50 protein-coding genes, 1 tRNA gene and 2 rRNA genes (1 of these 53 only partly in view) are annotated in these 57,671 nt (G+C 45.8%); 36 read left to right on the forward strand and 17 right to left on the reverse strand.

Features of this window, described 5'->3' with window-relative positions; translation table 11 throughout:
• Positions 1-176: 176 nt before the first annotated feature.
• From NST47_RS01210 to dnaA, 10 genes are all read right to left on the reverse strand, one after another.
• A 23S ribosomal RNA gene (locus NST47_RS01210) occupies positions 177-3,100 on the reverse strand.
• 233 nt (positions 3,101-3,333) lie between these two features.
• Positions 3,334-4,876, reverse strand: a 16S ribosomal RNA gene (locus NST47_RS01215).
• The 16S and 23S rRNA genes sit together here, the layout of an rRNA operon.
• 314 nt (positions 4,877-5,190) lie before the next feature.
• Positions 5,191-6,243, reverse strand: coding sequence for an HD-GYP domain-containing protein (locus NST47_RS01220; protein ID WP_341153592.1), 1,053 nt, complete (start codon positions 6,241-6,243; stop codon positions 5,191-5,193).
• A 95-nt stretch (positions 6,244-6,338) separates the two neighbouring features.
• Positions 6,339-8,825, reverse strand: a complete 2,487-nt coding sequence (gyrA, locus tag NST47_RS01225) for a DNA gyrase subunit A (RefSeq protein WP_341153593.1) — start codon at positions 8,823-8,825, stop codon at positions 6,339-6,341.
• Between the two features lie 176 nt (positions 8,826-9,001).
• A complete protein-coding gene (gene gyrB / locus NST47_RS01230; RefSeq protein ID WP_076237597.1) occupies positions 9,002-10,909 on the reverse strand; it encodes a DNA topoisomerase (ATP-hydrolyzing) subunit B in 1,908 nt (635 codons plus the stop codon).
• Between the two features lie 28 nt (positions 10,910-10,937).
• On the reverse strand, positions 10,938-11,186 hold the full coding sequence (gene remB, locus NST47_RS01235) for an extracellular matrix regulator RemB (RefSeq protein WP_076237596.1): 249 nt from the start codon (positions 11,184-11,186) through the stop codon (positions 10,938-10,940).
• A 44-nt stretch (positions 11,187-11,230) separates the two neighbouring features.
• On the reverse strand, positions 11,231-12,340 hold the full coding sequence (gene recF, locus NST47_RS01240) for a DNA replication/repair protein RecF (RefSeq protein ID WP_341153594.1): 1,110 nt from the start codon (positions 12,338-12,340) through the stop codon (positions 11,231-11,233).
• 53 nt (positions 12,341-12,393) lie between these two features.
• Positions 12,394-12,609, reverse strand: coding sequence for a S4 domain-containing protein YaaA (gene yaaA / locus NST47_RS01245; RefSeq protein WP_076237594.1), 216 nt, complete (start codon positions 12,607-12,609; stop codon positions 12,394-12,396).
• A gap of 21 nt (positions 12,610-12,630) precedes the next feature.
• Entirely contained in the window at positions 12,631-13,773 is a 1,143-nt protein-coding gene (gene dnaN, locus NST47_RS01250; RefSeq protein ID WP_076237593.1) for a DNA polymerase III subunit beta, read from the reverse strand.
• A gap of 200 nt (positions 13,774-13,973) precedes the next feature.
• A complete protein-coding gene (gene dnaA / locus NST47_RS01255; protein ID WP_218639068.1) occupies positions 13,974-15,338 on the reverse strand; it encodes a chromosomal replication initiator protein DnaA in 1,365 nt (454 codons plus the stop codon).
• 505 nt (positions 15,339-15,843) lie between these two features.
• On the opposite strand from dnaA, the gene rpmH reads away from it, so the two are divergent.
• From rpmH to NST47_RS01315, 12 genes are all read left to right on the forward strand, one after another.
• Entirely contained in the window at positions 15,844-15,978 is a 135-nt protein-coding gene (rpmH, locus tag NST47_RS01260; RefSeq protein ID WP_076237591.1) for a 50S ribosomal protein L34, read from the forward strand.
• Between the two features lie 109 nt (positions 15,979-16,087).
• Complete coding sequence (rnpA, locus tag NST47_RS01265; RefSeq protein ID WP_262683320.1) at positions 16,088-16,432, forward strand: ribonuclease P protein component; 345 nt, start codon at positions 16,088-16,090, stop codon at positions 16,430-16,432.
• A gap of 75 nt (positions 16,433-16,507) precedes the next feature.
• Entirely contained in the window at positions 16,508-17,254 is a 747-nt protein-coding gene (yidC, locus tag NST47_RS01270; RefSeq protein ID WP_341153595.1) for a membrane protein insertase YidC, read from the forward strand.
• Positions 17,251-17,868: an RNA-binding cell elongation regulator Jag/EloR gene (gene jag / locus NST47_RS01275; RefSeq protein ID WP_076237589.1), complete on the forward strand. Its 618-nt coding sequence runs from the start codon at positions 17,251-17,253 to the stop codon at positions 17,866-17,868. Before yidC ends, jag begins: the two co-directional genes overlap by 4 nt.
• A gap of 109 nt (positions 17,869-17,977) precedes the next feature.
• Positions 17,978-19,354, forward strand: a complete 1,377-nt coding sequence (mnmE, locus tag NST47_RS01280; protein ID WP_341153596.1) for a tRNA uridine-5-carboxymethylaminomethyl(34) synthesis GTPase MnmE — start codon at positions 17,978-17,980, stop codon at positions 19,352-19,354.
• A gap of 65 nt (positions 19,355-19,419) precedes the next feature.
• The gene (gene mnmG / locus NST47_RS01285) at positions 19,420-21,306 is read left to right on the forward strand and encodes a tRNA uridine-5-carboxymethylaminomethyl(34) synthesis enzyme MnmG (RefSeq protein WP_341153597.1); all 1,887 of its coding nucleotides are present in this window, start codon (positions 19,420-19,422) and stop codon (positions 21,304-21,306) included.
• A 6-nt stretch (positions 21,307-21,312) separates the two neighbouring features.
• Entirely contained in the window at positions 21,313-22,041 is a 729-nt protein-coding gene (gene rsmG, locus NST47_RS01290) for a 16S rRNA (guanine(527)-N(7))-methyltransferase RsmG (RefSeq protein ID WP_341153598.1), read from the forward strand.
• A 153-nt stretch (positions 22,042-22,194) separates the two neighbouring features.
• A complete protein-coding gene (gene noc / locus NST47_RS01295; RefSeq protein WP_076237586.1) occupies positions 22,195-23,010 on the forward strand; it encodes a nucleoid occlusion protein in 816 nt (271 codons plus the stop codon).
• A gap of 93 nt (positions 23,011-23,103) precedes the next feature.
• Entirely contained in the window at positions 23,104-23,865 is a 762-nt protein-coding gene (locus NST47_RS01300) for a ParA family protein (protein WP_076237585.1), read from the forward strand.
• Complete coding sequence (locus tag NST47_RS01305; protein ID WP_076237584.1) at positions 23,858-24,712, forward strand: ParB/RepB/Spo0J family partition protein; 855 nt, start codon at positions 23,858-23,860, stop codon at positions 24,710-24,712. The genes NST47_RS01300 and NST47_RS01305 overlap by 8 nt, the downstream gene beginning before the upstream one ends.
• 216 nt (positions 24,713-24,928) lie before the next feature.
• On the forward strand, positions 24,929-26,086 hold the full coding sequence (locus NST47_RS01310; protein ID WP_341153599.1) for an aminotransferase class V-fold PLP-dependent enzyme: 1,158 nt from the start codon (positions 24,929-24,931) through the stop codon (positions 26,084-26,086).
• Between the two features lie 29 nt (positions 26,087-26,115).
• Positions 26,116-26,610, forward strand: a complete 495-nt coding sequence (locus NST47_RS01315; protein ID WP_341153600.1) for a DUF4446 family protein — start codon at positions 26,116-26,118, stop codon at positions 26,608-26,610.
• Here the strand turns inward: NST47_RS01315 and yyaC are convergent.
• Positions 26,582-27,199 carry a spore protease YyaC gene (gene yyaC / locus NST47_RS01320; RefSeq protein WP_341153601.1) on the reverse strand — a complete coding sequence of 206 codons (618 nt, stop codon included), beginning with the start codon at positions 27,197-27,199 and terminating at the stop codon, positions 26,582-26,584. The two genes, NST47_RS01315 and yyaC, sit on opposite strands and share 29 nt — an antisense overlap.
• Before the next feature lie 103 nt (positions 27,200-27,302).
• Between yyaC and NST47_RS01325 the strand changes: the two genes are divergently transcribed.
• The 4 genes from NST47_RS01325 (at position 27,303) to NST47_RS01340 (ending at position 28,845) form a co-directional block, all read left to right on the forward strand.
• The gene (locus NST47_RS01325) at positions 27,303-27,539 is read left to right on the forward strand and encodes a DUF3343 domain-containing protein (protein WP_076237580.1); all 237 of its coding nucleotides are present in this window, start codon (positions 27,303-27,305) and stop codon (positions 27,537-27,539) included.
• Between the two features lie 13 nt (positions 27,540-27,552).
• A complete protein-coding gene (locus NST47_RS01330; protein WP_341153602.1) occupies positions 27,553-28,446 on the forward strand; it encodes a mechanosensitive ion channel family protein in 894 nt (297 codons plus the stop codon).
• A gap of 1 nt (position 28,447) precedes the next feature.
• Complete coding sequence (locus NST47_RS01335) at positions 28,448-28,669, forward strand: DUF951 domain-containing protein (protein ID WP_341153603.1); 222 nt, start codon at positions 28,448-28,450, stop codon at positions 28,667-28,669.
• Between the two features lie 85 nt (positions 28,670-28,754).
• Positions 28,755-28,845: transfer RNA gene (locus NST47_RS01340), tRNA-Ser, on the forward strand.
• Between the two features lie 879 nt (positions 28,846-29,724).
• Here NST47_RS01340 and NST47_RS01345 read toward each other — a convergent pair.
• Complete coding sequence (locus NST47_RS01345; protein WP_341153604.1) at positions 29,725-29,907, reverse strand: YjzC family protein; 183 nt, start codon at positions 29,905-29,907, stop codon at positions 29,725-29,727.
• 250 nt (positions 29,908-30,157) lie between these two features.
• On the opposite strand from NST47_RS01345, the gene rpsF reads away from it, so the two are divergent.
• The 3 genes from rpsF to rpsR are packed head-to-tail and all read left to right on the forward strand — an operon-like array spanning position 30,158 to position 31,269.
• Positions 30,158-30,442 carry a 30S ribosomal protein S6 gene (gene rpsF / locus NST47_RS01350; protein ID WP_076237575.1) on the forward strand — a complete coding sequence of 95 codons (285 nt, stop codon included), beginning with the start codon at positions 30,158-30,160 and terminating at the stop codon, positions 30,440-30,442.
• Between the two features lie 42 nt (positions 30,443-30,484).
• Positions 30,485-30,958 (forward strand): single-stranded DNA-binding protein, encoded by a 474-nt coding sequence (gene ssb, locus NST47_RS01355; RefSeq protein WP_341153605.1) that lies wholly within the window; start codon positions 30,485-30,487, stop codon positions 30,956-30,958.
• Positions 30,959-30,981: 23 nt separating this feature from the next.
• Positions 30,982-31,269 (forward strand): 30S ribosomal protein S18, encoded by a 288-nt coding sequence (gene rpsR / locus NST47_RS01360; RefSeq protein WP_076237573.1) that lies wholly within the window; start codon positions 30,982-30,984, stop codon positions 31,267-31,269.
• Positions 31,270-31,367: 98 nt separating this feature from the next.
• Here the strand turns inward: rpsR and NST47_RS01365 are convergent, their stop codons facing one another.
• Complete coding sequence (locus NST47_RS01365) at positions 31,368-34,637, reverse strand: DEAD/DEAH box helicase (protein WP_341153606.1); 3,270 nt, start codon at positions 34,635-34,637, stop codon at positions 31,368-31,370.
• A gap of 308 nt (positions 34,638-34,945) precedes the next feature.
• Here NST47_RS01365 and NST47_RS01370 point away from each other — a divergent pair, with 308 nt between their 5' ends.
• From NST47_RS01370 to NST47_RS01405, 8 genes are all read left to right on the forward strand, one after another.
• The gene (locus tag NST47_RS01370) at positions 34,946-37,549 is read left to right on the forward strand and encodes an Ig-like domain-containing protein (RefSeq protein ID WP_341153607.1); all 2,604 of its coding nucleotides are present in this window, start codon (positions 34,946-34,948) and stop codon (positions 37,547-37,549) included.
• A gap of 301 nt (positions 37,550-37,850) precedes the next feature.
• Positions 37,851-38,267, forward strand: a complete 417-nt coding sequence (locus tag NST47_RS01375; protein ID WP_076237566.1) for a CBS domain-containing protein — start codon at positions 37,851-37,853, stop codon at positions 38,265-38,267.
• 70 nt (positions 38,268-38,337) lie between these two features.
• Positions 38,338-39,258 (forward strand): DUF2232 domain-containing protein, encoded by a 921-nt coding sequence (locus tag NST47_RS01380; RefSeq protein ID WP_341153608.1) that lies wholly within the window; start codon positions 38,338-38,340, stop codon positions 39,256-39,258.
• 22 nt (positions 39,259-39,280) lie between these two features.
• A complete protein-coding gene (locus NST47_RS01385) occupies positions 39,281-41,245 on the forward strand; it encodes a DHH family phosphoesterase (RefSeq protein WP_341153609.1) in 1,965 nt (654 codons plus the stop codon).
• Positions 41,242-41,691 carry a 50S ribosomal protein L9 gene (rplI, locus tag NST47_RS01390; protein ID WP_341153610.1) on the forward strand — a complete coding sequence of 150 codons (450 nt, stop codon included), beginning with the start codon at positions 41,242-41,244 and terminating at the stop codon, positions 41,689-41,691. Before NST47_RS01385 ends, rplI begins: the two co-directional genes overlap by 4 nt.
• A 47-nt stretch (positions 41,692-41,738) precedes the next feature.
• Positions 41,739-43,082: a replicative DNA helicase gene (dnaB, locus tag NST47_RS01395; RefSeq protein WP_445667435.1), complete on the forward strand. Its 1,344-nt coding sequence runs from the start codon at positions 41,739-41,741 to the stop codon at positions 43,080-43,082.
• A 146-nt stretch (positions 43,083-43,228) separates the two neighbouring features.
• Positions 43,229-44,512, forward strand: a complete 1,284-nt coding sequence (locus NST47_RS01400) for an adenylosuccinate synthase (RefSeq protein WP_341153612.1) — start codon at positions 43,229-43,231, stop codon at positions 44,510-44,512.
• Between the two features lie 158 nt (positions 44,513-44,670).
• On the forward strand, positions 44,671-45,417 hold the full coding sequence (locus tag NST47_RS01405; RefSeq protein WP_341153613.1) for a hypothetical protein: 747 nt from the start codon (positions 44,671-44,673) through the stop codon (positions 45,415-45,417).
• Here NST47_RS01405 and NST47_RS01410 read toward each other — a convergent pair.
• Positions 45,414-45,692: a hypothetical protein gene (locus tag NST47_RS01410; protein WP_341153614.1), complete on the reverse strand. Its 279-nt coding sequence runs from the start codon at positions 45,690-45,692 to the stop codon at positions 45,414-45,416. The genes NST47_RS01405 and NST47_RS01410 overlap by 4 nt on opposite strands.
• Positions 45,693-45,867: 175 nt before the next feature.
• Between NST47_RS01410 and NST47_RS01415 the strand changes: the two genes are divergently transcribed.
• From NST47_RS01415 to NST47_RS01440, 6 genes are all read left to right on the forward strand, one after another.
• Entirely contained in the window at positions 45,868-47,625 is a 1,758-nt protein-coding gene (locus NST47_RS01415; protein WP_341153615.1) for a peptidoglycan DD-metalloendopeptidase family protein, read from the forward strand.
• A 228-nt stretch (positions 47,626-47,853) separates the two neighbouring features.
• Complete coding sequence (yycF, locus tag NST47_RS01420; protein ID WP_341153616.1) at positions 47,854-48,570, forward strand: response regulator YycF; 717 nt, start codon at positions 47,854-47,856, stop codon at positions 48,568-48,570.
• A 3-nt stretch (positions 48,571-48,573) separates the two neighbouring features.
• Positions 48,574-50,415: a cell wall metabolism sensor histidine kinase WalK gene (gene walK, locus NST47_RS01425; protein ID WP_341153617.1), complete on the forward strand. Its 1,842-nt coding sequence runs from the start codon at positions 48,574-48,576 to the stop codon at positions 50,413-50,415.
• Positions 50,412-51,728 carry a YycH family regulatory protein gene (locus NST47_RS01430; RefSeq protein WP_341153618.1) on the forward strand — a complete coding sequence of 439 codons (1,317 nt, stop codon included), beginning with the start codon at positions 50,412-50,414 and terminating at the stop codon, positions 51,726-51,728. Before walK ends, NST47_RS01430 begins: the two co-directional genes overlap by 4 nt.
• Positions 51,729-51,773: 45 nt before the next feature.
• Positions 51,774-52,529: a two-component system regulatory protein YycI gene (yycI, locus tag NST47_RS01435; RefSeq protein ID WP_341153619.1), complete on the forward strand. Its 756-nt coding sequence runs from the start codon at positions 51,774-51,776 to the stop codon at positions 52,527-52,529.
• Positions 52,530-52,552: 23 nt separating this feature from the next.
• Positions 52,553-53,356 carry an MBL fold metallo-hydrolase gene (locus NST47_RS01440; RefSeq protein ID WP_076237554.1) on the forward strand — a complete coding sequence of 268 codons (804 nt, stop codon included), beginning with the start codon at positions 52,553-52,555 and terminating at the stop codon, positions 53,354-53,356.
• Here the strand turns inward: NST47_RS01440 and NST47_RS01445 are convergent.
• Positions 53,325-53,534 carry a hypothetical protein gene (locus tag NST47_RS01445; protein WP_076237553.1) on the reverse strand — a complete coding sequence of 70 codons (210 nt, stop codon included), beginning with the start codon at positions 53,532-53,534 and terminating at the stop codon, positions 53,325-53,327. The genes NST47_RS01440 and NST47_RS01445 overlap by 32 nt on opposite strands.
• A gap of 149 nt (positions 53,535-53,683) precedes the next feature.
• Here NST47_RS01445 and NST47_RS01450 point away from each other — a divergent pair, with 149 nt between their 5' ends.
• The 3 genes from NST47_RS01450 to rlmH all read left to right on the forward strand — a co-directional run bounded on the left by NST47_RS01450 (position 53,684) and on the right by rlmH (position 55,740).
• Positions 53,684-54,922 (forward strand): S1C family serine protease, encoded by a 1,239-nt coding sequence (locus NST47_RS01450; RefSeq protein ID WP_341153620.1) that lies wholly within the window; start codon positions 53,684-53,686, stop codon positions 54,920-54,922.
• A gap of 38 nt (positions 54,923-54,960) precedes the next feature.
• Positions 54,961-55,128 carry a CxxH/CxxC protein gene (locus tag NST47_RS01455; RefSeq protein ID WP_076237551.1) on the forward strand — a complete coding sequence of 56 codons (168 nt, stop codon included), beginning with the start codon at positions 54,961-54,963 and terminating at the stop codon, positions 55,126-55,128.
• A 129-nt stretch (positions 55,129-55,257) separates the two neighbouring features.
• Entirely contained in the window at positions 55,258-55,740 is a 483-nt protein-coding gene (gene rlmH / locus NST47_RS01460; RefSeq protein ID WP_091174447.1) for a 23S rRNA (pseudouridine(1915)-N(3))-methyltransferase RlmH, read from the forward strand.
• On the opposite strand, the gene NST47_RS01465 is transcribed toward rlmH, so the two are convergent.
• A complete protein-coding gene (locus tag NST47_RS01465) occupies positions 55,712-57,271 on the reverse strand; it encodes a recombinase family protein (protein ID WP_341153621.1) in 1,560 nt (519 codons plus the stop codon). The genes rlmH and NST47_RS01465 overlap by 29 nt on opposite strands.
• 1 nt (position 57,272) lies before the next feature.
• Positions 57,273-57,671 carry the 3' portion of a helix-turn-helix domain-containing protein gene (locus NST47_RS01470; RefSeq protein ID WP_341153622.1) on the reverse strand. 171 nt of this gene lie beyond the right edge of the window, so only the last 399 of its 570 coding nucleotides appear in the window; its start codon lies beyond the right edge, outside the window — the gene reads right to left on this strand; it ends in the stop codon at positions 57,273-57,275.

Below are 57,671 nucleotides of genomic sequence, written 5' to 3' on the forward strand. Positions count from 1 at the left end.
GACTTCGTAAGCCTAAGCTTTTTTCGAAGATTTACGCCTTCGAAATCGCTGCGAGAAAATATCCATCCTTACAAAGGACAGGCAGCTCAGAGTTTGCACCCTGAAAACTAGATCCGAAACTTCACTTTACGCTTGAGCAGCACGTCTTACTCGCTTTCGCTTATAAGACTCTTTATTTGGATAAGCCCTCGACCGATTAGTATTCGTCAGCTCCATACCTTGCGGCACTTCCACCCCGAACCTATCTACCTCATCGTCTATAAGGGGTCTTACTAAATTGGGAAATCTCATCTTGAGGGGGGCTTCGCGCTTAGATGCTTTCAGCGCTTATCCCTTCCGTACGTAGCTATCCAGCCGTGCTCCTGGCGGAACAACTGGTACACCAGCGGTACGTCCATCCCGGTCCTCTCGTACTAAGGACAGCTCCTCTCAAATTTCCTGCGCCCACGACAGATAGGGACCGAACTGTCTCACGACGTTCTGAACCCAGCTCGCGTACCGCTTTAATGGGCGAACAGCCCAACCCTTGGGACCTACTTCAGCCCCAGGATGCGATGAGCCGACATCGAGGTGCCAAACCTCCCCGTCGATGTGGACTCTTGGGGGAGATAAGCCTGTTATCCCCAGGGTAGCTTTTATCCGTTGAGCGATGGCCCTTCCATTCGGTACCACCGGATCACTAAGCCCGACTTTCGTCCCTGCTCGACCTGTTTGTCTCGCAGTCAAGCTCCCTTGTGCCTTTACACTCTGCGAATGATTTCCAACCATTCTGAGGGAACCTTAGGGCGCCTCCGTTACATTTTAGGAGGCGACCGCCCCAGTCAAACTGCCCACCTGACACGGTCCCTGCACCGGATTACGGTGCGAGGTTAGAACTCGGATACGATCAGGGTGGTATCCCAACGTCGCCTCCACACAAGCTGGCGCTCATGCTTCTTTGGCTCCCACCTATCCTGTACAGATCGTACCCAAGTTCAATATCAAGCTGCAGTAAAGCTCCATGGGGTCTTTCCGTCTTGTCGCGGGTAACCTGCATCTTCACAGGTAGTAAAATTTCACCGGATCTCTCGTTGAGACAGCGCCCAAGTCGTTACGCCATTCGTGCGGGTCAGAATTTACCTGACAAGGAATTTCGCTACCTTAGGACCGTTATAGTTACGGCCGCCGTTTACTGGGGCTTCGGTTCATAGCTTCACCTTGCGGTTAACCACTCCCCTTAACCTTCCAGCACCGGGCAGGCGTCAGCCCGTATACTTCGCCTTACGGCTTCGCACAGACCTGTGTTTTTGCTAAACAGTCGCTTGGGCCTTTTCACTGCGGCCCCCTCGGGCTATTCACCCTACCGAGGCACCCCTTCTCCCGAAGTTACGGGGTCATTTTGCCGAGTTCCTTAACGAGAGTTCTTCCGCGCGCCTTAGCATACTCTGCTCGCCCACCTGTGTCGGTTTGCGGTACGGGCACCTTCTCCCTGGCTAGAGGCTTTTCTTGGCAGCTTGAACTCATGACCTTCGCTACTGCAATTTTCGCTCCCCATCACAGCTCAGCCTTATCGATGTGCGGATTTGCCTACACACCAGCCTCGCTGCTTGGACGGACATCCATCAGTCCGCGTCACTATCCTTCTGCGTCACCCCATTGCTCATAACGGTTCACGGTGGTACTGGAATTTCAACCAGTTGTCCATCCACTACGCCTTTCGGCCTCGCGTTAGGTCCCGACTTACCCTGAGAGGACGAGCCTTCCTCAGGAACCCTTAGGCTTTCGGCGGACAAGATTCTCACTTGTCTTTTCGTTACTTATACCGGCATTCTCACTTGTGTAGTGTCCAGCGCTCCTTACGGTACACCTTCAACCTCTACACAACGCTCCCCTACCCAAGAACAATTACTTGTTCGAGCCATAGCTTCGGTGGCAGGTTTAGCCCCGTTACATTTTCGGCGCAGAGTCACTCGACCAGTGAGCTATTACGCACTCTTTCAATGGTGGCTGCTTCTAAGCCAACATCCTGGTTGTCTGGGCAACTCCACATCCTTTCCCACTTAACCTGCACTTGGGGACCTTAGCTGATGGTCTGGGCTGTTTCCCTCTTGACCATGGATCTTAGCACTCACGGTCTGACTCCCGGATAAAAGTCTGTGGCATTCGGAGTTTGACTGGACTTGGTAACCCTTGGCGGGCCCCGCACCCAATCAGTGCTCTACCTCCACGACTCTCAACTCCGAGGCTAGCCCTAAAGCTATTTCGGGGAGAACCAGCTATCTCCGAGTTCGATTGGAATTTCTCCGCTACCCCCACCTCATCCCCGCATTTTTCAACATGCGTGGGTTCGGGCCTCCAGTGCGTGTTACCGCACCTTCACCCTGGGCAGGGGTAGATCACACGGTTTCGGGTCTACGTCCACGTACTCAAGCGCCCTATTCAGACTCGCTTTCGCTGCGGCTCCGGCTCTTCACCTTAACCTTGCACGGGAACGTAACTCGCCGGTTCATTCTACAAAAGGCACGCCATCACCCATAAACGGGCTCTGACTTTTTGTAAGCACACGGTTTCAGGTTCTATTTCACTCCGCTCCCGCGGTTCTTTTCACCTTTCCCTCACGGTACTGCTTCACTATCGGTCACTAGGGAGTATTTAGCCTTGGCAGATGGTCCTGCCGGATTCCCACGAGGTTTCACGTGTCTCGCGGTACTCGGGATCCGTCTACAGGTGTCGCAGATTTTCGGTTACGGGATTGTTACCCTCTGTGATGAGCCTTTCCAGACTGCTTCACCTATTCTGCTAACCCGATGTTGACGTCCCACAACCCCTAAGAGCAAGCTCTTAGGTTTGGGCTGTTCCGCGTTCGCTCGCCGCTACTGACGGAATCACTTTTGTTTTCTTCTCCTGAGGGTACTTAGATGTTTCAGTTCCCCTCGTATGCCTCCTATGTAGCTATGTATTCACTACATGGTACATGAGCATTACCTCATGCGGGTTCCCCCATTCGGACATCCCCGGATCAAAGCCTGCTTACGGCTCCCCGAGGCATTTCGTCGTTCGCCACGTCCTTCTTCGGCTCCTAGTGCCTAGGCATCCTCCGTGTGCTCTTATTAGCTTAACCAATTCCGCTAATAAGTTCGATTCCGAAGAATCGATCTATTTGGATGTTACTCAACCGAAGTTAAGTAACGCTGCTCTAAACATTTGTTTCGTTTCGGTATCTAGTTTTCAAGGAACAAGCTTTACAGAGAGAAAGTTTATCCTCTCAAAACTGATCAACGAGTGAGCGTTGTTGTTGCCATTGGCAACTTGTATTACTGATACGCTTCGTTTGCAGAAGCAATATCTCCATAGAAAGGAGGTGATCCAGCCGCACCTTCCGATACGGCTACCTTGTTACGACTTCACCCCAATCATCTACCCCACCTTCGGCGGCTGGCTCCCTTGCGGGTTACCCCACCGACTTCGGGTGTTGTAAACTCTCGTGGTGTGACGGGCGGTGTGTACAAGACCCGGGAACGTATTCACCGCGGCATGCTGATCCGCGATTACTAGCAATTCCGACTTCATGCAGGCGAGTTGCAGCCTGCAATCCGAACTGAGACCGGCTTCTAAAGATTCGCTCCACCTCGCGGTTTCGCTTCCCGTTGTACCGGCCATTGTAGTACGTGTGTAGCCCAGGTCATAAGGGGCATGATGATTTGACGTCATCCCCGCCTTCCTCCGGTTTGTCACCGGCAGTCGATCTAGAGTGCCCAACTCAATGCTGGCAACTAAATCCAAGGGTTGCGCTCGTTGCGGGACTTAACCCAACATCTCACGACACGAGCTGACGACAACCATGCACCACCTGTCTCCAATGCTCCGAAGAGGGCACCTATCTCTAGGTGTTACATCGGGATGTCAAGACCTGGTAAGGTTCTTCGCGTTGCTTCGAATTAAACCACATACTCCACTGCTTGTGCGGGTCCCCGTCAATTCCTTTGAGTTTCACTCTTGCGAGCGTACTCCCCAGGCGGAGTGCTTACTGTGTTAACTTCGGCACCGCGGGTATTGAAACCCCCGACACCTAGCACTCATCGTTTACGGCGTGGACTACCAGGGTATCTAATCCTGTTTGCTCCCCACGCTTTCGCGCCTCAGCGTCAGTTACGGTCCAGAAAGTCGCCTTCGCCACTGGTGTTCCTCCACATCTCTACGCATTTCACCGCTACACGTGGAATTCCACTTTCCTCTCCCGCACTCCAGTCACCCAGTTTTCGATGCGACCCGGGGTTGAGCCCCGGAATTAAACACCAAACTTAAATGACCGCCTGCGCGCGCTTTACGCCCAATAATTCCGGACAACGCTTGCCCCCTACGTATTACCGCGGCTGCTGGCACGTAGTTAGCCGGGGCTTTCTTCTCAGGTACCGTCAATCCAGGAGCAGTTACTCTCCTGGCCTTTCTTCCCTGGCAACAGAGCTTTACGATCCGAAAACCTTCATCACTCACGCGGCGTTGCTCCGTCAGACTTGCGTCCATTGCGGAAGATTCCCTACTGCTGCCTCCCGTAGGAGTCTGGGCCGTGTCTCAGTCCCAGTGTGGCCGTTCACCCTCTCAGGTCGGCTACGCATCGTCGCCTTGGTGAGCCGTTACCTCACCAACTAGCTAATGCGCCGCAGGCCCATCTACAGGTCACAGATTGCTCCGTGTTTCTTGATTCAGACATGCGTCTCAATCACCTATCCGGTCTTAGCTACCGTTTCCGGTAGTTATCCCGATCCTGTAGGCAGGTTGCCTACGTGTTACTCACCCGTCCGCCGCTAACTGTTCCCGAAGGAACAATCCGCTCGACTTGCATGTATTAGGCACGCCGCCAGCGTTCGTCCTGAGCCAGGATCAAACTCTCCATTAAGGTAGAACTTTGATTTGTACTCATTCCTTGCTGACGAGAATTTGCATTCTCTTGTACTGCTATTTTCTCACTCGTTGATTCAGTTTTCAAAGGACAAAACGCGATCCATCAACATTACTGTCGACTTTCACTCTTATTGATTTATTCAATCGCTGTTTAGTGGCGACTTTTTTAATATAACATACTCCACTGCATCATTGCAAGCTTTTTATTAGATTAAAAAAAGTTTCTTATAAAAAATCTTCGTTGCTTGAAGCAGCGAAGATTAATCTACCATATATGTAAGCCAAGCGTCAAGCAAATATCAAAACTATTTACTTTTGAATAACATCTTGTATATACAGACTGCGCTCCATCGTTAAATTAATAATTTGTCCATTCACATTGACCCAAGGACGAGTGGGGTTAGCACGATCTGAAAACACAATTTCACCAATTCGTTTATCATTTAGCTTAACGAGAACACCATTATGGAATTGCGTTACTTTCTGTATAAAGGTCTGAACTAACGCAGGTTCCAATTTACCAAACGATTCTGTAAACAATTGATCCAACACCAGGTAAGGAGAAGCCGCTTTTTTATGGTACCGATCCGATGTCATTGCATGAAAGATATCACTGATGGCAACGATTTTGGAGTATAGGTGAATTTTATCTCCTTTGATTCCCAGTGGATAGCCTGATCCATCTTCACGTTCATGATGCTGAATCGCTGTTAATTTTACGCCTTCATTAATGGCAGCCACATTCTTCAATAAATTGTAACCAATCGTGGTATGCTGCTTCAGTTCTTCAAATTCCACCGGAGTCAGCTTGTTCGGTTTATATAAAATACCGGGGTCCACTTTTGCATTACCTATATCATGCAAGAGACCGCTTATCGCAATAGGCATAAGGTCCTTAGCAGCCAGTCCATGCCATCTGGCCAATGAATAGGATGTTAAACTAACCATGATGCTGTTATGGAACAGATAATCATTCAATTGAAACGTTTTGGGGCTAAAAGTCAAAATATGATATTGATCAATATGCTGCAGCAGCGCTTCCAGCTGCGTACGGACCTCAAGTATAGGGAAGTTTTGCCCACTCGCCGAATTAAACACCTTTTTTAAAAGCGAGAGCATCTTATCATATTGCTCATAGAAAGGCAGAATGGTGTTGTTCGGCTCGTCTATCACATCGTCATTGACAGGATCATTTTCTTTGGATTCTATAGAAATGGAAGGAATTAAAAAGGCTTTCAAGATCTCTATATCCTTCTCGCTTACTATTTTCCCTTTCATAAATAAAACGTTCCCGAGCTTCGTTTGTACGTTATCGCTCATCTTTTCGCCGGTCTTTAACTGGGAAACGGAAATTGTGGCCATGGTATTCCCTCGCTTTACTTTCTATCTTCTCCCTATTCTAAACGAAAAAGAATGGGGCTGTCACCCCATTCCTCAACCTTTTTTGATATATTTATTTATTCTTCAATCTCTGGAGACAAGGCTGTTTCTTCTCCATCGATTTCATCCTCTGCGGCATCTTCGCTCTTTTCAACTCTAGCTACTGTTGCTACTTCATCTTCATCGCGGATATGAATCAGTCTTACACCCTGGGTATAACGGCCCATAACAGAAATTCCCGACATACTGGTTCTAATTATTGTACCTAATGCTGTAATTATCATGAGATCTTCATCATCTTTTACAATCTTCAGACTGACGACAGGCCCATTCTTCGGAGTGACGTTCAGAGTTTTGATACCCTTACCACCACGTGATTGAAGTCTGTAGTCAGCAACCGGTGTTCGTTTACCGAATCCTTTGGACGTTACAATCAACACCGTATCATCGGGATGAACGACATCCATCGCGATAACGGTATCGTCCTCACCGATATTAATGCCTTTAACTCCCGTTGCCGAACGGCCCATTGAACGGACATCCTGCTCTGGGAAGTGAATCGAGACACCTTGAGCAGTTCCCATAATGATCGATTGATTGCCTTCTGTCAGTCTGACTCCGATCAGATCGTCATCCTCACGCAGCGTGATCGCAATCAAACCACCCTTACGGATATTCCCGTATTCGTTCAAAGCCGTCTTTTTGACCAAACCATTTTTGGTAGCAAAGAAAAGCTCCTGCTCGGACTCAAAGCCCTCCACTGGAATGACCGCATTGATCGTTTCACCTTGCTCAATCTGTAACAGATTGATAATTGGTGTTCCACGAGCTGTACGGCTAAGATCAGGGATCTCATAAGCCTTCAGGCGGTACACCTTGCCTTTATTCGTAAAGAAGAGCAAGAAGTGATGCGTATTGGTAACAAATAAATGTTCAACAAAGTCTTTGTCCTTCGTATCCATCCCAATGACGCCTCGACCGCCGCGCTTCTGGCTGCGATAGGTGGTAACCGGCAATCTTTTGATATAACCACTATGCGTGATAGTGATAATCACTTCTTCTTGAGGAATCAGATCCTCATCCTCGATGCTTTCTCCACCAATCGTAATTTCCGAACGGCGCTCATCACCGAATTTTTCCTTGATTTCATTAAGCTCGGTACTAATAATCGCTAGCACCAATTGCTCGTCTCCAAGGATAGCCTTGTATTCAGCGATTTTCTTCAACAGCTCTGCGTATTCTTCTTCAATCTTATCGCGTTCCAAACCGGTTAAGCGCTGTAGACGCATATCCAGAATAGCTTGAGCTTGATCATAGCTTAATGAAAATCTTTCGATCAAGCCTTCACGTGCTTCTTCCGCATTTTGTGATGAACGGATCAGTGTGATCACTTCATCAAGATGATCGAGTGCGATTCGCAAGCCTTCGAGGATATGCGCTCTGGCTTCAGCCTTGCGCAGTTCATATTCTGTCCGACGGCGAATAACGACCTTTTGGTGCTCCAAATAGTGATACAGCATATCCTTCAAGTTCAGGACCTTCGGTTCCCCGTTAACGAGAGCCAGCATAATGATACCGAAATTAGACTGCATCGAAGTTTGCTTGTAGAGATTATTCAAGATTACATTCGGATTCACGTCGCGACGCAGCTCAATAACAATACGCATTCCGTTACGGTCCGACTCATCGCGCAGATCGGTGATACCATCAATCTTTTTATCTCTGACCAATTCCGCAATTTTTTCAATCAAATGAGCTTTATTTACCTGATAGGGCAGCTCATGCACCAGGATTTTTGCTTTGTTATTGTTTTCTTCTATAACGGCTCTGGCTCTCATCGTAACCGATCCACGGCCTGTATTATAGGCTTGCTTAATACCTTCTCGTCCCAAAATAAATCCCGCTGTAGGAAAATCCGGGCCCTTGATAGATTGCATTAATTCCATCGGCGTGACGTCCGGATTTTCAATAAGCTGCTGAAGTCCGTTGATCACTTCCGTTAAATTGTGTGGAGGAATACTCGTAGCCATCCCTACCGCAATACCAGAGCTGCCGTTTACGAGCAGATTCGGAAAACGCGAAGGAAGAACAGCAGGCTCATGCTCTTCACCATCATAGTTGGGTATAAAGTCAATTGTCTCTTTATTAATATCACGTAAAAGCTCCATCGCAATCTTCGACAGACGAGCTTCTGTATACCGCATCGCGGCTGCCATATCTCCATCGATCGAACCAAAGTTACCATGACCATCGACGAGCATATAACGCAAGGAAAAATCCTGTGCCATCCGTACCATCGTGAAGTATACGGAGGAATCACCATGCGGATGGTATTTACCAATAACTTCGCCGACAATTCTCGCTGATTTCTTATGCGGCTTATCTGAATACATGCCAAGCTCGGACATCGCAAACAAAATTCGGCGATGAACAGGCTTTAAGCCATCGCGAACATCCGGCAGAGCACGACTGACGATAATGCTCATTGCGTAGTCCATAAAGGAAGTACGCATCTCCAAGCCGATATCTATTTCTTTTATTTGAGAAAACTGTTCTTCCGACATTTTGTCCTCCTAAAAGTTTTGCTAAAGCAAAACTGACTTCGTGAGCATATACTGAACTTTCCCTGCGGGAAAGTTTACTTCGTAAGCGTTGCTGAGTTTTGCTAAAGCAAAACTGACTTCGTGAGCATATATAGAACTCTCCCTAAGGGAGAGTTTACTTCGTAAGCATGATCGGCTTAAAAATCCAAGTTTTTGACGTATTTGGCGTGCTCCTGGATAAAGTCTCTGCGCGGCTCTACGTTATCGCCCATCAAGGTATCGAAAATCGCATCAGCCTCAATCGCATCCTGAATGCTAACCTGCAGCAGAGTACGAGTATCCGGGTCCATGGTCGTTTCCCATAGCTGTCCAGGGTCCATTTCACCAAGACCTTTATAGCGTTGTATATTAAGCTTCACGCCTTCTCCGAATTCCTGCGTAATTTGATCCTTCTGCTTGTCATTATAGGCATATCGGATCGTTTTGTTACGTTCGATCTTGTATAACGGCGGTTGAGCGATGTAAATATAGCCGACTTCAATCAGCTTACGCATATAACGGAAAAAGAAGGTAAGCAGCAAGGTTCGGATATGTGCACCATCAACGTCTGCATCGGTCATAATAATAATTTTGTGATAACGGGCTTTGGCGACGTCAAAATCATCCCCGATGCCTGTACCTGAGGCTGTAATAATAGCGCGAATTTCCGCATTGGATAAAATTTTATCAAGACGTGATTTTTCCACGTTCAATATTTTACCGCGCAGCGGCAATATCGCCTGAAAATGACGGTCACGCCCCTGCTTGGCAGAACCACCGGCAGAGTCACCTTCCACGATATAAACTTCGCTGATCGAAGCATCCTTGGATGAGCAGTCAGCGAGCTTGCCTGGCAGTGAGCTAACTTCCAAAGCGCTTTTACGACGCGTTAATTCGCGGGCTTTGCGGGCAGCTTCTCTGGCACGTGAGGCTTGTATGCCTTTTTCTACGATTTTCTTGGCTGTCGCCGGGTTTTCATTCATGAATTCACTAAGCTTCTCGGAGAACAAGGATTCCACGATACCGCGAACCTCACTGTTGCCAAGCTTGGTTTTGGTTTGTCCCTCAAACTGCGGATCAGGAATTTTCACGGAAATGATCGCTATTAAGCCTTCACGCACATCATCACCGGACAAATTGGCGTCACTTTCTTTAATCGCGTTATATTTACGCGCAAAATCATTCATAATACGGGTAAGAGCACTCTTAAACCCGGATTCATGGGTACCGCCTTCATGCGTATTAATATTATTAGCGAATGAATAAATATTTTCGGAGTAGCCCTCATTGTATTGAATGGCAACCTCAACCTGAATATTGTCTTTGGAGCCCTCGGTATAAATCGGAGCATGCAGCGGTTCGCGGTTACGATTCAAATACTCAACAAAAGAGACAATTCCACCTTCATACAAAAAGGAATTGGCCACATCTGTCCGCTCATCCGCCAAAGTAATTTCAATGCCTTTATTTAAATACGCCAGCTCACGGATCCGTGATTGCAGCGTGTCATAGTCATATTCCGTAACTTCCGTAAAAATCTCGTCATCAGGCCAAAATGTAATCTTGGTACCGGTATCCTCAGCATCTCCAACCACTTTGATATCATATTGAGGCGCACCTTGTTGATATTCCTGCTGGTGAATGTGTCCATCCCGCTTAACCTGAACGATTAATTTCTTGGAAAGCGCATTAACAACCGATACACCAACCCCATGCAGTCCCCCGGAAACTTTATAGCCTTCCCCGCCGAACTTACCGCCCGCGTGTAATACGGTCAAAACAACCTCAAGCGTAGACTTCTTCAGCTTGGTGTTCTCCCCAACAGGGATACCACGCCCGTTATCTATAACCGTAATGCTGTTATCACGATGAATGATAACATCGATTTTGGAGCAATGACCGGCAAGAGCCTCATCGATACTATTATCTACAACTTCCCAAACCAGATGATGGAGACCTCTTGAGCTGGTGGATCCGATATACATCCCCGGACGCTTACGAACAGCTTCGAGACCCTCGAGCACCTGTATTTGACTTTCATCATATGCATTTTCATTCACAGACATGCTGACACCCTCTTTTCCAAGGTAAAATCTAGTTTGTTAACAATTGGTTTGCCCGTTTCTTGAGGGTCATAGATGAAATCGGAGAGTAATAAACTTTTGATTTGGTAACGACGAGCGATTTGCTGTCTTCCTCTCCGATCACTTCAACCTTTTTCTCTTTATTGGCATAGCTTAAAAATTGCTTAGATATTTTGGATGATTTCTCTATGGATAGATCAAATATAGCGACGAGCTCGGATGCACGAATGATTTTTTCTCCGCCTAAATGAATGAACATGGGGGACATCTCCTCAAAACGTGAGACTACTTGCAGGCAATGACTTAAATCAGGCTTCCGTTCCGTACGTGAATCACAGAAGCGTTTTCCAGCTTTGAACGATCTATGCTTTCAATTCCGGTTGTTGTAATAAAGGTTTGCACTTTATTTTGAAATGTTTCGATCAGTTGAGTTTGTCGGTACTGGTCAAGCTCGGATAGCACATCATCCAAAAGTAGAATAGGGTATTCGCCTACTTCCTCATGAATCAGTTCGATTTCCGCAAGCTTCAGAGAAAGCGCCGTGGTCCTCTGCTGGCCCTGCGAACCGAAGGTCTGCACATCCTTGCCATTGATCGTAAACAACAAATCATCCCGATGCGGGCCTACCATAGTCACACCGCGCCGAAGCTCCTGTTCTTTCACCTGTGATAACTTTATCATAAATTGATCAAATAAAACAGTTTCATCTTCCAGGCTGTTAGCGTCAAACGAGCTGGCATATGTAATCTGAATATGCTCCTGGCCTGCCGTAATGCCATAATGAATTTTTTCTGCCCACCGCTGGAGCTTCTGTATAAAGCTTTGACGCTTTTTGATAATTTTAATACCGAGCTGGATCAATTGTTCATTCCACACGTCCAATAGCACTGCTTTCGTGTCCCGTGTAGTAAAAAGCTGCTTTAAATAATTGTTCCGCTGCTGCAGTACTTTTTGATATTGGGATAAGTCGTACAAATATGTGGGATGGACCTGGCCAATTTCCATATCGAGAAAACGCCGTCGGACAGATGGGGAGCCCTTAACAATTTCGAGATCTTCAGGTGCAAACATCACGACATTGATAGAGCCGATAAAATGGCTCAGCTTCTTTTGCTCCAAGCCATTTATTTTAGCTTTTTTGCCCTGCGGAGAAATAGTGAGATCCAGCTTGCAGGTTCCGTACTTTTTTTCAACTTCTCCATGCAGCATGGTTTGGCGTGCATCCCAATGAATCAACTCTTTATCCTGATGAGTACGATGGGATTTGGTCAGAGCCAGCACGAAAATGGCTTCCAGCAGGTTCGTCTTGCCCTGTGCATTAGGGCCGATAATGATATTAACCATATCTCTGGTTTCAAAATGCACTTCTTCATAGTTGCGGTAATTCCGCAAGGAAAGCTTATTCAGCTGCAAAACGGTTCCTCCTACAGACTGACTCTGCCAAGCAAAGCCGTTTTACAAGGTTATTAAGAACGTACGACTTGAAATTCCCCGCAGCCATCGACACGGACCTGATCCAGATGAACCAGCTTCTTGCCTCGCCGATTTTCCAGCTCTCCATTGACATGGATAACGGTCTCCTGCAGAAAAAATTTAGCCTGCCCCCCTGTAGATATGCAATCTGCCAACTTCAAAAATTGGCCTAACGTGATGTAATCCGTATGAATGGATATAGGATTCATGACAAGCCGTGCTCCTTTTGCTTAATTAGTGGTTCGGTAAGGGAGAATCAATTGCAGAAGCGAGGTCGTTTCTTCCGGTCGGATAATGATCGGCTGCATCGCACCTGTAAATCCGATATGAATCAATTGACTATCCATGACCTTGAGTGCGTCCAGCATATATTTGGAATTGAACGAAATGCGAAGCAGCTCTCCGCTTAAGCTTGAAACTTCCAGCTGTTCGGTTACTTTTCCAAGCTCGGAGGAGCTGGAGGATATTTCGATGGTTTGGTCCTCATTCATGATCAGCTTGACGATGTTCGTCTTTTCTTCTTTAGAAAGCAGGTAAGCACGATCAATCGCATCGGCCAGCTGGTGTGCGTTAATGACCAGCTCTGTTTTATAGGACTGCGGGATCAGCTTGGAGGTGTCCGGATAAGTGCCGTCCAAAATTCGCGTATAAAATAATATCGAGCTCAGCTTAAATAACACCTGATTTTCAGCAAAGATAATATCGATCAACGTGTTTTGATCCGGTAAAATTTTGGACAGTTCATTTAAAGTTTTCCCAGAAATGGAAATATTATTAAGGTTAAAATCGGCATCCACTTCTATGTTTGTTTCACGAGTCCCCAAACGATGACGATCACAGGCCGTAAATTTAAGCTTTCCGTTATCCACAGTCCACAGAACACCTGTAAGAATCGGTGTCGATTCATTAGTCGATACCGCAAAGGTCGTTTGTTTGATCATCGTTCTTAATAAATCACTGGGAAGCTGAAATCTTCTATATTCTTCGATACTTGGCAAGGTTGGATATTCTTCCGGATCAAGTCCGACCAATTGAATTTCCGAAGAGCCCGAACGAATGATCGTTTGGAAATTTTCCTTGACCTCAATCTCTACCTTTTGGGCTGGAAGCTTACGAATGATTTCAACAAAAAATTTGGCTGACAGCACAATACTACCCTGACGCTCTATTTCAATGATATTGAGTTCATTTTTTTCCAATGGGATAAAGCTTTGAATGGAGATATCGGTATCACTGGCAGTCAGCGTCATGCCGCTCGAATCCAGATCTATTTTTATTCCGCTCAGAATGGGGATCGGAGTTTTGCTCGATATGGCTTTTGATACATGTTGAATGGATTCATTCAAGTATTCTTTAAGGATCGTTAATTTCATTCTGTCACTCCTAGAATTCAAAAATGTAATTACAACTTTATCCCCTTATATTACTCTTTTTTTATTAGTAATAGTAGTAGGGGCTCTGGATATGTGGATATGTGAACAAAAGGCGCAATACAAAAGCCTATCCACATGTGAATAGTTTGTGCATAGGCCTCAAGTTATACAGACTGAATATTTGGTTGTTAATAGATGGTTCAGGCAGTTACGTTTTTCACTTTTTCAATCAGGCTGTGGACAATTTTGTAGAGCTCCTGATCGGTCTTCAGTGCTACAGAAATTTTCTCATGCGCATGAATGACTGTCGTATGGTCACGGCCGCCGAAAGCCTCGCCGATTTTGGGTAATGAAAAGTCGGTCAGCTCGCGTGACAAATACATCGCGATTTGACGCGGATAGGCGACCATTTTGGTACGTTTGCGTGCTTTAAAATCCTCCATCTTCATCCCATAAAATTCTCCAACCTTCTGCTGGATATCCTGGATCGTGATGACACGTGGACGACTGCTTGGCATGATGTCCTTTAAAGCTTCAGCTGCGAGATGGGACGTAATATCGGCATTAATCAATGATGAGTAAGCAACGACGCGGATTAATGCACCCTCAAGCTCCCGAATATTCGTATCGATTTGATTGGCTATGTACACCATCGCTTCTATAGGAACCTCAAGATTGTCTGCCTTGGCTTTCTTGCGCAGGATAGCAATCCGGGTTTCCAGGTCGGGCGGCTGAATATCCGTAATTAATCCCCATTCAAAGCGGGATCTTAATCGTTCTTCGAGCGTTGGGATCTCTTTGGGAGGCCGGTCACTGGAAATAATGATCTGCTTACGTTCCTCATGAAGAGCATTAAAGGTGTGGAAAAACTCCTCTTGCGTTCCTTCTTTACCAGCCAAAAATTGAATATCATCGATCAGCAGCACGTCAATATTGCGATATTTGTTGCGGAAGCTTTCGCCGCGGTTATCCCGTATCGCATTGATAAATTCGTTTGTAAACTTTTCGGACGAAATATAAAGAACCTTGGCACGCGGGTTATGCTCGAGAACAAAATGTCCGATCGCATGCATCAAATGTGTCTTTCCCAGTCCCACACCCCCGTACAAAAACAAAGGATTGTAGGCTTTGGCCGGTGCTTCTGCAACAGCAAGCGAGGCTGCGTGGGCAAATCGATTACCTGAACCTATGACAAACGTATCAAATGTGTATTTGGAATTCATCATATGACTGAAGGTTTCTTCAGGAACAGCAAGCGTAGATTGTGCACTGGATTGCGCCGAAGAGGGGGGAAGATCAACGTTTTTGTCTTCCTCGGATTCGATAATAAATTTGACATCTGTAGATTTCCCATTGTAATCCACGATGGTATCTCGAATCAGCTTGGTGTAACGATTTTCTAGCCATTCGCGGGCAAAGTTGTTAGGGGCACATATCACAACCTTGGCATCATTAAAAGTTACGGCTCTTGTGGATGTAAACCAGGTCTCGAAACTTGGTTTACTAAGCCGTGTTTGAATAATGGAAAGAACTTGCTGCCATTGCTCGTTAGGATGGCTTTCCACAATCTGTTCACTCCTTTGGAAATTAAGCGATGTGGCGTAAGCCGGAAAATGTATATATTAAAATTATCGGAATCTGTCGAATATTGTCCACAGTGTGCAAGGTACATCTAATAACTTATACATAAGCCAAATACTTGTGCACAAAGATATCCACAGCATGTTGATAACATTATCATGAAAAAGTGGCTATCCACAGGGAGGGCATAACCATAATATCAAAATTTGTAGGCATTATCAACGTATTGTTTAGAATTATCCACATTGTCTATAGCTTGTGTGTAAGTTTTATCAACAGCACTATATATTGTTAGTACCCTGTGATTAAATCGACAGAAGGTGTGGAAATCTTTAATTTTTATACACAGCTCGTAATTTTCGACTTAAAAGTTGTTCACCCGCCTGCAAAATACGCGGTTTTATTTAGATTGACTTTTCTAGCGATTATGTGGTTTAATATTAAGAGGTATTTTTGGGAATGCTTTTTCCTCAAGGAGGTGCAGGATAGATGGGTCCTACGTTTAAACCGAATACTAGAAAACGCAAGAAGGTACACGGCTTTCGCAAAAGAATGAGTTCCGTGAACGGTCGTAAAGTATTATCTGCTCGTCGTTTAAAGGGTAGAAAAGTTCTAAGCGCGTAATACAAGAGGCCACTCATCAGGTGGTCTTTTTTGTTGTTCAGATAACTACATGTATAATGGAATGAATGGAATCAAGGCGCAACGATCCGGAAGTAATGGAGAGCTGAATGTGGATAGAGAACATCGTCTAACGAAGAGAGAATATTTTGACAAGGTATATCGCGGAGGAAAGTCGGTGGCTAACCACCAGTTTGTGCTCTATTCCTATACCCGGGCTCGGCAGCCATCTTTTCGCCTGGGCATCTCGGTCAGCAAAAAGCTGGGTAATGCCGTAGTTCGTAACCGGATTCGCCGCATGATCAAGGAAATTGTCCGGCTGAATGCTCCCAAAGTAATGGGTGGCTATGACTTCATATTGATTGCTCGCAAACCCGTAGTCGGGATGAAATATAAGGAAATGGAAAAATGTATTTTGCATGTGTTAATGCGCGGCTCTTTACTCATAAGAAAGTAGAAAGCTGCATTTCTTTTTTGGGGTGAGATATGCTATAGTTTATTATTGGAAAAGAACATTTAGGAGGATTTCATTTTGACCCGTCGATTAGCTAAATATTGGCCGCTTTTTTTCGTCTTTTTACTGCTTGCTGGATGTACGCCGGCAACAACTAAAATCGACCCTACCAATAGTTTTTGGGACAAGTATTTCGTAGGTCCTTTGGCTGATGTTTTGGATTGGTTTGCGGCAGCACTATGGGGACAGTACGGATTGTCCATATTGGTTGTTACCATTATTATTCGTTTGATTATATTACCGCTTACGCTGAAGCAGTACAAAAGCTCCAAACGGATGCAGGATTTACAGCCTGAGCTCAAAAAGTTGAAAGAGAAATACAAGGACGATGCTAAAAAACAGCAGGAAGAAACGATGAAGCTGTTTCAAAGCAATGGTGTTAATCCATTAGCCGGTTGTTTTCCGCTAATTGTGCAGATGCCGATCCTGATTGCTTTATATAACGCGATTATGCGAAACCACTCGATTGCAGAGCATTCCTTCCTCTGGCTTCAATTGGGAACAAAAGATCCTTACTATATTCTACCGTTACTCGCTGCGGTCACTACCTTCTTCCAACAGAAGATGATGTCATCGCAAATGACTCCACAAATGCAAAATCTGATGTTCATTTTCCCGGTATTGATTTTCGTAATGGCAATGAATTTTGCTGCTGCCCTTCCATTGTATTGGGTATTCAGTAATACGTTTACAATCGTCCAATCGTATTTCATTTATAAAAAACCTAAAATACCTCAAAATAATAAGGGTGGCCTGACAAAATGAAAAAATTGTTGGTTACGGGTAAATCGATTGAGGAGGCCGTGCAAAATGGCCTTCGTCAATGGAATACCACGGAGGATCGGGTAAAAATTGTTGTGCTTGAACAACCCTCTCGAGGGTTGTTTGGCCTAATAGGAACCAGGGATGCGAAAGTTGAGCTGGAGCTTATTCCTGATGCTGTTGAAGAAACCATTTATTTTTTACAGGATGTCTTTCGTACCATGAAGCTTGAAGTAAGAATTGAAAAAAAGCTGGATAACGAAAATTTGGAGCTTCATCTATATGGGGCTGATTTGGGGATACTGATTGGCAGAAGAGGACAAACCTTGGATGCCCTGCAATATTTAATGAATATTGTAGCTAATCGATATTCAAGCACTCATATGCGAATCGTACTGGATGCGGAAAATTTTCGGGAGCGCCGGAAAAAAACGTTAGAGGAATTAGCCGATCGATTGGCTGAGAGAGTCATTCGAACCAAAAAAGAGGTTATTCTCGAACCGATGTCACCCCATGAGCGGAAGGTAATTCATGCCCAGCTGCAGGATCATGCCAAGGTCCGTACGTTCAGTAGAGGTGAGGAACCGAATCGAAGAGTCGTAATCGTATTCAGATAAGGTGAACTGCTGCAATGATGTCATCGTTATGACTCATTGCTTTTTTTTAATAGATTTTCTTTAAGTTTGGATTGCTAAGTATAAGATATTAGAAGTTGAGGTGTGAATTATGATCCAGGATACGATTGCTGCTATTTCCACTCCAATGGGAGAGGGAGGTATTGCCGTTATACGCATAAGCGGCGATGAGGCGGTTGCGGCGGCGGATCGCATTTTTTTTGGTAAAAGCGAATTAGGTGCAGTGCCTTCACATACGGTACATTATGGTTTTATTAAGCATCCGCTCACACTGGAACGAGTGGATGAAGTGCTGGTCACAGTCATGAAAGCACCCAAATCATTCACCATGGAAGATGTGGTGGAGATTAGCTGTCACGGCGGATTTATTTCGGTAAAAAAAGTGCTCGATCTGCTGTTAGAGCAGCAGGTACGATTGGCGGAGCCAGGTGAATTTACAAAGCGTGCCTATTTGAATGGACGTATTGATCTGTCACAGGCCGAGGCAGTCATTGATTTGATTCGAGCCAAATCGGATCGTGCCCATCGTATTGCCTTGAAGCAGGCCGAGGGCAGTCTCTCTACGAATATCAAACTGCTGCGACATAATCTGGTGGAATTGATGGCTCATATCGAGGTCAATATCGATTATCCCGAGCATGATGTGGAAGAGATGACCAATGCGTTTATAACTAACAGCTGTACCCAGGCGCTTGGCAAGATCGAGCAATTGCTGAATACGGCGAATCAGGGTAAAATTTTGCGTGAAGGTATTGTTACGGCGATTATCGGGAAGCCCAATGTCGGAAAATCTTCGCTCATGAATACACTTGCCCAGGAAAATAGAGCTATCGTCACTGAAATTCCAGGGACAACGCGTGATGTTATTGAAGAGTTCGTTACGGTTAATGGTATTCCATTGAAACTGCTGGATACAGCCGGCATTCGGGAAACCTCGGATATTGTTGAGCGAATTGGTGTGGAGAAATCGAAAGGCGCTCTAGCGGATGCGGATCTGATTTTGCTCGTGTTCAACGGTTCGGAAAAGCTGGAGTCTGATGAGCTGAGCTTGATCGAGCAGCTGAAGGATAAGCAAACCATCGTAATCGTGAACAAGCTTGATTTGCCGCAGCAGATTGAGAATGACATACTGGCTGGCCATTTTCCAGCTGAGCGTATTGTCATGATGTCGCTTCTGGAACAGCAGGGGATTGCTGATTTGGAAAAAGCTATAGCTAGCCTATTTTTCAGTGGGCAGGTAGAATTAAACGATCAGACCTATGTAAGTAATGTACGTCATATAGCTTTGTTGAAAAAAGCGAAAATCGCGATAGATGATGCTTTTGAGGCTGCTGGTGCTGGGGTCCCGATAGATTTGATTCAAATTGATATTCGCAATGCTTGGGAATACCTGGGTGAAATTATTGGTGATTCTGTCGGTGAGTCGTTGATCGATCAAATTTTTTCGCAGTTTTGTCTTGGTAAATAAAGCTATTCTTTCAATTATGCTTACTCGGGTAAGCGATTCTATAGAACGATTTAAGGAGGTTTATGATGAGTTATATTGCAGGAAATTATGATGTCATAGTTGTTGGCGCGGGTCATGCCGGCTGTGAGGCGGCTTTGGCGGCAGCAAGAATGGGCTGTGAAACCTTGATGATTACGATCAACCTGGATATGGTTGCGTTTATGCCATGTAATCCTTCCATAGGTGGTCCGGCTAAAGGTCACGTTGTGCGTGAGATTGATGCTCTTGGTGGAGAGATGGGTCGTAATATTGATAGAACTTATATACAAATGCGGATGTTGAATACAGGAAAAGGTCCGGCTGTACATGCGCTGCGTGCACAAGCAGACAAATTCCTGTATCAACACACAATGAAGCAAACGATGGAAAATGAACCGAAGCTGACCCTTCGTCAAGGCTTGGTTGAAGAATTGATCGTTGAGGATGGTGTCTGTAAAGGTGTCATCAGCAAGACAGGCGCACAATATTTGGCAAAAGCAGTAGTTGTGACAACCGGAACGTATTTGCGCGGCAAAATTATTATGGGTGAATTGATGTATGAGAGTGGGCCGAACAATCAGCAGCCTGCTGTCAAGTTGTCTCATTCCCTGCGGGAGCATGGTCTCGAGCTTGTTCGTTTTAAAACAGGGACACCTCCGCGTGTACACAAGGACTCGATTGATTTTGACCAAACCGTTATTCAACCAGGGGATGAAAAGGTGCGTTTTTTCAGTTTTGATTCCACTGAGGAAATACCTGATCAATTGCCTTGCTGGCTGACCTATACAACGGAACAAACCCATCAAATCATTACAGACAATTTGCATCGGGCTCCTATGTTCTCCGGCGCAATTGAAGGAACGGGGCCCCGTTATTGCCCTTCCATTGAAGATAAAATCGTTCGATTTAACGATAAGCCAAAGCATCAAATTTTTCTTGAGCCGGAAGGGCGCAACACTTCAGAATATTATGTTCAAGGCTTGTCCACGAGCATGCCTGAGGATGTGCAGTTAGAAATTCTTCGTTCGATACCTGGTTTGGAAAAGGTTGAAATGATGCGTACAGGCTATGCGATTGAATACGATGCGGTTGTTCCAACACAGCTGAAACCATCATTGGAAACAAAGGCGGTTGCCGGTTTATTTACAGCTGGACAAATCAATGGTACGTCCGGTTATGAGGAAGCGGCAGGTCAAGGCGTGATGGCTGGGATCAATGCAGCCCGCAAGGTACAAGGCGAAGAAGCTATTGTGCTGGATCGCTCAGAAGGCTATATCGGCGTATTGATCGATGATCTGGTGACGAAGGGAACTAACGAGCCTTATCGACTGCTGACTTCGCGTGCCGAATACCGTTTGCTGCTCAGACATGATAATGCAGACCAAAGACTAACGCCGATTGGCTATAAAATTGGATTAATTCCCGAGGCGCGTCATCAGCGTTTCCTTGAAAAGGTACGTCTTATTGAGGATGAAGTAGAACGTTTAAAATCGGTTAAAGTGAAGCCGGCAGACATCCAGGAGCTTTTGATTTCGATAGGCAGTGCGGAAGTGAATAACGCGATCGATCTGCTTTCCTTGCTGCGACGTCCAGAGGTAGCTTATGCGCATATTCACCAAATGTCTCCAGCACCTATAGAGTTATCCGATGAAGTAACGGAGCAGGTCGAAATACAAATCAAATATGCAGGTTATATTGATAAGCAATTAATTCAGGTAGAACGACTTCGCAAGATGGAGAAAAAGAAAATTCCGGACGATATTAATTATGAAGAAGTATACGGAATTGCAACAGAGGCTAAGCAAAAGCTAATGAAAATTCGCCCGCTTTCGATTGGTCAGGCATCCCGAATGTCTGGTGTAACGCCAGCAGATATTTCCGTACTACTAGTTCACCTGGAACACTATAACCGAGTATTGGCGGCTAGAGGATAGATGACAATGGATCTGATACAAACCCGTTTCCGAGAACAATTGGCCATGAAAAATATAGAATTAAGCGAACATCAATGTTCTCAATTTGAAACTTACTTTCATGAGCTTGTTACTTGGAATGAAAAAATGAATTTGACTGGTATAACTGATAGAGAAGAAGTATACGTAAAACATTTTTACGATTCTCTGTCAGTTTCTTTTTTTGTTTCGATGCGTGATGTGATGCAGATGGCTGACATAGGCTCTGGTGCAGGATTCCCAAGTATTCCTCTGAAAATCATGTTTCCACATATGAAAGTGACAATCGTTGATTCTTTAAATAAACGCATTCAATTTTTAAATCATTTGACTGCTGCTTTGGGGCTAAGTGATGTAAGCTGTGTTCATGGCAGGGCTGAGGATATTGCGCGGCTGCCGGAGCATCGCGATCGATATGACCTTGTAACTGCAAGAGCAGTCGCAAAGCTGGCTGGATTGAACGAGCTTTGCTTGCCTTTTGCCAAAGTTAACGGCACTTTTGTAGCGATGAAAGGAAGCGATTTTCAACAGGAATTGGATGATTCTTCCTATAGCCTGAATGAGCTTCGCGGCAAATATATTTACACCCGAAGCTTGGAATTACCTGATGCCGAGCATTCATCCAGAAATCTTTTATTCATACGGAAGTTTGCTCCTACTCCGAAATTATACCCGCGTAAGGCAGGTACACCATTGAAAACGCCATTGATCAAATAATGTTCCACGTAGAACATATGAATAACAATATATTATTCACATAGTTGGCCTCGGGCTGGCAGGAAAAAGGATATGACTAGAGAATAATTAATAGTAAGGCAATGCAGATGTCTGGGTAAACTTTGATGCAAATAAAGATCGGATGGTAATTGAATGAAGGAACAACTTTCGAAATTGTTTGGATTTACGGAAAAATCATCGTCAGATGAAATTAGAAATATTTCCATCCAAGATATTGTCCCAAGTCCATATCAGCCCAGAACTATTTTTGATGATGAGCGGATTGAAGAATTGTGCCAAACCATTAAAACCCTCGGAGTTATACAGCCGATCATTGTTCGAATTCGGAATAATGTGTATGAGTTGATTGCTGGGGAACGCAGATGGAGAGCCGTTACAAAGCTCGGACTGGATACGATTCCTGCTATTGTTCGAGATTTCAATGATTCGCAAGCTGCATCTATTGCATTAATTGAAAATTTGCAGCGTGAAGGCCTTACTGCGATTGAAGAGGCTAGCGCTTATCAGCAGCTTATCGACTTGCATCATTTGACGCAAGAAAGTCTTGCTCAACGAATCGGGAAAAGCCAGTCCACGATAGCTAACAAAATCCGTCTGTTAAATCTAAGTGAGCCTGTTAAGCAGGCTTTAATGGAACGTAAAATCACGGAGAGGCATGCGCGTGCTTTATTATCTTTAAGCCAGGAAGAACTGCAGCAGAAAGTTTTGGATGAAATTATTACCAAGGAGTTAAATGTTAAACAAACAGAAGCGAGAATACAGCTTTTAAAAGAAGTAGTTGCAGTCAAAAAAACAAAACGTGTATCCTTCTCCAAGGATGTTCGGTTGGCTTTAAACACGATTAGACAATCCGTGGATATGGTCACGTCTTCAGGTCTGCAAATTAATACCTCGGAGCAAGATTATGAGGATCACTACGAAATAGTTATCAAAATTCCTAAAAAATAATGGTTTGTTCCAAACTTCTTTGTTATGCAGCTTTGCTTTAAGGGGCAGATTTCGTGTGTATGTTTTTCATTTAGATACTGAGGTGAACAGATTTTGGCTAAGATTATTGCAATTACAAATCAAAAGGGTGGGGTTGGTAAAACGACTACATCGGTAAATTTGGGTGCCTCACTGGCAGCATTAGGCAAACGGGTACTGCTCGTCGATATTGATCCACAAGGAAACACGACAAGTGGTATCGGTATTAATAAAGCCGATGTTGTTTATTGTATCTATGATATGATTATCAACGATATTCACCCTAAAGATGTTATGGTCGATACGAACATACCGAATTTGAAAATCATTCCGGCTACGATTCAACTGGCAGGTGCTGAGATTGAATTAGTTCCTACGATCTCCCGTGAAGTGAGATTGAAAAAGTCTTTGCAGCTGGTTAAGCATTTATTTGATTATATATTGATCGATTGCCCGCCGTCACTTGGCATTCTTACCGTTAATTCTTTGACTGCTGCCGATTCGGTTATTATTCCCATTCAATGCGAGTATTATGCGTTGGAGGGATTAAGTCAGCTGTTGAATACGGTTCGTTTAGTGCAAAAGCATTTGAACACAACGCTGCAGATCGAAGGCGTATTGTTGACAATGTTTGACGCCAGAACCAATTTGGGTATGCAGGTGATTGAAGAGGTTAAGAAATATTTCCAACAAAAAGTATATAAAACCATTATTCCACGTAATGTCAGGCTGAGTGAGGCGCCGAGCCACGGTCAGTCGATAATAACCTATGATCCTCGTTCTAAAGGTGCTGAAGTGTATATGGAACTTGCGAAGGAAGTGATCAGTTTTGAGTAAACGTCTTGGAAAAGGATTAGATGCACTTCTACCTGCGCTTAGTATTAATGATGATGATAAGGTAATGGAAATTCCATTATCACAGCTCAGACCGAGTCCTTATCAGCCTCGTAGAAATTTTAATGATGAATCGATCAATGAGCTGGCTGCTTCTATTAAGGAGCACGGAATTATTCAACCGATTATTGTAAGAAGTGTTCTGAAAGGCTATGAAATTATTGCAGGCGAACGTCGCTTCAGAGCCTCTCAAGTATGCGGGTTAGCTACGGTATCTGCTGTAATAAAGAAGTTTACGGATCAACAAGTGATGGAAATTGCTCTGATTGAAAACCTGCAAAGAGAAGACTTGAATGCTTTGGAGATCGCTATCGCCTATCAAGCTTTAATTGATCAGTTTTCTTTGACTCAAGAAGAGCTATCCGTTAAGGTTGGGAAAAGCAGATCGCATATTGCGAATTTTTTGAGACTGCTGCAATTGCCTGATGAGGTAAAACAGTATGTTTCACGTGGAACACTTTCGATGGGTCATGCAAAAGCCATTATTGGTTTGAAGGATGCGAAGCTGATTCGTGCTTTAGCTGAAAAATCAATTAAAGAGCAGTGGAGCGTTCGTGAGCTGGAAGAAGAAGTGAAACGACTTGAGGATAAACCGGAAACAGCAAAAGCCAAATCCAAGTCGAAAAAAAGTGATCCTTATATCAATGAGTTGGAAGAAAACTTAAGAGAATTATATAGTACAACGGTAAAAATTAAGCATAACAATAATAAAGGCAAGATCGAATTGCTGTATTACTCTAAGGATGATTTGAACAGGCTGTTAGAGATCCTGCAAGGGAAGATCTCTTAATTATTCCTGACGCCAGGATTATATTGTTGATGTTTAGTGCCATGAACTGAGTAAGCTTCCTGTGTGACTTCGTGATCAAAAGGGGACTTTTTGAACAACCTTTAGAAATGGTTCAGTGTGAAATCAATCATGATAACATAGGTAGCATACCTGATTATTGCCATCTCGCTTGGGCAAAATAGGTATGCTACTTTTTGTAAAAGGAGAGTGTTTCGGTTGAACGTTGCTTATTTCGATCATGCCGCTTCATCCTGGCCTAAACCGCCAGAAGTATTGCTGGCGATGCAGGAATGTATGCTGCATGCTGCAGCCAATCCGGGGAGAGGCAGTCATCAAATGGCTGTTAAAGCAAGCCGGATTTTATTTGAAACTCGTAAGCAGCTGGCTAAGCTATTTAAAATCAAAAATCCGAATGATATTTCGTTTGCTTTAAACACCACGATGGCACTAAATCAGGCAATTCTTGGCTTCCTAAAAGAGGGAGATCATGTGATATGTACCTCGGTAGAGCATAATTCGGTTCGCAGACCGCTTGAATATGTGAAAAGAACACGTGGTGTGCAGATTACTTATGTGCAAACCAATTCCAAAGGCGAGCTTAGCCTTGATAAAGTGAAAGAAGCGATTACGAATCGGACTTCCCTTATGGTATGCAGTCACAGTTCAAATTTACTTGGCAATATCCTGCCTGTAGCGGAATTAGGTGAGCTATGCAGAGGAAAGGGGATTAAATTGTTGGTTGATGCGGCGCAGTCGGCTGGAACCCTTGATATCGATGTTGGGAAGATGGGCATACACATGCTGGCTTTTCCCGGACACAAGAGCTTGTTGGGACCACAAGGGACTGGCGGATTATACATAGAACCGGAGCTCGAGCTGGAGCCGCTGCTGTTTGGAGGTACAGGCAGTCAGTCAGAAATGATTGAGCAGCCGAACGTACGTCCGGATCGATATGAGTCGGGTACTCAGAACACAGTCGGTATTGCGGGGTTAGGCGAAGGTGTGAAATTCGTGCTGAAAGAAACAGTAGCACAAATACATGACAAAGAATGGGCTCAAACGCAGCAGCTCATGGCATCATTAATGGAGATTGAAGGGGTACAGCTATTAGGTCCGGATCTTGGGCAAAATAAAACCGGAATCGTTTCTTTTACTATTCATCAAACGGATTCCTCGGAAGTTGCTTTTATTCTCGATCAAACCTTTAATATTGCGGTTCGTGCCGGTTATCACTGCACACCGCTTGCTCACGAAGTTGCAGGAACTCTTGAACGTGGTGCGGTACGGGCAAGTATCGGTTATTTTACAACGGATGAAGAAGTGGATCGACTGGTTGCAGCCGTCAAGGAAATTGCCAAGCATATGAAATCATAAAGCTAGACAGACTTGCAGGGGGAATTAACATGGAAAATCTGGTACAATTATTAGATGTGAGACTGCTTCTGTTGGCATGCTCCGTCCTTATTCTTGTATTTTTGATTGTGGTTATTATATTATGGAGCAAGTTAAACAAGCTTCGCAAAATGTATCTGAGTATGCTGAATGGCAGCGGAACGCTGAACGTCGAGGAGACATTAATTGAAATTCAACAAAACAATGCGGTGTTAAAGCAGGAGACAGACAATGTACAGCAGCAAATGGATGCTATCGTTGGACAAATGAAAAAAATGAAATCAAATTTGGGCGTCTACCGCTTCAATGCTTTTGCAGAGAGCGGCAGCGACCAGAGCTTTTCTATTGCATTAGTGGATGATGAGCAGGACGGTGTGGTCATATCAGGTATTCACAATCGGGATGAAACCTATGTATTTGCCAAGCCGCTGGAGCGTGGAACTTCCAAATACATGCTTTCACCGGAGGAAAAGGAAGCTATCCTTCGATCTGGGCAAAAGAAGTAGCTGTAAACCGATTGAGACTGCTGAGCGCGACCTGAAACGATTGTGCAATAACCTCGGCCATATTGACGACCAGGCTAAGTCTTGTGTTTTGCAGTACAAAATATTCCATAAATCCGCCGACATTCACAATGCCTGTTATGTGCATATTGCCAACTGGTGGAAGATCCTTATTAACGCCTGCACCAGGCTTGACAGGGCCGTTGCCGATTTGGATGCAGCCTACACTTGCCAGCTGTCCTAAACAAGCATCAATGGCTATAATAAAGGGGTTGTGGTGGAGCTGCTGGATGGACTCGAGTGTATCCTTTAAATTTACAGCGTGTACGGGTTGGTCAAGTGTCCCATAGAGGTGGACGCCGTGCAAGCTTTGCTTTTCCAGGTATGAGCCGACCAGAGGTCCCAACGAATCGCCTGTAGAACGGTCTGTACCTACACAAATAATGAGGATGGGCTGATGGCTGGGGATTTGTCCCAAGATCGAATAAAGTCTTTCTGCGAGTGTGTCAATCGTGTTGATGTCTGAATGTAATACCTTAATATTTTCAATCATTTGAGGGCTTGCAATCTCTCTACGAAAAGGCAATGTCATCTTATAACCTCCGTATCTTTATGAAAGAATGATATTTTTATTAGTATACGGATAGTGATGGTAATTTATACGTAACTCCATAAATAATGGGGGAGGAATCCACATGCTGCTGATGGCATTTGACTCCACACAGCAGGCGCTGCGTGCCGAGATGCTGCTAGAATATGCTGACATTGAAAACGATATGTGTCCGACTCCCAAACAGATTACGGCAGGCTGTGCATTGTCATTGGAGTTCCCTGAGGACGACCTGGACCAAGTGAAGCAAATAGTGAGCGAAGAAAATGTAGAGATCCGTGGTATTTATATGAAAAAAGAAGACTATTATGTTGAGGTATAAGGTGGTTTGACAGATGAAGCAATGGCACATATCATACCTGACAGGAGAGAGCGCAGCTTCGGTAATCTCATCCTGGGAGAAGCTTGGCGATCAATTGTTCCAATACATTGCTGATCCTGCGGTATGGACAGGATTTATCCTCATACTTGTAAAGGTAGCCTTTATATTAATAGGTGCAAGAATCATTATTAAGCTGGCCAACACGGCTCTAGAGCATGTAATGGTGGAACGGGAACGCAATCCTTTGAATCTGGATCGTAGACGTACCAAAACGATTGGCAAGCTGCTGGGCAACATTACTTCATATGTCGTCAACTTTATTATGATCTTGATGGTTCTGAATCAATTTGGGATTCGTTTGGAGCCTTTATTGGCCGGTGCCGGAGTAGTGGGCTTAGCTATCGGATTTGGGGCACAGAGCTTGGTGAAGGACGTTATAACCGGATTTTTTATTATTTTTGAAGATCAATTTGCTGTAGGGGATGTTATTCAAACCGGTACTTACAAGGGCACGGTAGAAGAGATTGGTCTCAGGATTACCAGGGTTAAAAGCTGGACGGGTGAGGTTCATATTATTCCGAATGGTACGATTACGCAGGTAACTAATTTTTCGGTCAATAACTCGATTGCCGTCGTGGATGTGTCGATCCCGGCTGATATGAATATAGACAATGCGATGCAGGTGTTGAAAGATACCGTTATGAAAAATTACGAAAATAACGTGAATATGGTCAAGGAGCCAGAGGTACTGGGCGTACAAATGTTAAGCGCTTCAGAGATCATTATTCGAACAACGGTCGAATGCAAGCCTAATAGCCAGCTGCAAATATCACGCGAGCTTAACGCAGAGGTGAAGAAGGCGCTGGACAAATATCGTCTGGAAGTGGCTAGCTCAAGGGGGGAATAGCATGGAAAGAAAGCAGTATCAATTAGGGGATATTGTGCAGATGAAGAAGCCGCATCCCTGTGGGACTAACGAGATGGAGGTCATCCGTTTGGGCATGGACATCCGTATCAAATGCGTAGGCTGTAAGCACAGCGTACTCGTGCCTCGTGCCAAATTTGAAAGCAAGCTGAAAAAGGTGCTGCGCTCCAACCCGGAGGCGGCTTCCCATGAAGGCGAGGATTAGATCCAAAGCACCAATAAAAAAATCCAGCCAGGGGGTTGCAAAGTATCTCTTGGCTGTGATACAATAGCAATTGTCCGATTTTCATGGAAAGGTACCCAAGTGGTCCAAGGGGGCTGACTCGAAATCAGTTAGGCGTCGCAAGGCGTGCGTGGGTTCGACTCCCACTCTTTCCGCCATTTTCGTTTAAGATCCGCTGCATGCGGTTCATATACGTACGGTAAGGTACATAAGCATTATAAGAAAAGCCAATTACGATTCAGGTCGTGTGTGGCTTTTTTTGTTGTCCCATTGTGAATATCTATGCAATCATCTGAAGTTGTCAACAATGGGGATAACATAGTGAGGAACATTATGCACATGTGGACAACCTGGCGAAACAGGGAATCCAGCTACCTATTCACATATCCACAAAATGAATCCACAATGATGAAAAATGAGCTGCAGCACAAAAACGACCACAGATCTTTATGATCTGTGGTCGTTTTTGTGCTGCAGCCTTTGAAGGCTGCTATTGATTATTTGCTGTCTTTCTTAGCGTGAGATCCGTCGCAGTTGCCTGCCGTGTTTTGAGTGTTACCACATGCACATTTACCCATTTGTGTAGCCTCCTGCCTATTTGGTTTTTCATATTGTTAAGTATATAACACTTACTTACTTAAGTAAAGCTTGTTATAAAAAATAAGTAAATGAGAACGATTATCCTTCTCAACAAGATAAAAAACCGGCGGAGCTAATGCCTTACCCTTTTTCTCCATGACAAACGATCAATCACGTAGCCAATAAGAGTCCACGATAAAATAGTCGTAGTATAGAGAAGAGTCATGCTAACTCTGGTGTAGGTAAACAAAGAGTAAATCCAGGCGGGCACGCTGAGACTGTAAAAAATCATATAAACAGGGTCCGAATCATGGCCAATCATATGCATCAAGCACAATGCGGCTCCTATAGCTGTCAAGAGCAGGGTGTATGTGTATCTCATAAGGATGCTCCTTTAATGTTGTTATGGGCCTCTACACCCCCTTTAAAGCCGTGTGTACGGGTGTAGAGGGCTTGACCTACGCTTTTCTACGTATCCACTTGCGGTTATGGTTGGAGGTTTGCGGGAAAGCCTCGCCTTTCGCCAAGGTAATAATTTGGGGATCATTGATGCCCATGTGAAAATCATTTTCTCCGACCTCGATGTACTTCCCATCATTGGGAGCTGTATCACCTGGATTGAATTGACGCCATTCGCCCATCGTTGTTAGACCTCCTTACGAAGTATATAGATAGAGTGCCCAGCATGGATTCAAGTCATGACGATAAATATTGCCAACTATCCCTTTTGGGGACATTAAGAAGAAGCATTTGAACTTGCACTTGTTATTGTCCTCACGTTTTGATATAGTATTACAGTGCGAGTTTTGAATACTATTTAATTGCTCGCTCCTTGCTCCGATTGACCCTTGTCGATCTGTGGAGCCGTTTAGTCCAAAAGGAGGTGAAACCATGCGCAAATATGAGATTATGTATATCATTCGTCCGGATATCGAACAAGAAGCTGTTCAGGCTACGGTTGAAAAGTTTCAAAACATCATCAACAACGGTGGAGAAATTACGAAGCATGATGTAATGGGTAAGCGCCGTCTTGCGTATGAGATCAACAAGCATCGTGATGGCCATTATGTGTTAGTTAAGTTCAACGCTAACAATACGGTATTGACCGAGCTTGATCGTGTAATGAAGATTTCTGATGAAATCATTCGTTTCCTGATCACACAAGATGTAGCGTAAACAGTACGAAATGCTGTAATTGACATGCTGGGAGGGTTTAGATTGCTAAATCGTGTGATTCTGATCGGAAGGCTTACTAAAGACCCTGAATTACGTTATACTCCTGCGGGAGTAGCTGTAACTACGTTTACACTAGCTGTGGATCGTCCTTATGCGAACCAACAGAAGGAACGGGAAGCAGACTTTATCCCTGTTGTGACATGGCGTCAGCTTGCTGAAACATGTGCCAACTATCTGCGTAAAGGTAGACTTGCCGCAGTAGAAGGCAGAATGCAGGTGCGTAACTATGACAATAACGAAGGTCGCCGCGTATACGTGACGGAAGTCGTTGCTGATAATGTGCGTTTCCTGGAATCTTCCAATAGTGGTGGAGGAAATCGTGAAGAAGGAATGGGCGGCCGTCAAGATCAAGGCTATGGTCAACAGCGTACTGCTGGACCGCGCGACAACAATCAAGATCCATTTCAGGATGACGGAAAACCGATTGATATTTCCGATGATGATTTGCCATTTTGACGTAGAAAGGACTGAATAAACGAATGGGTTTTCAAAGAAGAGATAACAATAGCGAAGAACGTGGCGAACGCAAATTTGGCGGCCGTAAGGGTGGCAAAGGCGGAAAACGTCGTAAAGTATGTTACTTCACTGTGAATAAAATTACTCACATTGACTATAAGGATATCGAAACTCTGAAGAAATTTGTTAGCGAACGTGGTAAGATTCTTCCACGCCGTGTAACAGGTACTTCTGCTAAATACCAACGTGCATTGACAATTGCGATCAAACGCTCGCGTCAAATCGCATTGCTGCCATACACAACGGAATAGGCAACGATTTCCCAAAAAGAGCTGTCTCCAAGTCGTAATGACTCGGAGGCAGCTTTTGTGTTTTTACATATTGTCAATTGTCAAAGCCAAGCTCATCTTTATGGTATCATCAGAATCTCGCGAAGCTCCTGCTCGGTTAACGTAGATAAAGCCTCTTGACCAGGCTGGATGACTTCGTCGATCAGATTCTTTTTCTGCTGCTGCAGCTCATACATTTTATCCTCGACGGTGCCCTGGGTGACGAGACGAATCACCTGTACAACATTCTTCTGCCCAATTCGATGTGCCCTGTCGGCTGCCTGCTGCTCCACAGCGGGGTTCCACCACAGATCGTAAAGGATTACCGTATCGGCTCCAGTCAGATTCAGACCGGTACCGCCTGCTTTTAACGAAATGAGAAACAGATCGCGTTCGCCCTCGTTAAATCGATTGCACAGTGCTACGCGCTCAGATGCAGCTGTGCTGCCGTCGAGGTAGAAATGAGGCACTCCTTGATAGCCGAGCTCCCGTCGGATCAGACCAAGCATTTCGGTAAATTGGGAAAAGACGAGCATTCGTTTTCCCGCACTCCGGCATTCCTCAATGATTTCCATAAGCTGCTCGAATTTGGCAGAGCTTCCGGCATAGCCCTCGACAAATAGCGCAGGGTGGCAGCATAGCTGGCGAAGTCGAGTCAAGCCGGCAAGAATTTTGATCCGGTTTTTCTGAAAGCCCTGCTCGTTCAAATGCTTCACGGTTTCCTGCTGCAGCTTGGCCAAATAGGCGACATACAGCTTCTTCTGCTCCGGTAATAGCTCGGAGGCTTGCAGCGATTCGATCTTATCAGGCAGCTCTTTAAGTACGTCTGTCTTTAAGCGGCGCAGCAGGAAAGGGCGCACCCGCCTCGCGACAGCTTCTCTCGGTAATTCATTAAATGCTTTGCGGCTTGGGAACAGCTCGGGAAATACAGCGTCGAAGATCGACCATAATTCCTCCAGTCTGTTCTCCACAGGTGTTCCCGTAAGCGCAAACCGGTATACGGCCTGAATTGCTTTGACTGCCTTTGCCGTTTGTGTGGTATGGTTCTTGAAAACCTGCGCTTCATCCAAAATCAGCGTATGAAATGAAAGCTGGACATACAGCTCGAGGTCCCGACGCAATAATGGGTAGGAGGTAATGATGATATCGACCTGAGACTTGGGTGTAGCCTTTAGTTGATTGCTGCGTTCTTCCTTGCTGCCGTCCACAATGACAGCACGCAGCTCGGGTGCGAATTTCTTAAGCTCATTGTGCCAGTTATAAATCAGCGAGGCAGGGGAGACGATGATCGCAGGCTGCTGTCGACTACGAATCTCCGGAAGCATGGATAGAATAAATGCGATGCTTTGCAGCGTCTTTCCGAGTCCCATATCGTCAGCCAGGATGCCGCCAAAATGGTAGTGGGCCAACGTCCGTAACCATTGATACCCATAATGCTGGTAATCCCGCAGAACAGAAGACAGGCTGTCGGGCACAGGGAAATCCAGGTGATCCGGGTTACGCATATTTTCCAGCAGCCGACGGAATGCTTTGCCGAGCTTAATAGCATTGCCTTGTCTGGGCGAGTCCAACAAATGCATGCCGCGGAGCACAGGCAGCCGTATGTCCGGTCCCGACAAATCGGCTTTCTGGATGCCGATCTCATTCATAAAGCGGATGATTTCCTGAAACTCCGCGCTTTCGAGCGGAAGCAGGGAACCATTCGGCAGCCGGTAATACTTATGCTTCTCCTCAAGGGCCTGTAACAGCTTGCGAATATCCGATTCAGGGATTCCTTCCATCTCAAAGCGGAATTGGAGCCAATCTGTCCGTTCATTCATATCCACGGTTACCTTGGGAGCTACAGGACCGTTGTGCAGCCTTGCCTTTACGGCAGAGGTCGCGTATACATCAAGAAGCTTTTCAAGCTCAGGGACGGTATGATACAAAAACTCATATTCCGAATCTTCGTCATCCATAAAATACCCGGCATCAGTTTTGGCAAAAGGGGACTGCTCCATGAGCTCCAGAATGCGTCGTTCCTGCTCGCCGTCCCGCATCAGAATCCGGTCCGAACCGCGCACGGGGCCATTTGCCTCCAGAGGGTTAATGACAATATCTCCATATTGAAATTCCAACCCGGCCAGCAGTCTTGATTTGACCCGGTCTAAATACAGCTTGGCTTGTAGAGACAGATGTACAATACGTTCGGAAATAGCATGAGCGATGTTGACGCTGCCCAGCTTCATCAGACTCGGGATGACCTTTTCCATAAAAGCTTCCATACGCTCCTGTGGAATCTGAATGTGGCGGTTACGAGAATCGGCCAGTATGTGCTTCAATTCTGAAAGCCGCTTGATGGAATCTGGCTGCAGCTTTAACAGCTTTCCTTCGGACAAGACCAGACCATAGGCTTCCATGACGGTCAAACCCTCCATCCCTCGAATGTCCAGCTGGAAGCCCTCTGTCTGTGCCTGATCGAACTCGAATTGGAGCGGAATGGGCTCGTCCGATAGATGAACACCTTCAAAGACGCGGTTACCCTGATGGAGCTGTACACCAGGTGCCGCGGCAAGCAGAGGGTAGAGAGAATCCCAGGAGAGCGGGGGAATCAGCAGCATCCGTTCACCACTTGAGCTGCCGGTATGCATCGAATAGCCGTTCAACGTCTCACGGAACATTTTTTCATTATGATAGATCACGATTAGCTGATGAAGAATGGCAGCTTGCTGCTCCTGAATGCTGTGCAGCAGCGGATCATAAATAAAATGCTTAGAGAACACATAAGCTTCCCGCTTGTCGAAATGGTCGAGAAACTCTCTTATTTTTTGTACGATGTAGAGTCGCTTTGGTCCTATTTTCAACTCAATACTGAGCATATACTTGCGGTAGCTGTAAGGGAAAGGACGACAAATGATTTCCATATCGAGCTTCAGTCGTGTATGCATGAGAGACCGTGAACTGGCCGGACGCCGCGGTTTCTCGCTGAAAAGATCAAGCATTTCGTCCATAAGACGAAGATCCGTGGCTGGAACCCCGGAGGCTCTAAGTGAGGATATGCCGGAACGAACGGGTGATCGGTCTGTATGTTGGCTATCATGTATGTGCAGCAGCAAGGCGGCAACATGTTTGCAGTAAGGATGCTGGGGAAATAAAGGACAGGTGCACTCGGCATCAACATCACCGTGCAAATCAATCTGGACCCTGACTTGATAGAGGCGGGTACCTTGAACCTCTGCTTCATAGATTCGCTCCTCGGTATTCTGATCGATCAGCTTTACTTTATGGTCCTGATAGTAGGCCTCCCCATCTTCGTAGGCAAAACGACCGCATAACAATTTAATAACCCGTTGGGTCAGTTGAAAGCTCATGACAGAAATCCTTCTTTCTTCGTGTACAGGCTCGATATAAGAATAGTGCTACATCCTATGATAACAGAATCGATCACAAAAAAAACAAAGGCCCGTTATCCCCATTTTGTGAATAATTGCAGCTAGTCGGGTTGGATTCAGGAAAGAATCGACAGTCAGGTATTCATTTTAATCGACAAAATTCCGATAAAACTTAGAAGTCATGTAATTTGCATGAAAATCAATGCCCTGATGCCAATGTCGATAGTAGGATCAAGTATAGGTGTACCTGAAGAAAGAAGATTTATATTAATGGAGGTAAATTATTTATGATGGTTAGAATGGCTAGAGTGTTATCCTTGTTACTCGTGCTGATTGTGGCAGCAGGCAATTTGAACGGAGCCCGTGTGTTGGCGGCAGACGACATTGCAAGTTTAGTAGTGAGCAAGAATGAGGTAACTCTAGAGGTAGGAAGTACGTCGAATATAACAGCAACAGCGGTGTTTACAAGTGGTACTACTGAGAATGTAACGGTCAAGACAGATTGGAATTCCGGGTCAACGGATGTGGCAACCGTATATGCTGGCGCCATATCAGCGAAGAAGGAAGGCACCGCTACGGTAACAGCTACTTACATGGGCAAAACCGTTATTATTAATGTAACTGTAACTAAAAAAGTGAAATCATTAACCAAAGATAAACAGTTGATTAATTTACGTTTGAATCAGTCGGATAACATATTGATTACAGCCTATTATGATGATGGAACGTCGGCCGACGTGACCAATAAAGCCGACTGGAGCAGTGACAACAACTCCATCGCTACCGTTACCAATGGAGAGGTGAAGGGTCTCAGCTCAGGTAAAGCTACGATTACGGCTAAATATAATAGTTTAAGTTTAAGCTTGCCCGTCAATGTAGAAATCGTTCAACGTATTGATGCCGATCAGTCCCAGGTATCGTTGCTGCTGAAGGGTACAGAGAAGATCAAGCTGATAGCGACATATCCTGATGGAACGACAGAGGATGTTGCAGAAAAGGCAGAGTGGGAAACAGATAAGTCCACGGTTGCTGATGTGCTTAAAGGCACGATTACCGGATATGGTCCGGGTCAAGCTACGTTAAAGGCAACATATGGAACCAAAAGCACTACGGTTAAAGTAGATGTCGATAATGCTATTAAACTGGATTTCGTTGAGCAAACGCATTTGATGAAGAAAAATGGGACCTTGCAGCTTACGCTGAATGCAACCTATGCCAATGGAAATACAGAGAATATTACGGATCGTGCAGAATGGTCCTCCAGTGATGACAGTATTGTTTATGCGTTAAAAGGCAAGCTTACAGCCAATGAGATTGGTGAAGTTACGATTACAGCCAAGTATGGTGAAAAGCAAATTACAAGGACCATCTATGTTGATGTACCGCGCCGACTGGAAGTGGATGAAGAAACGATCTCGTTAAAATCAGGGGAAAACTCCCAGATTATTCTGTATGCTACGTATGCAGATTCCACCGCGCCCAGAGAGGATGTCACAGACCGTGCTGAATGGACCGTAGACAACAGCGCGGCGATCGATGTAATAAAAGGTAAAATTACAGCCTATAAATCGGGTGAGGCGCTGGTTACAGCTACTTACGGAGGAAAAACCATTCAGGTTAAAGTATTGGTGGATATCCCGAGCTTTGTAACGGCGAATAAGAAAACGTTAAATTTAGCGGTGGGCAGCTATGAACAAATCACTTTGGAAGCGTCCTATGCCAATGATGCAACCAGAAAAGATACGGTTACCAGCTCAGCAGAATGGAAATCAAGCGCTCCTGACGTTGTTGGTGTTTCGGGCGGTCTTATTACGGGTCTTGCAACAGGCTCCTCCGTGGTTACGGCCAAATATGGAACAAGAACCGTGTCGATTCAGGTAACTGTAGGCGTACTGGAAAGCCTGACAACAGAAAAAACGGAGCTGGTTTTGAAAAAGGGCGATATTAACAATATAGCAGTAATAGCGAAGTACAAGGACGGCACGATCAAAGAGGATGCCGGTTCTGAGGCAGTATGGACAAGCTCCAACCTGAAGGCTGTAACCGTCGAGGCTGGGAAAGTGACAGCTGTGGGTTCGGGGCAGTCTACGATTACAGCAACCCTGGATAACAAGACAGTTAGTATTACGGTAAGTGTGGATACGGCTGATGACTTGACCGCAAGCAGCACCTATTTGGTATTTGATCTGGGTGAGATCAAGCAAATCGTGTTAACAGCAACAGATCCATTAAATGTAACCAAAAATGTAGAAGCCGAGGCTGAATGGAAAACGAGCAATGCACAAATTGTGCAGGTGTCCAAGGGAACTATCACTCCGATTACCAGAGGTAAAGCTACGATTACAGCGAGTTATGGTGGCAAAAGTGTTACCATTAGTGTGGAAATCGGTGTTGTGCAAAAGCTGGAAGTCGATCAACGATTCATTTCGATGAAGACAGGTCTGTCGGTTCCCGTTAAGCTGACCGCAACGTTGTCTGATGGAAGCACAAGAGATGTGACTTCCGCGGCTACATGGAAAACTTCGGCGTATAAAGTGGCCGATGTGACTGCAGGAACGATTACGGCTGTTGGCTCCGGTAAAGCGATCGTGACAGGTACCTTCGGTGGTAAATCTATCGGTTTGCCTATCGATGTGAACACGCTCAAATATTTGAAGACTGACGTCGTGAAGGTAGATCTTACACAGGGCCAAGAGGTTCAGATTACGGCAACAGGAACTTACTCGGATGGCTCAGATGAAGATGTTACGATCCCTGCAATGTGGACATCAGCGAATAGTATGATAGCCGATGTAAAGGACGGCGTTATTAAAGCGACCGGCAAAGGGAAAACGAGAGTAACGGTTACGTTCTCCAATATCAGATGGTACGTGCAGGTCACTGTTAAATAATAGAGACAGGCACCGAAAGCACAGTCAGCCTCGCGCTGACTGTGCTTTTTCTTGGTATATATGATCAAACATTTGCAGCATGGCATTTGGGATACTTTCTTGGTATATGTTCTCGCATCCGGGTACGCGCTTACTATCCGTATAGGGTGGCTTGGCGGTCATAATCGGAATGGGTGAGCCTGCTATTGTCTACTATTGTTAAATATAGAAGGGGTTTAGTTGTATATCTTCTAATTGCGTCATAGTGTATTATGAAGTAGATAGGATATACTGTGATTTCAGTCAGGAAAGGATTGGTTTTGTGAACATCGCGTTTTTTCTTGTTCCTAAAGAAGACGTCATTTACTTATCTCCGAATTCCACGATGCGCCAAGCGCTAGAAAGAATGGAATACCATCGGTATTCGGCAGTTCCGCTCATCGACGATGCCGGCAAGTACGCCGGAACGATTACGGAGGGCGATTTATTGTGGAAGCTCAAACGTGAGCCGCAAATCGGATTTGACCATACGCACAAAGTCCTGTTGAAGGATGTTGCTCAGCATGTGGAGATCAAACCGGTCCGGATTGATCAACAGATGGAGGATCTGATCCTGCTCGCAACCAACCAGAACTATGTTCCGGTGATCGATGACAATGAGGTTTTTATCGGAATCATTCGCAGAAGAGAAATTATTGATTATTGCTTCAAGTTGTGGCAGGCAGAACAAAAGGTGTGAGATGTGTTATAATGGTCAAGTCATCGTTAACAGGTTAAAGGTGAGAACATATGTGTAAGAGGTGAACGGATTGAGGAACGGTTCCTTGGGATTACTGGGTTGGGGCTTGGCGACGGTTGTTTTATTGCTGTCGATAATGGTACCGCTAGTCAGTAGCATTACGATCTGCTTGTTGATGGTGCCACTGCTGGTACAGTACGTGAAGCTGGATACGAAACGTTTTTTAGTAATTTACGCAATTAGTCTGATTGTCGTTTATCTGGTAACCTCCTTACTGATGGTGGGATGGGTTGCTGTCATGCTTATTGCCGTATCCATATTCTTTTTACCCCCCGTTTTCCAAATGGGCAATCAATACAGAAAAGGCGCACCAGCGCGAAATGTTGTCACTGCGGGAACACTCACCCTGCTGGCGGAGATGCTGCTTAGCTTGGTAGTCTGTTATGCCTTTGGAATTAATTTGATTGAAAAAATGAAAATGTTCATGTTGGAAAGTATAAGCATGATGCCTGCTTACCTGCAAAATTCACTGGTCATGGATAAAGAAATGCTGGTTCAGATCGCAAGTCATATGCTTCCTCTCTACATGATCGGGATTTCTTTATTTATCGTATTAGTGACGCACTGGGCAGCCAGAAAGCTGCTCAATCGATCAGGCGAGCATATTCATGGGTTTCGACCCATTCGTGATTGGAAACTTCACAAATCGTTAGTATGGTATTACGTAATCGCTTTGTTCATGGAGTTTTTTGTAAGAGACACGAGCTCAATGCTATTCACGATCCTGATTAACCTGCTGCCTATGCTGTCGTTCTTGTTCGCGGTGCAGGCCATTTCCTTTCTGTTTTTCCTGGCTCACTATAAACGTTGGAACCGGGTTTTGCCGATTTGCGGAATTATCGTATCATTGCTTTTTGCACCCTTTATATTAAGTTTGCTGGGTGTGTTCGATACTGCTTTTCCGCTCCGTGAACGTGTGACTCGAAAATAAGATTGGATTAGGGGCGAAAGGGATGCCGAAGTTCCTGTTAAAGCGATGGCATGGCGCGCATATCGTATGGATTTTTGCTGTAATGACGATATTAATTTTTGTGCTCATGCTCTTTCAATGGGTAGTTGGTGTGATCGCCTTGCTCGCATGCCTGATTCTCGGATTTTTTACGATGAGGGCCGAGCAGGCATTCAGTAAGGATATGAATAAATACGTAACGACATTGTCCCACCGCATCAAGCGGGCAGGCAATGAGGTGATCAATGAATTGCCTATCGGCATTTTGCTGTATAACGAAGAAAAGATCGTGGAGTGGCACAATCCGTTTGTGGCCAAAATGGTCGGCAAGGACTCTCTGATCGGTGAAGGCTTGTTGGAATTGTTCCCGATCTTGAAAGGCCGTAAGGACAAGGATGTAGGCAAGGTCGAGATTACCCTTGGCAAATGCATTTATCAGGTGCAGGTAAAGCCGAATGAGCGACTGCTGTATGTGACGGATATTACGGCCTACAAAACACTATCCATACGTTATGAGGAAGAACGATTGTCGATCGGTATTATTATGATGGATAATTTGGAAGAAGCGACACAAGGCATGGATGATCAATCCAGAAGTATCATGATGGCCAAGGTAACCGGTGAGATTACCGAATGGGCGCAAAAGTATAACGTGTATTTACGTCGTACGGCCTCGGACCGTTACTTGATACTGATTGACCAGAAGGGCCTGAAAATGCTGGAGCAGTCACGTTTTGAAATCTTGGACGAGGTCCGTGATCTGACAATCGAGCACAAGCTGCAGCTGACTTTAAGTATCGGAATCGCTTCCGGCAACAACTCCTTAACGGAGCTGGGGCAATTGGCGCAGACAAGTCTGGATATGGCGCTCGGCCGCGGCGGCGATCAGGTTGCTGTGAAGATCGGTGAAAGGTTATCCTTTTATGGAGGCCGGTCCAATGCGGTTGAGAAACGAACGAGGGTTCGGGCGAGGGTAATATCCCATGCGCTGCGTGATTTGATCAAGGAATGTGACAAGGTTATCATTATGGGTCATCGATATCCGGATATGGATTCGATTGGCGCGGCTATCGGTGTGCTGAAAGCGGCCCATGTCAGCAATAAGGAAGGCTATATTGTGCTCGAAGGGGTAAACCCTTCCATCCAGAAGCTGATGGAAACGATCTATGAGGACGAGAAGCTGAACCGCTGGTTTATCACACCAGAGCAGGCGATGCAGATCACGAATCAACGGTCGCTGGCTGTTGTTGTTGATACCCACAAAGCGTCGATGGTAGCCGAGCCGAAGCTGCTGCAGCTGACGAATCGTAAATTTATCGTTGACCATCATCGGCGCGGTGAGGAATTTATTCAGGATGCGACACTGGTTTATATGGAGCCTTACGCTTCCTCGACCTGCGAGTTGGTGACGGAGCTGCTGCAATATTTTAACGATCGGCTGACAATGGGTGTGCTTGAAGCCACCGCGCTGCTCGCAGGTATTGTCGTGGATACGAAAAGCTTTTCGCTCAGTACGGGTGCCCGTACCTTTGAGGCGGCTTCCTTCTTAAGGCGCAATGGAGCGGATTCCTCGCTCATTCAAAGGCTGCTGAAGGAGGATCTGGAGGCTTATATCCAGCGTGCGGATGTCATTAAGAATGCAGTGGTCATTTATGAACATATTGCACTAGCCGTAACGGAGCCCAACCGTAAATATTCACAGCTGCTGATTGCTCAGGCAGCCGATACACTGCTAACGATGACCGGCGTGTCGGCCTCATTCGTCATTAGTGAAAGACCTGATGGATTAGTCGGTATTAGCGCCCGTTCGTTGGGACAATTGAATGTACAGGTTGTCATGGAGCGGATGGGTGGCGGCGGGCATTTAACGAATGCAGCTACGCAGTTTGAAGGGACGCTTGAGGCAGCAGCTGAGAAGCTAAAAGGAATTTTAAATGAGATGAATGCTGAGGAGGGGCTTTTTGAATGAAAGTTATCTTATTAAAGGACGTTAAGGGTCAAGGCAAGAAGGGCGATATTAAAGAGGTTTCCGAGGGGTATGCAACGAACTTCCTGCTGCCACAAAAGCTGGCAGCTGCCGCTAACGAAGGTTCAGTGAAAATGCTGGACCAGCAGAAGAAGGCTGAGCAGCGCAAGAAGGAGCAAGAGAAGGCAGATGCTGTCGAGCTTGGGAACAAGCTGGAATCGTTAACCGTGGAATTGAAGGCGAAGTCAGGCAAGGATGGCCGTTTGTTTGGAGCCATTCCAAGCAAGCAGGTAGCTGAGGAGCTGGAAAAGCAGTTCAAGCTGAAGCTGGATAAACGGAAAATTCTCATGGACGAGCCGATTCGTACGTTGGGTGTGACAGAGGTTGGTGTGAAGCTGCACACAGAAGTGTCCGCTAAACTGAAGATTCATGTGAGTGAGGATAAGTAAACTTTCTTGATGGAAGTGCCCAGGAGGGGAAATCATTGAACGAGGGCATGTTTTTGGATCGTATCCCTCCGCAAAATCTGGAAGCCGAGCAGGCCGTGCTCGGCGCTATTTTGCTTGACGGCGAATCACTCGTCACTGCGATGGAGCGGATCAATAGTGACGACTTCTATCGCACGTCGCACCAGCGGATTTTTGAATCGATGCTGGAGCTGGCTGAGGAGGATGAGCCGATTGACTTGATCACGCTGACGTCCAAGCTGCAAAATAAGCAGCAACTGGAGGAAGTCGGCGGGATCAAGTATTTATCTGAGCTTGCCAATGCGGTGCCTACTGCGGCCAACATCGACTACTACGCACAGATTGTGGAAGAGAAGTCGATGCTGCGGCGGTTAATTCGGGCGGCTACCAACATCGTTACGGATGGTTATGCCAGTACGGACGATGTGGCTGAGCTGCTGGGTGAAGCAGAGAAGAAGATTCTTGAAATTTCCCAGCGCCGTTCCTCAACCGGGTTCATCGCGATTCGTGATGTATTAATGGAGGTTTTTGATAAGGTTGAATACCTTTATAACAATAAAGGCGGGACTACCGGTGTCAAGTCCGGATTCCAGGATCTGGATAAAATGACTTCCGGTTTTCAACGTTCGGATTTAATCATCGTTGCCGCACGTCCATCGGTAGGAAAGACGGCATTTGCCCTGAATATTGCGCAAAATGTCGGTGTGCGGGAGAAGGAAACGGTCGCTATTTTCAGTCTGGAAATGGGCGCTCCACAGCTGGTACAGCGGATGATTTGTGCGGAAGCGAACGTGGATGCGACTCGGATGCGGACGGGCTCCTTGGAGGCTGAGGATTGGGAAAAGATGACGATGGCGATTGGTTCCCTGTCGGAAGCCAATATCTACATTGATGATTCCCCGTCGGTGACGGTTGCGGATATTCGTGCAAGATGCCGCAGACTCAAGCAGGAGCGGGGACTTGGGATGATCCTGATCGATTACCTGCAGCTGATTCATGGCCGCGGCAAAGGCGATAACCGGCAGCAGGAGGTATCGGAAATTTCCCGTACCTTGAAGCAAATTGCCCGTGAGCTCGATGTACCGGTCATTGCATTGTCCCAGCTGAGTCGTGGTGTCGAGCAGCGTCAGGATAAACGTCCGATGATGTCGGACTTACGGGAATCGGGCTCCATTGAGCAAGATGCCGATATCGTTGCCTTCTTGTATCGTGATGATTACTATGATAAGGAATCCGAAAAAAAGAACATTATCGAGATCATCATCGCCAAACAGCGGAATGGTCCGGTAGGAACGGTAGAGCTGGCCTTTTTGAAAAATTATAATAAATTTGTCGGGCTGGACCGCACGCATCAGGAAGCAGCAGGCCGATAAACCAATGGACGAACATTTCAACACGAAGCTGTACAAACGTTCGTTTTTATTGACTTTAGATCAAGTAACTGCTAGAATACTAAAGGTGCTTTATGCCTTTTTGGCTAATTATAGGTGAAACTTTCACCTGATGGGGGTTAGATTGCATGTCAACGGTTGTGGTTGTCGGAACCCAATGGGGCGACGAAGGAAAAGGTAAAATTACCGATTTTCTTGCTGAGTCTGCAGAAGTGGTGGCACGTTACCAGGGTGGTAACAACGCGGGTCATACGATTTTGATTGATGAAAAAAAGTACAAATTAACAATGGTTCCTTCAGGCATTTTTTATGAAAATAAAGTGTGCGTTATTGGTAATGGTATGGTAATTAATCCAGGCGCGCTGCTTGAAGAGATTCAATATATTCATGATAATGGTTTTACTACGAACAATTTGAAAATTAGTGACCGCGCACATGTCATTATGCCGTATCATTTGCTGCTTGATGGTCTGGAAGAAGACCGCAAGGGTGATAACAAGATCGGTACGACACGTAAGGGAATTGGTCCTTGCTATATGGATAAAGCTGCTCGTAACGGTATCCGGATTGCCGATTTGATGGATGCTGAGGAATTCACGAACCGTGTACGTCAGGTTGTTGCCGAAAAAAATGTGTTGATCGAGCAAGTATACGGCGCAGCAGCTGTAGATGCAGAAGCAATTATTGCTGAATATTTGGGCTATGCAGAGCGGATTCGTCCTTATGTAACCGATACCTCTGTCATCCTGAACGATTTGATCGATGCTGATAAGAAAGTATTATTTGAAGGCGCACAAGGCGTTATGCTTGACATCGACCAAGGGACTTATCCATTCGTTACATCATCCAATCCATCCGCAGGTGGTGTTTGTATCGGTTCGGGTGTAGGACCGAGCAAAATCCAACAGGTTATCGGGGTTGCCAAGTCTTACACGACACGTGTAGGCGACGGTCCATTCCCAACCGAGCTTAACAACGATATCGGTGATTGGATTCGTGAAAAAGGCCACGAGTACGGTACGGTAACAGGTCGTCCTCGCCGTGTGGGCTGGTTTGACAGTGTAGTTATCCGTCATGCGCGCAGAGTAAGTAGTATTACAGGATTATCCCTGAACTCGCTGGACGTATTGGCAGGTCTGGAAACTGTAAAAATTTGCACATCGTATCAATATCGCGGTCAAACGATCGAGCACTACCCGGCCAGCTTGAAAATGCTGTCTGAGTGTGTAGCTGTCTATGAGGAGCTGCCAGGTTGGAGCGAGGACATTACAGGCGTTCGGAAGCTTGAGGATTTGCCAGTAAATGCCCGTAAATATATCGAACGCGTTGTAGAGCTGACCGGGATTCCGATCTCGATTTTCTCTGTAGGCCGTAACCGTGAGCAAACGAATTTGGTACATGAAATTTTCTAATTTTAAAGCTTGCTCTATTCAATCTCTCAAGGCCTGTTTTGCAGGTTTTGAGAGATTTTTTGCTTGAAATGGGTTGATTTGGCGCAAAGCCGTCCATACTGAAGGAAGCAAGCTGTATTAGCAGCTGCTGAGAACTGAATGGCGGGAGCGGATAATCAATGAAACTAATTCAAGGTATGATCAAGCTGCTAGTAAGCATCATGATCACCTCTATCGTATGTGTAGTGTGTACATTCACAGTCATGAATGCCTATGTCGATATGGTTCTTGATCAATATGAACTGAAATCAAGTACACTAACAGCACCAAGCTGGTCGCAATTTATTGCTCATTTGGGTAAACAAGCGGAAGGCTATCACTTATTTGCGGAGGGTAAGAACGAAATTCCACCAAAAGGAACACAACCTGATAATCGAACAGGCACGAACCGTGATACACCACCGAATGATGCGATAGCTGTATTTGGACATCAACAGGGTACTGACAAGAAGGAAGAGAGCAAATCGGAAAATCAAGCTAACACAGGAAGCTCGACCAATACCCCGAATTCCTCTGAAGCTGGCAGTGAATTGGCTAAGCCAAATACTGGAGCGGTTTCTGAAGCTTCATCGAACAGTTTGAGCAGCAGTCTCAAAGTGGATGGAAGTACAGATATAGGTTCAGGTGGCAAAGTGGTCGTTTCCGGAGAAGAGTTCACGAAGAAAAAGGAGCAGCTTTCGAACGAGGATAAGAATCAGATTTTCAAGCTGCTGCTTACCCGAGTCCCTCAGACTGAAATTCAGCACATTTCCAGTATGATGGAGGATGGAATCACAGCCAGTGAGCTGAGTGAAATTGAGAAGATCCTCAAAAATTATTTGAAGCCGGAAGAATTCTCCCAGCTTCTTGGTATGATCAAACCTTAGCCTTCCACCCCGGCTTGTCCTGCAATGCCTCCATATTTCGCAATCGTATCCTCCGTTTGGCGGAGTCGCGATGACTCGACAACAACTTGCATCATGAATCCTGAGGTGGGTTCGGATGCAGAATTCGACAAGCTCGGGATCGCTGACTCTGCCCCATTGTCTGCAGCCAAATCCCCAGCTTGCATGTTAATATCGATTACTCCCTGCTCTTTCAGTAAGCGGATCGCGGATTCCATATCTGCCTGACTGCTAAAACTGGCAATTAAACTTTCCATTTAATGGCTTCACACCCCCGTCATGTTTCGACCTTCGTTTACAATCTCCTTTACAAATGTGTTGAAATTCACAGTTAACCTATGTTAAATTGATTAGGAGCCTACGGCTTTCATTAGTGTGCCTACTTAAGTTTTGTTTATGTATTTGGCAAAAAACAAGTTAAAGGAGAACAACATGAGTGTTTTAAAAGGAATGGGCTGGGCTAAGGAGCTGCTGGACAAGTCGAAGCAGAAGCTTACCAATAACCCGTTACGCAATTTGAACTTAAAGCGTCATCTGAAATCGGCCGCATCGACGAATGAACATGAACAATCACATATACCCGCAGAAGCAATCCAACTCGTAGAATCGGTAGATTCTAAGCAATCGATAGAGAACGTACAAGCAGTAGAAACATCAGAATCGATAGAAACCGTACAATTGGTAGAGAACGTAGAAGGTACAGATACCTTATCAGCAGCAGAAATCGTGGAAACCGAGCAAGTATTGGCGTCAGTGGCAACTGAAGAAGCGATACATAGAACAAAAGGAATCCTTGGGCTTGGACATAAGTGGACCCTAGTCAAGACGGCAGCTGTTGCCAGTGTGATTACGGCAGTAGTATGGGGTGGTAACCATTATATTGTTAGCAATATGAACCAGATCTATCATGTGTCCGTGAATGGAACAGAGATTGGTGTCGTGTCTGATGTATCTATGGTTGAGCAATATGAGGCGGCTAAAGTTAAAGAATTAGCTAGCAGTCAACAAGATTTGAGAATGGTAGTTCAGGAGCCTATGGTCACATATAGTGCTGAAAAGGCTTTCATGGCAAAAACCAATGATAAGGAAGTATTGGACAAGCTCACAGGCTATATATCAGCCTATCCGATCGGAACCGAGCTGTTGGTTGACGGTAAAAATGTAGGCGTTGTAAAGAATCAGGAAACCGCCAATCAGGTTCTGGAGCAGATCAAGACGAACGTACTCGATAAGAAGAAGGACGCTAAGGTTCGGATTCTATCAGCGGCTGCACCCGTAGAGTCGGGGGAGCTGCAAAAGATAGAGTTTGTGCAAAAGGTAGAGCTTCACGATATTCCGATTCAGCCTCAGGATGTAGTCAATCCCGATGAGCTCAGAAAAAAGCTGGAAACCGGAGATGTGCAGCCGGTACAGTATACAGTGGTACAGGGCGATTGTGTCTCCTGCATCGCAACCAAGCTTAATATATCCAAGCAAGTCATCTATCAAAATAACCCTACGATCGTAGATGATAAACTAAAAGTAGGCCAAAAGCTTGATTTAACCGTGCTGCAGCCTACATTAGCGGTTCGTACTGTTGAGAAGATAGTGGAAAACCAGGAGATTCAGTTTGATACGGATTTCGAAAAGGACAGCAGCGTGATGCTGGGCACAGACGAGACGTTGAGGCAAGGCAAAAACGGCATGAAAAAAATCACGATTCTCGTTACAAAAGTGAATGGCTTGGTCATTGAGGAAGCTGTCCAGGGCGAGGAAGTTGTCGTGCAGCCAGTCAAGGCGCTTGTGCGCAAGGGTACGAAGGTCATTACAGGCCAAGGTACAGGTAAATTTGCATGGCCGGTTCAATCCTACAGTATTACCAGTACATTCGGCTACCGTTGGGGAGCGCTTCATAAAGGTCTGGATCTAACATCGCCGAACAAAACGATTCTGGCTTCGGATAACGGAAAGGTCGTATATGCGAGCTATGATAACGGTTATGGCAATCATGTGATTCTCGATCATATGAATGGCTACAAAACATTGTACGGACATATGAGTCAAATGTATGTGAAAGTCGGGCAAATCGTAGAAAAAGGCGAAAAGATCGGTTACATGGGCAGTACCGGCAACTCAACAGGTGTACATTTGCACTTTGAGGTGCAAAAAAATGATACCGCCGAGAATCCATCGAAATATTTGAGTCGTTAGCACTTATACAGGTTAAGGATATTCCCCAAAACCGTAATTATATGTTATTGGAATTATGAATGATAGCTTGAGAGATAACCGACAGCGAAAGGCTGCTCGTTATCTCTCTTTTTATTACCATGATGTGTAAATTGACGGTCTAAAGCAGGTACAGCCGTTTATCCTCGCTTCAGGATGTGGTAAGATACAGATAGTGAATTTGAGAAGGAACAGGCGGTGATCGTAAGGATGGCGAAAATACTCGTTGTCGATGATGAACAACCGATTGCGGATATATTAAAGTTTAATTTGGAAAAGGAAGGCCATGAGGTCATATGCGCTTATGATGGGGGCAGAGCGGTAGAGCTTGCCTTTGAAGAGAAGCCGGACCTGATCCTGTTGGATTTGATGCTTCCGGTTAAGGATGGTATGGATGTGTGCCGTGAGGTACGAATGAAGCTGAACACGCCTATCATTATGCTGACCGCAAAAGATAACGAGATTGATAAGGTACTGGGGCTGGAGCTGGGAGCGGATGATTATGTTACCAAACCATTTGGAACCCGGGAGCTGCTGGCAAGGGTGAAGGCGCATTTGCGCCGACAGACGAAGGTGCAATTGGCACCTCCTGTGGAATCGGATGCCCGCCAAGGCTTTAAGATCCATGACTTATTTATCGATAGCGATATGTATATGGTGTACAAGGGAGAGCAGCCGCTGGATCTGACACATCGTGAGTTTGAGCTGGTACAATATTTGGCCAAGCAAAGTGGCAAGGTGATGACCCGGGAGCATCTGCTGCAGGCTGTATGGGGCTTTGAATACTTCGGAGATGTGCGCACCGTGGACGTTACGATTCGCAGACTGCGTGAGAAAATCGAGGATGACCCGAGCCGGCCGGAATATATTATGACACGCCGTGGACTCGGATATATGATGCGTAATCCGAAGACCGGGAGCTTTTGATCCATGAAAGGTCTTCGGTTTTTTCAATCGATCCAGGCTAAGCTGATTATTATTTATGTGCTGCTGATTGTCATTGCGATGCAATTGATCGGTGTCTACTTTACCCGGACGCTGGAGAGCTATTTTAAAACCGAATTTATTAATTCCCATAACACGCAGGCGCAGCTGCTGGCCCAATATGTGGAGCCTTACTTATCTGTGAACAATGAAGAGACGAAGTCGGGGGAAGCACGTAAGACGAATGCCGATCTCAATGATGTCGTCAATAATTTGTTTGCGATCAGCAATGCGGAGATTCAGGTTATCGATGCCAACGGGATTGTGCTGTCGACGTCGATGGCGAGCCATCAGGCGGTTGTGAATCAGAAGAATATCCAGACTGAGGTTACTCGTGCCTTACAGGGAATTAAGGATAACCAGCGGATGTTTACCGACTTTGACGGTGTGCGCAAGATGATCATTGCCAAGCCTGTAGGTACGGGCGTCAAGGTGAACGGCGCGGTCTATATTATTGCTTCCATGGAAGAAATGTATAAGCCGATGAATTTAATCAATCGTTTTTTGATCACGGGTACGCTGATGGCGCTGGCCTTGACGGCGATTCTTGGCGTGATGCTGTCAGCTACCATTACGAACCCGATCAAAGCAATCACGAAGCAGGCAACGGCTGTCGCTGAAGGACGATTTAATGCGGAGGTGCCAGTACTCGGACGGGATGAGATCGGGCAGCTGGGGCAGACGTTTAATTTTATGATGGGACGCTTGAAGGAAGCACTTTCCTTGAATGAAGAGGAGAAGGAAAAGCTGGCCTCGATCCTCACGAATATGAATGATGGCTTGATTGCTGCGGACGATGATGGCAAGGTTATTGTGATTAATCGGCGTGCCAAGCAGATTTTGCAGGTGAATGAGGACACAACGCTGGGCAGACAGCTGCATGAGGTACTCGGTATTTCAAGGGACGTGCTGCGACAGTTCGAATTCGGCGAAGACCCGACGCTGCTGCTGCACATTGAGCATGATGAGGAAGAACGGCTGTCCGTGAAGCTAAGCTTTACAGGTCTGTCCAATACGGAAAAAGGTCGCTCCGGTACGATAGCGATGCTCCAGGATGTAACGGATCAGGAGAAGCTGGAGGACTCCAGACGGGAGTTTGTAGCGAATGTATCCCATGAGCTGCGGACACCGCTGACGACGATTAAAAGCTATGTGGAGGCCTTGGAGGATGGTGCTATCAACGATCCGCAGCTGGCCGGCAAATTCATTAGTGTAACCCGTAACGAAACGGAGCGCATGATTCGGCTTGTAACCGATTTGCTCCAGCTGTCCAGACTGGATTCGAAGCAGGCGACACTGAGCAAGGAATACACGAATGTATTCGAGATGCTGGAAGAGGTGGCAGACCGGTTCTCGTTTCAATTGGAGCAGCGGGGAATCAAGATAGTTATTGAGGTAGCCCCTTTTCTGGAGGAAATCAAGATTGACCGCGACCGGATCGATCAGGTGCTCGATAATCTGGTGTCCAATGCCATTAAGTATACGTCAGAGCAAGGACATATAAGGCTTGGGGCTCGTCTTCCTGAACCGGATATGCTGGAGATCGCTGTGCAGGATAACGGAATTGGGATTCCAAAGAAGGACTTGAGCCGGATATTTGAACGGTTTTACCGTGTGGATAAGGCTCGTTCGCGTAACATGGGCGGGACAGGACTTGGTCTCTCGATTGCCCGGGAAATAGTAAGGCTGCATGGTGGGAATGTATGGCTGGATTCGGAGCTTGGTCAGGGAACGAAAGTGACATTTACGCTGCCGTACCCTGGGGATGAGGAGGCTGCTGTACTATGATGGAGACGCTGAAATCGGCCACGCTCATATTGCTTGTTGGACTCAGTTTCGTACAAAGCTATTTTTTATCCTACAGCTCCCCCAATTTTGATCCTTTGGTACAGGACGAATACGTGAAGACGGATCGTATCGGCTCACAGGCGGTGCTGGAGGATTTATTGTTTCCGGATCAGGTTGTTTTGCATTTGGGTAACCTGCAGCATACGGTTCTGTATCGGGGAACAGCTGATTATCGGATGGTAGTAGAGGGCGTAAATCAGCGTTCACTTGATGGGTTTCGTAAAATGAACCTGAGCGCCTTGAACATTAATTGGGATGATGTACGCAACAAGCAGCAAGGCATTGAAGTGAAATTTCGTGATGGCATCCCGATAAATGTGTTGCAACGGGTTATGCAGCTTAAGGGTGAAATGCCGCTTGAAAATGATACTATCACTAAAATCTGGATTTTTACGAAGGAAACCAAGGATGAGGTAAGGACGGTACTGTTCACCGATATACCGAATCTCGTGTATGAGGTGCAGAAATCAGATATTTCCGGCAAGGATATTGAACGGTTTGTAACCGAGGTGCAGAAGCCGGATGCAAGCGGCAAGGAAGTGATGATTCCTTATAAAACAACGAACGGGGATTATTATTTGCCGTTGAAGCCTATTACGTTTGCCGAGGTAAGACTGCCGTTCAAGCAGTTCACCGTAGATCAGCTAAAGCGAAGCTTTTTCGTGGATCCGGCAATTACCCGTAATCTCTCAGAGCGCGACGGTTCGGAAATTTATACAGACGCCAAGCGAGGCCTGCAGCTCAAAAACGACCAGAGGTGGATGACCTATTCCGACCCGGTCGCAGCAGCAACGGCTGTTGACAATAAAGAGGGCTTGCAGGAAAATCTGTTGTCAGCCGTTCAATTCGTGAATCAGCATGGCGGTTGGAACGGAGTGTACTCTCTGCAAAAGGTTCCGCAGCGGCTGCTGCCGGGCAATCAGCCTTTTATTTTCCGGCAATATTATGGCTCGCTGCCGTTGATCGATCAGCGTATGTACACGCTCGGACCGATGAAAATTATTGTGCAAAAAGGGGTTGTCGCCAGCTATGAGCGATCGACGATTATTCCCGATATGAGCAGCATAAGCAATAAGGAAACGACGATTATCGGCGGCGATGCGCTGGATGAGAAGCTGAATGAATATAGCAAAAAGAATTCAGTGATCTCCGTATTTCCCGGATATCGTACCGTTGTGAATGATCAATCGATGGATCTGATACCCGCTTGGGCTGTGGAGTTGCGGGATGGAAGCTATGAGTTTCTGGAGTAGATCGGAAGTGTGCAGCAAGCGGTTAAGCCGAGAAGGGGGTAAGCGATGGACTGGGGCCGGGCCAAAATGATTCTCATCGTGTCATTCTTTATATTGAATGCTGTGCTCGGCTACCAGCTTTGGACGACCCGTTCCGACCTGCTGGAGTTCGATGCCAATACGACGAGCGCAGCAGAGGAAATTCAGCGGCTTTTGAAAAGTAAAAATATTCAGATATCGGCAGAGCTTCCGAAGGAAGTGCCCCGTCTGAAGGAGATTGTGGTCAGGTTTACAGAGCCGGGAAATTCGAATAAGCAGATCAATCTCGAGATTCCGTTCAAGTATAACCCATTGGCAACTAAAGGATCTTCCAAGGATAATGTGGCAGCGCGAGCCGCCATCCCGAATCTCGATAAGTATCAATACGATCCGGTGATGAGCTCTAATGAGCAGTATGTATTTCATCAGCTGTATGGGACACTGCCGATGTTCGAAGTAAGGCTTGAATTGATTGAGCAAAACGGGATGGTAACTGCTTACCGACAGGGGTATGTGGAGGATCAGCTGACAGGTGCCCAGAAGGAGCAAAAGGTAATCTCTCCTTATACGGTGCTTCGCAGCTTAATCGAAACTTATTTCCCAAGCGGTTCAGTAGTGAGCAGCATTAAGCTTGGCTATCATGGCCAAGTGTTTGATTCACAGACGATGTTCCTGGTTCCGTATTGGCGGGTAACGCTGGGTAACGGAGATATTTATTATGTGCATGCGTTTAACGGGGCTGTTGAGCCGCCGCAGAAAAATAAAAGCAATGCATCAGGTTAAGGGGTCAGATGGGAGCTAGTTAGATGGGAATACGGTTTAGTGTGTTAGCAAGTGGTTCCACGGGGAACAGTACGATCGTGGCAACCGAGGATAGCAAGGTGCTGATTGATGCCGGTTTGAGTGCGAAACGGGTGGAGCAGCTGTTGAACGAAAAGGATTTGTCTGGCGCCGATCTGGATGCGATTGTCGTGACGCATGAGCATTCCGACCATATCAAAGGTCTTGGAGCGATGGCTCGCAAATATGATTTGCCGGTTTATGCCAATGAAAAGACCTGGGAGCAGCTTGATAGGCTGATAGGCGGGATTGCTAATGACAAACGTTGTGTGATGGAAACAGGCGGTGTATTGGATCTGGGCAAGCTGAGAGTGGAATCGTTCGGGATTTCGCATGATGCTGCCGAGCCGGTAGGCTATTGCTTCTATCACGAGAATCAAAAGCTGAGTGTGGCAACGGACCTGGGCTATATGAGCCCCAAGGTGAAGGAGCAAATCGACGATAGCGACGTGCTGGTGCTGGAGTCGAATCACGATGTCGAGATGCTGCGCGTCGGGAAATATCCGTGGAATATAAAACGTCGTATTTTGAGTGATATCGGGCATTTATCCAATGAGGCATCCGGTATCGGCTTGTGTGATGTGATGACAGAGAAAACCCAACGTGTGTATTTGGCGCATTTGAGCCGCGACCATAATATGATGGATTTAGCCAAACTGACGGTCAGCCAGATGGTGGAGGAGCGGTTAGCTCCTGATGATCACCGCGCCCGGCTGATGGATACGTATTATGACCGTGCTACAGCTTGGGATCGGCTGGAAGAGGAGTAAATGACTTATCAAGCTCGGCGGACATCACAGCAATATCATGAGCCGTCATAATTCCTTTCTCGACAAGCAGCTCGATAAGAGCTGTAACAAGCAGGCTGTTATGGTAATGGGCATGCTTCAGATCGGCAAGCTGGGCAATCCAATTGACCTGGTCCAAATGCTGATTAATACGATTCATGGGAGGGTTCGTCCTTTCCGGATTCAAGGGTTATATACTTAGTCTAGTCCGAACTTGTAGAAATCATTCCTGTTATTTGAAAGTTTTTGAGATTGCTAGTATGGATGGGTGCTCTGTACGGGGAACGGCAGAGGGGGGAGCGGAAGACGATGGGGTTGTTTGACGATGATTTTTATTCTACAAAGGTGTCTCGCCGTAATGAATGGTCTGTCAAAGGAAAGAAGTTTCATGGCGGCAATAGAAGACGACAAGTCCCATCCTGGCTTCTTCCTGCTTTCGGAGGAGCCGCTATTATGCTGATTGTCTTGGCGTTGTTCCGTCTGGGCAGCGGCTCCGAGCCAGCGGCGGCACCTGTCGCTGCGGCTGTTGCGAATGGGACTGAGCCGGCATCGGGCAATGGAACGGATACCCAGAAGCTGAGCAGTGACTCGGTTGTCAAAGCGGCAGAAAGAATTGGCCCAACGGTAATCAGCATTATCGGCTCTCAAAAGGAAGGCGAAAAGGCAGGCGCGCGCGGATCGATGGGACTCGGATCGGGTGTGATGTTCCAAAGATCGGGAGATAAAGTACGGATCGTGACGAACAACCATGTCGTGGAAGGTTTTGCTCAGCTGGATGTCGTAACCTCAAGCGGTGAACGCAAGAAAGCGACGCTGCTCGGTCGGGATCAAATGACGGACCTCGCCGTCCTGGAAATTGAAGGAAGCGGGATCAAATCGGTAGCGGACTTTGGCGATTCGGATGCGCTGCGGGCAGGCGAGACGGTAATTGCCGTAGGGAATCCACTTGGCTTGGGTTATGCACCAACAGTGACCAGAGGCATCATCAGCTGGCCGAAGCGGACCATTCCCGTGTCGTTGGGTGCACAAGGTGATTACGATTGGGAGATGGATGTCATCCAAACCGATGCGGCGATCAATCAGGGCAACAGCGGCGGTGCGCTTGTCAATCTGGAAGGTAAGATCGTCGGAATCAATACGCTGAAGGTGGCCGACACCGGCGTGGAAGGGTTAGGTTTTGCCATCCCGATCAATTCGGTGAAGTCGATTGTTGAGGTGCTGATCAAGGACCACAAGATCAAAAGGCCATATATGGGCGTGGTGACGCAGGATTTGCAATCTTTTACAGGGACAGAGGTATTAAAGCTGCCTGCTGATGTGAAAGCTGGTATTATCGTGCTCGATGTCACAGGTCCTGCCAAGGATGCGGGCTTGAAGACAAACGATGTAATTGTACAATTGGATACGCAGGCGGTGGACAGCACGCTGGCGCTTCGTAAATATATATACAGTCAAAAGAAAATTGGCGATAAAATCACGATTACGTATTACCGCGGCGGGAAAAAGGCGACTGCTACCATGACGATGGCAGAGCTGAAGGACCGCTAACAGCGAGGATCTAGTATAGAGAAGAGTGGGGTCAGGTTATGTTTGTCGTATGTAAGGAGCATTTGGAATTAGCGATTGATCAGTTTGTTGATGAGTATGAGGATGCACCCGATATCGTGGATATCCAGGAAGTGTCCTTTACCGCATGGAAGCCACCTGTCCATTGTGAGCGGTGTGCAGAGCAGGCAAGGTTTTTGGTTGTATAGCGTAAGGGGCGATAAGGAAAGAAGCCGTACTGTCGCGTGTTGGTTGCGGCTGGGGCTTCTTTTTTGTATGGGGCTGTGTGTAAAGTAAAGTGCCGTTGAGCATAAAAAATAGATCACAGGAGGTTGCGTATGCAGCAGATTCAGATTATTGCGGTTGGCAAGTTGAAGGAGGCTTACCTCGTGCAAGGGATTGCCGAGTATGTGAAGCGCCTTGGGCCGTATGCCAAGGTGCAGATCGTTGAGGTGCCCGATGAGCGGGCACCGGACTCCATGAGCGCCGCTGAAGAGGCGCTCGTCAGGCAGCGCGAGGGGGAACGTATCCTCGCGCAAATCAAGGGCGACGCCTACGTCGTGGCGCTCGCCCTTGATGGCATGCCGCTTACGAGCGATGAGCTCGCACGGCATGTAGAGGGCTTGGCCACGTATGGGCGCAGCCACGTGGCGTTTGTGATCGGGGGCTCGCTGGGCTTAGCCCCCGCGGTGTTGGCGCGCGCCGAGCTGAAGCTGGCGTTCGGACGCATGACCTTGCCGCACCAGCTGATGCGGCTGGTGCTAGTGGAGCAGGTGTATAGGGTGTTTAAGATTATTCGGGGGGAACCGTACCATAAGTAAGCACATGGTTTGGTTCTTTTGAAGCATTAAAGACAAGTTCAATGTCTTTAATGCGCCTGTCTTTTGGTTTATTAGCTTGTGTAAGTGTGATTTTGTTGATAACACTATGGAGTAGGTGTTTTTGTTTCTCAGGCGCAACAATTGGCAACAGTTTTGATAGATGGGAAATAATTGAATACACATCATCAATTGATACCTCTTGCACAGTAGGCTTAAGCATTTCGTGCTGGATGCTATTCATTTTAGCTGTAAGTTCATCTATTTCTAATTCCAACCTTGTTAGATTTTCAATAATGAATTTTGGAACGCTTTCGCATTCTTCTAACGTCTTAGCGTATTTACGTTGATTTTTTTTTGCTAAATCAATCTGCTTTTGTAGGTTTATCATTTGATACTCAAGCGGTTCTTTTATGACTTTAATCTTGCTATTAAGTGTCCCTACCAAATCATTAAGTAAAGACTTATTCGTAGAAGCCTCCTCAAATTTCTTATAAACATATGCTTCAGCATAATCTGCCCAAATCAAGTTTGAATTACAAACAGCAGACCCTTTGTAATGAAAATTACCACACTGATAATAACGTATATAATCTTTTGTACCTTTGGTTCTTTCTGCTCTGTGTCCAATCATACCTTGACCGCACATAGGGCATCTAAGCAAAGTAGTCAATGGGTAATGACCAGTGAATGTTTTGGTAGGTTTAGCTGATTTGGATTCAAATAGTTTACCTACCTTGTCCCATGTATCTAAATCAATTAATGGTTCATGTAAGCCCTTGATGATAATAGGCTTTTCATTTGTACCTTTTCTTCTCTGCTCGGACCAATTCTCTTGCTTATTATATCGGATAAAGCCAGCATATGCAGGATTTAAGATAATTTGCCTAACTGAGTTAGTAGAAAAAGCTTGATTCCTTTTAGTTTTATAACCTTCGTGGTTAAGCTGATTAGCGATTGCTTTGAACCCTTTACCGCTTAAATACAATTTGAAAATATGCCTAACGATGATGGCTTCATCTTCAACGATTATTAGATGCTTGTCCTTGGATGTATAGCCAAGCATTGAACCACCGTTAAAAAGTCCTTCCCTTGCTCTTTGGGACATACCTAATTTAACGTTTTCAACAATAGTATTTCGGTCAAGCTCTGCAAATGTCCCCATCACTTGAAGCATTGCCATTCCCATTGGGGTAGATGCATCTATGTTCTCTTTGAAACTAAAGAATTTAACGTTATGTTTCTTAAATTCTTCAATGAGTGTCAGAAAATCAAGTTGTTTACGGGAAAGCCTCGATATTTTCCATACAGCAACTATGCTAAAGCGTTCATGCTTGCAATCTTCCAGTAATTCTTGGAGTCCTGGTCTATCAACGGATTTAGCGCTTATACCCTCATCCTTATAAATTTTAAATACCTCTAATCCGTTCTTTTGAGAATACTCCGTCAAGGCGTTAATTTGACCATCAATTGAGTAACCATCCTCAGCTTGCTCTTCTGTAGAAACTCTCACGTAAATTGCTACCTTTTCCAATTTAGTTTTCTCCTTTTAGTTGGCTAATTAGGTTGATAATCTGGTTTTTGCTCTCTTTATCCAAGGTGGATAAATTAGTAAGAAATAATTTGCAGAAAAAACTAAAATTATCCTTATCTTTGGTCAGTGCTACAAGATTGGTAAGAATCGTATTTGCTCTTGTGACGTCCCTTTCTATTAAGATATTAAAAGTCTCATGTAAAGTAGCATTTTTAGATTTAATCTCCATGAGTTCACCATATACAAGCCATTGCAAGTTCTTCACAGCCTCCGTAGAGGCATCCTCTACTTTCATACTTGGTGATACAAAATTAAACTGAACGTATGGCATATCCTTTAATGGTGCTATGATTCTAAACTCAGCGAGTATGGAGTCAATTTTGTTCAAATCATAGTTAAG

The sequence above is a fragment of the Paenibacillus sp. FSL H8-0034 genome (assembly GCF_038000305.1).
Classification (GTDB): domain Bacteria; phylum Bacillota; class Bacilli; order Paenibacillales; family NBRC-103111; genus Paenibacillus_S.

Bases quoted from the DNA above. Each gene is read 5' to 3' on its own strand.
- yycI (WP_341153619.1), top strand. From the start codon at position 51,774: ATGGACTGGGGCCGGGCCAAAATGATTCTCATCGTGTCATTCTTTATA.
- NST47_RS01315 (WP_341153600.1), top strand. From the start codon at position 26,116: ATGGAAAATCTGGTACAATTATTAGATGTGAGACTGCTTCTGTTGGCA.
- NST47_RS01220 (WP_341153592.1), bottom strand. From the start codon at position 6,243: ATGGCCACAATTTCCGTTTCCCAGTTAAAGACCGGCGAAAAGATGAGC.
- NST47_RS01410 (WP_341153614.1), bottom strand. From the start codon at position 45,692: ATGGAAAGTTTAATTGCCAGTTTTAGCAGTCAGGCAGATATGGAATCC.
- rplI (WP_341153610.1), top strand. From the start codon at position 41,242: ATGAAAGTTATCTTATTAAAGGACGTTAAGGGTCAAGGCAAGAAGGGC.
- NST47_RS01345 (WP_341153604.1), bottom strand. From the start codon at position 29,907: ATGGGCGAATGGCGTCAATTCAATCCAGGTGATACAGCTCCCAATGAT.
- rsmG (WP_341153598.1), top strand. From the start codon at position 21,313: ATGGATCTGATACAAACCCGTTTCCGAGAACAATTGGCCATGAAAAAT.
- gyrA (WP_341153593.1), bottom strand. From the start codon at position 8,825: ATGTCGGAAGAACAGTTTTCTCAAATAAAAGAAATAGATATCGGCTTG.
- dnaB (WP_445667435.1), top strand. From the start codon at position 41,739: ATGTTTTTGGATCGTATCCCTCCGCAAAATCTGGAAGCCGAGCAGGCC.
- NST47_RS01370 (WP_341153607.1), top strand. From the start codon at position 34,946: ATGATGGTTAGAATGGCTAGAGTGTTATCCTTGTTACTCGTGCTGATT.
- NST47_RS01400 (WP_341153612.1), top strand. From the start codon at position 43,229: ATGTCAACGGTTGTGGTTGTCGGAACCCAATGGGGCGACGAAGGAAAA.
- rlmH (WP_091174447.1), top strand. From the start codon at position 55,258: ATGCAGCAGATTCAGATTATTGCGGTTGGCAAGTTGAAGGAGGCTTAC.
- NST47_RS01330 (WP_341153602.1), top strand. From the start codon at position 27,553: ATGAAGCAATGGCACATATCATACCTGACAGGAGAGAGCGCAGCTTCG.
- NST47_RS01325 (WP_076237580.1), top strand. From the start codon at position 27,303: ATGCTGCTGATGGCATTTGACTCCACACAGCAGGCGCTGCGTGCCGAG.
- NST47_RS01450 (WP_341153620.1), top strand. From the start codon at position 53,684: ATGGGGTTGTTTGACGATGATTTTTATTCTACAAAGGTGTCTCGCCGT.
- NST47_RS01415 (WP_341153615.1), top strand. From the start codon at position 45,868: ATGAGTGTTTTAAAAGGAATGGGCTGGGCTAAGGAGCTGCTGGACAAG.
- jag (WP_076237589.1), top strand. From the start codon at position 17,251: ATGAAAAAATTGTTGGTTACGGGTAAATCGATTGAGGAGGCCGTGCAA.
- NST47_RS01365 (WP_341153606.1), bottom strand. From the start codon at position 34,637: ATGAGCTTTCAACTGACCCAACGGGTTATTAAATTGTTATGCGGTCGT.
- yyaC (WP_341153601.1), bottom strand. From the start codon at position 27,199: ATGACATTGCCTTTTCGTAGAGAGATTGCAAGCCCTCAAATGATTGAA.
- noc (WP_076237586.1), top strand. From the start codon at position 22,195: ATGAAGGAACAACTTTCGAAATTGTTTGGATTTACGGAAAAATCATCG.
- NST47_RS01335 (WP_341153603.1), top strand. From the start codon at position 28,448: ATGGAAAGAAAGCAGTATCAATTAGGGGATATTGTGCAGATGAAGAAG.
- rpmH (WP_076237591.1), top strand. From the start codon at position 15,844: ATGGGTCCTACGTTTAAACCGAATACTAGAAAACGCAAGAAGGTACAC.
- NST47_RS01405 (WP_341153613.1), top strand. From the start codon at position 44,671: ATGAAACTAATTCAAGGTATGATCAAGCTGCTAGTAAGCATCATGATC.
- NST47_RS01430 (WP_341153618.1), top strand. From the start codon at position 50,412: ATGATGGAGACGCTGAAATCGGCCACGCTCATATTGCTTGTTGGACTC.
- mnmE (WP_341153596.1), top strand. From the start codon at position 17,978: ATGATCCAGGATACGATTGCTGCTATTTCCACTCCAATGGGAGAGGGA.
- NST47_RS01440 (WP_076237554.1), top strand. From the start codon at position 52,553: ATGGGAATACGGTTTAGTGTGTTAGCAAGTGGTTCCACGGGGAACAGT.
- gyrB (WP_076237597.1), bottom strand. From the start codon at position 10,909: ATGTCTGTGAATGAAAATGCATATGATGAAAGTCAAATACAGGTGCTC.
- rpsF (WP_076237575.1), top strand. From the start codon at position 30,158: ATGCGCAAATATGAGATTATGTATATCATTCGTCCGGATATCGAACAA.
- mnmG (WP_341153597.1), top strand. From the start codon at position 19,420: ATGAGTTATATTGCAGGAAATTATGATGTCATAGTTGTTGGCGCGGGT.
- NST47_RS01455 (WP_076237551.1), top strand. From the start codon at position 54,961: ATGTTTGTCGTATGTAAGGAGCATTTGGAATTAGCGATTGATCAGTTT.
- NST47_RS01385 (WP_341153609.1), top strand. From the start codon at position 39,281: ATGCCGAAGTTCCTGTTAAAGCGATGGCATGGCGCGCATATCGTATGG.
- NST47_RS01445 (WP_076237553.1), bottom strand. From the start codon at position 53,534: ATGAATCGTATTAATCAGCATTTGGACCAGGTCAATTGGATTGCCCAG.
- yycF (WP_341153616.1), top strand. From the start codon at position 47,854: ATGGCGAAAATACTCGTTGTCGATGATGAACAACCGATTGCGGATATA.
- yaaA (WP_076237594.1), bottom strand. From the start codon at position 12,609: ATGAATCCTATATCCATTCATACGGATTACATCACGTTAGGCCAATTT.
- walK (WP_341153617.1), top strand. From the start codon at position 48,574: ATGAAAGGTCTTCGGTTTTTTCAATCGATCCAGGCTAAGCTGATTATT.
- dnaN (WP_076237593.1), bottom strand. From the start codon at position 13,773: ATGAAATTAACGATCCTTAAAGAATACTTGAATGAATCCATTCAACAT.
- remB (WP_076237596.1), bottom strand. From the start codon at position 11,186: ATGTTCATTCATTTAGGCGGAGAAAAAATCATTCGTGCATCCGAGCTC.
- rpsR (WP_076237573.1), top strand. From the start codon at position 30,982: ATGGGTTTTCAAAGAAGAGATAACAATAGCGAAGAACGTGGCGAACGC.